Here is a 57,671-nt window from a genome sequence, read left to right on the forward strand (position 1 = left end):
CAGGGTCCAAAGTGCAATAAGACACCGACTGCGAACACAGTGAGTACGATTCTTTTTCAAAATGAAGTGAGCTGTTTTATCAGTCGCTAAGAATGTAATCTCTAAAGCCAATACAGTGTCAAAAAACATGGTTCCTGAATCAAGTTCAGGATGACGTAGTGAAAAGTGTTAATGACAATGAGCGCAGCGAATTCAGGACGGCAACCTTAAGAAATATAAATGCCCCCACGAAGGGTGTTGACCGTGAAAGCATTCCACTCCCCGTCACCCTGAACTCGTTTCAGGGTCCAAAGTGCAATAAGACACCGACTGCGAACACAGTGAGTACGATTCTTTTTCAAAATGAAGTGAGCTGTTTTATCAGTCGCTAAGAATGTAATCTCTAAAGCCAATACAGTGTCAATAAACATGGATCCTGAATCAAGTTCAGGATGACGTAGTGAAAAATGTTAATGGCAGTGAACGCAGCGAATTCAAGACGACAACCTTAATAAATATAAATACCCTCACTAAGGGTATTGACCGTGAAAGCATTCCCCTCCTCGTCACCCTGAACTCGTTCCAGGGTCCAAGGCTGTCACCTCTATAGCCAACCCAGCATTAAGAAACATGGATTGCGGGGCAAGCCCACAATGACGAGTATTACACGCCAACGCATTCTCCTCCTCGTCACTCTGAACTGGTTTGGCAATCACGTCTTAAACGAGTCCACTTTCTCTTTTAAGTTGCTTGTATACTCACCTAACGCATTGCTTGCTTCAGCATTCAATTGCGCATTCTTAGCAATTTCGATAATGCTATTATTAAATTCATTGATGTTAGTACTAATCTCAGAGATCACCGATGTTTGCTCTTCTGTGGCGGTTGAAACTTGCACATTCATATCAATGATTTCATTTACTGCGTTATTAATTTCTGCCATATATTTGGCAGATTCATTCGCTTTTTCCACACTAGACGTCGCACTAGATTGCGCATTTTCCATCGCGCCGACTGCGTTTTGTGCCATCGACTGCAACTTAGAGATCATTTCTTTAATTGATTCAGTGGCTTTTTGTGTATTGTGTGCCAACTGCCTGACCTCATCAGCGACAACTGCGAAGCCACGACCGGACTCACCAGCTCGAGCAGCCTCAATTGCTGCATTTAAAGCCAATAAGTTAGTTTGTTCAGCCACACCTTGAATCATCAATACAACTTGGTTAATTTCATTACTTTGGGTGTTCAAAGCTTGTATTTGCTCTGTATTATCAGCTACCAATTGAGCCAAACGCTCAATTGACTGAATGTTCTCTGTAATTGTACGAGTTCCCTGCTCAGCAAGTTCGCCTGATGTTTCCGCTTTGTGAGCCGTGTTTTGAGCATTATTTGCCACTTCTTGAATAGCTGCGCTCATTTGCGTCACCGCTGTCGCTATCATGGCTGTCTGTTGCTCTTGATCCTGAGAAGTATTTGCCATTGAAGAACTGATTGTCGTCAAGTTATTAGATGTTGATGTGAGCTCGCAAATCATCTCCATTAAATTTTCAACTAGATTGTGTAAGCAATTAACCATTTTATTAAAGTCATTACCAATCTCACTCAACTCATCTTCACCTGAGACTTGTACCCGCTGGGTTAAATCCGCGTTTTGAGCAATAATTTTAATTGTCTTGCGTAACCCTTTTAATGGTCGATGAATGGAGCCGTATATCAACCAACTGACACTCAACATAGCCACAACAACCACGACCGACGCGATTATCATTCCAATTCTTGTAGCATCCGCCTCTTCGTGGCTTACTTTAATTAATCGACTGGCCTCGTCCAATTGCAGCACCATTAGCTCGTTGTAGCCTTCACTGAGAGGGTCAAACGTCTCGTAGAGGTCTTTAACAAATTGATTGTAAGGCACAGTGTCAAACTTATCTTGCGCTATCAAGGTCTGATATTCTTGAATGAGCAGATTAACTTCCCGCTCAGACTGCTTTATTTGCTGAACAATCGCTTGCTCTTGGCTGGTCAACTTACCACTTAAGTAAATTTCCCACTCGGCTATCGCAATTGATTTTGCTTCCTCAATACTCCTAAGAGCCTGACTTGACGAGAGTTGACCACCTCTTAATTTATGGAAGGTATCAACGATAACAACCGCGTAATTGTCCGAAACAACTTTAATTTCTTTCAATGGCAGCACCCTACCGGAGTACATTTTATCCATGTTCGTGACAAGGTGAGATATAGTGGTTAGCGTAATGATTGTCGCTACAACAAATAAAATGGCAGGTAAGCCAGACAACGATAATAACCGACTTTGTACAGAGAAATTATTCAACATCAAATTTTCCTTAAGCTTAGCCTATAAGCCTTCAAGATTAGTATTGACTAACATGACGAAATTACAATGTAAAAACTAGGCGATTGCTATATTTCATATCACGAGTCTCACGACCTCTTGGCAGTCAATTGTGACTTTGGCTACTAAAAACATCAGGATTATACTAACGGTGATTTATATCATTTATATGTATGGCAGTAGCATGTGATATTGAACTGTTAAATGAACGCGAAGGCTTTAAATGAAGTGATAGATTGATTGCACCACCGACGGACTATCAAAGGGGGCTACCTGCTCAGCTTACTCGCCAGTGTTTATAAAACCGCGGTGTCATATCAGAGAAAAAGATAACTCTGTGAGGGGCTAGCTTAGTAACACATTTAACATTAAAAACTTGCGATGTAATACATCTGGCAAAACGCTGCTAAATAACTTAATAGCAAAACTTTATATGCAATGGGCTGCTGAGTTTTAAATACTGAAATAAAAGCACAAATGAATGAAGATATTAGAGAAAGGAAGCATATAATTGCCATAACAAATACAAATTGTTGCGGTACATACAAATCACAGTCATAGGGACAGCCATTAAAACGCTCTATCATTATGCTGACCAATGTCGTTTGTAACACCCCCCAAATGCTTAAAAAGAGCAAGGCGACGTGTGGCAAACGCCGGAAACTAAATGCTTGTTTATAGTCCACGAATATACCCTTATCGAAAAAACATCGGCATTATGACGATACAACCATGACTTAATACTTAATAATCAAACACATCAAACACAAATTATGACCGGTCTTAAAAGTAAAAAGCCCGCAATTTGCGGGCTTTCGTCAAGAGCATTCTAGTTACATTCAATTATTAAAGCTTCGGATGCTGATGCCCTCAGTGCTATTTTCCCTATTCCCACTTCAGCGTTTCCAACGAGTGATAGCTTAAATGGAGACATTGTCTGAGATATCTCAGCACCAAGGTTTTCAAAGCAAGTTAAAGGCACAGCGATCTGCTGCCAACTTGAATTGAGCGCGCTCAATTTACCTTCTGGTATTTTAATTTGCGAATTACATTTGATGCCTCCCTGACAATTCATCCCTACAATGGCTGTTGAAATCGTTCCTGATTTCAATGAGATATCAAATGTGAGGTACGCATTCGAATTTACATATGCACTGAGGTCTTCAGGGAAACCATGCTTACTGAGTAGTTGAACTCCCGCAATATCTGAGTTTCTAAAAGACAATTGAATGCTGTCTTCTTGCACAAAGCGGTCAATTGTTCTGTATTCAACCCCATTTAACTGCTCACTATTCGATTTAACGGGCTTCTTCTTATTACTTTCAGTTAAATATAATGCCCAAGGTTTTTTGGGCTGACCATCATATAAAAACTCTACTTCATTAACACTGGTGCTAACGTCAAACAACTCACTCAGATTATCTTGTAATGTATCTATTTTTGCGTAATTCAGCCCATAACCATATTCAAACAACGGTTTTTGCCCATCAAAACGGTTCACATGTTGCGTTGGTGAGTTAGGCCAAGAAAATGAAAGTCTGCCTGAAAAGTCATATTGGATACTGTTGTGCTGGTCTTTTAATAACACATCAGCCACACCTCCGCCTTCAGAGCCCGGTAGCCAAAGTGCCACAAAGGCATCACTGGCATTTAGCTCTGCATTTACCCACATAGGGCGACCACTTATGAAGAGTGATACAACGGGTATACCTTGAGCCTTCAAGGACTTTATTAGCTGCAAGTCCTTGTTAGTACTGTATTGATATGCCAAATGAGGTCTATCTCCTTGACCTTCTGCATAAGGTTCCTCTCCAAACACAACAATCGCGACATCTGGCTTATTACCCTTTTCGAAAGAACCATCAACACTCAAGGTAATTTCACCACCTGCTTTCAACACCTGTTGTTTAATACCTTCATAAATTGAAGTGCCTCCAGGAAAGTCAGTATTTGCGTTATTGGTCCCCTGCCATGTAATAGTCCAGCCACCTGATTGTTTTCCTATGTTATTTGCGCCATCTCCGCTGATTAGGATATTTTGCTTAGGAGATAACGGTAAGATCCCTGCCTTGTTTTTGAGCAGAACCAAAGATTTTCGCACAGCTTCTCTGGCAAGTGCCCGGTGTTGTTGATTGCCCATTATTTTGCTGTCACCAGCATAAAGCCGCTGTGCTGGGCTCGGTTTATTAAACAAACCAGCGCGTAATTTCACCCTGAGAATGCGACTTACCGCATCATTCACTCGACTAAGCGGTATAGTGCCGTCTTTAACTTGGCTGACGGTATTGTAAAATAAAGGCTTCCAACTTTTGGTTGGGGCCATAAACATATCCAGACCTGCGTTGATCGCTTGTGGACAGTTGTCATTAGTACACCCTTGTATCTGCCCGTGACCATTCCAATCTCCAACAACAAAACCATCAAAGCCCATGCGGTCTTTCAACACCGTAGTAAGCAGGTATTTATTGCCATGTATCTTGTCACCGTGCCAGCTGTTGAAGGACGCCATCACTGACTGAGACCCAGCTTTTAAACCGCCCACGTAACCTTGCGCGTGGATCTTAAACAATGTCTCTTCACTAACAACATTATTCCCTTGGTCATCTCCTTTTAGTGTGCCGCCATCCCCAACAAAGTGTTTAACTGTACTAATCACATGCTGATCTTTAAATACGGTATTTGAGCGCCCATCACCTTGTAACCCCTTCACAATGGCATAGGCATAATCTCCCACTATTTCAGGGTCCTCTGAGTATCCTTCGTAGGTTCTCCCCCACCTATCATCTCGCACAGTGGCAACCGTTGGTGCAAAAATCCAGTCAATGCCAGTTACCAGCACTTCTTTGGCGGTGGCTTGGGCAATTTTTTCAATCAATTTAGCGTCATTTGCTGCGCCCAATCCAATGTTATGTGGGAACAAAGTCGCACCAATCACATTGTTATGACCATGAACCGCATCTGTGCCCCACATGGTCGGGATTGTCGAGCCATCTAAAGATGCATCGATAGATGCTTGATACATGGACTCCGCCAATGCGACCCAATCAGCAACAGATGCGTGTTTATCGCCATTTGGAAAAGCCCCACCACCATTTAAATATGAGCCGAAGCCATATTTACGCATATCTTCAACTGTGATATCGCGTATTTCAGGTTGGATCATTTGCGCTACTTTTTGCTCTATTGTCATATCGGCAAGAAGCGTGGCAACGCGTGATTCAACATCTTCGGATACAGCAAGCTCAGAGGTAATATTTGGCCAAATTGATGGGTCTTTGCCCTTTTCAACTTCTGTTTCAAGTCGTTTGGATTGACCGCATGCACTTAGCAGGCTCGCCATACAAACATATAGTAGCGTTGTTCGTTTTAAGTTGTTCATTGCGCGCTCTCCTTACTAGATTTTTTATGACACCCCCAAAGACCGAAGTAAGTAATGTAGATATAGCATGCTGCGGGCAGGAAAAATGAACCGTGTAGACCGATATTGTCAGCAAGTACCCCTTGTAAAATAGGAATGATCGCACCGCCGACAATTGCTAAACACAATAGGCCTGAACCACGGCTTGCATCTTTGCCCAAACCTGAAATCGCCAAGCTGAAAATCGTCGGGAACATAATAGAGTTGAATAAACCAACAGCTAGCATTGCCCACATTGCAAGTACTCCGGTTTGATTCACTGCAAATATAATGAGGCTCATTGAGACAATTGCATTGAAAGCCAGTACTTTCCCACCTGCGATTTTTTGCATCACTGCAGCACCAATAAAGCGCCCTATCATTGCGCCGCCCCAATAATAGGCAATCAACTTAGCCGCTTGTGCTTCATTAAGGCCTGCAATGCTAGGTTGATGTAAAAAGCTCACCAGAAAACTACCAATAGAAACCTCAGCGCCCACATATACGAAGATACCTATTGCACCAAGAATTAAATGCGGATGCTCTGTCAGCGGTCTTGTACTCGTTGATGAATCATCATTTGGCTCAACAAGTTTCGGTAACTTAAGTACCGCAAAAACAACCGCCAAAACACCCAATGTTGCCGCGAGCAATAGGTATGGAACTTGTACGGCTTCGGCACCGCTCGATACAGTATTTTGCTCTGACGAGAACAAAAGATAAGCACCAAAAAATGGCGCAATGGTGGTACCCAAAGAATTAAACGCCTGTGTAAGTGTGAGTCTAGATGGCGCCGTTTCAGGTTTACCTAGTGCGCTTACATAGGGGTTAGCAGACACTTGTAAGATTGTGATCCCACAAGCTAATACAAACAAGGCGAGTAAAAATACTTCGTATAATCCAATAATCGCCGCTGGCACAAACATCACACACCCCAGAGCGGCAATGAATAGGCCAAATACAATTCCTTTTTGAAAGCCAATTTTACTAACCAGATTTCCTGCTGGGATCGAAACAATAAAATACGCGCCAAAAAAACAAAACTGAACCAGCATTGCTTGCGTGTAACTTAGTTGAAATGCACCTTTAAGGTACGGAATTAAAATATCGTTCAGGCAGGTAATAAAGCCCCACATGAAAAATAAACTTGTCAGCGCAGAAAGTGCAAAACCAATGTTTTTAGGGTAATCGGATGATTGGTCCACATGCGCAGCTTTAGAAGCAAACTCGGTTGCCATAATTAAAAACTCCAACAAACACCGAGTTAATGCAATAGCGTCTATTGCATACTCGGCACTTAAAATTACTAAGAGATAAGAGAATGATTAGAATTACTGAAAGCTGTATCTCACACCCAAGGTATACCTTGGCCCATATTGCCTGGCGAATAAGAACTGTCGTTCGTATCGCCCAAAGCCCTGCTCAGTTTCGTCATTGAGGTTTATGCCCTCTAAAAAGACTGTCCAACGCTCATCAATGTCATAGTTCACACTTGCATCTAACTGCGCATACGCTTTGGCAAACTGAGGCGGATTATCAGCAGAGCCTTGGTCTTGGCCAACTCCTATCAAGTACTCATCACGCCAAGCGTATGTCACTTTGATAGATAACCCGTCTTTTTCATAAAAGAACTGGGCGTTTGCAGAATCACTCAATCCTGTTAATGGTGTTTGCTGATCTAAACTGTTTACATCAAATTCTACGTCGCCATCGACAAACGTTGCATTAAGTCCAATGCCAAAGCCGCTCTCGCCAAACACATGCTGAAACGCCACTTCAAAGCCATCGACCTTTTTTGTGTCTGTCGCATTGAACGGTTTGGTTATCTTCCAAAGTAAGAGCGGATCGTCATCACTGGGCTCTATGTAACCTTGAGAATTGAGTGTCGCGCCATTGGCCTGCATTTGCAGAAAAATGGCATCACTGGTTGCTTGCTCACCACGCGCTTCGATATCAGCAACCGCCTGGTTCCACCTCGGCCCTTGATAGATATCTTTAAATCCATCAATGGTGGTTTCATTGACCTGACTCCCGATAAAGTTTTTGACCGACTTTTTAAAGTACCCTATCGCTGCGTAACTACTTTCATCGTAATAGTACTCCAGGCTTAAATCTAAGTTTGTAGACTCAAATGGTTCCAAATTAGTATTACCTTCACTGCCGTTACGTGAGCCTATTTTTGGGCTACCAGATAGCACTCGCCCCCCCGCCAAGTCACCGAGCGGCGCGCGCGTGATGGTTTTGCCCCACGATACGCGGCCAACCAGCTCATCGGTGAAATCGACTTTCACGTCAATCATTGGCAATAGCACATCGTGTTGTCCTTCAGAAGTGTATTGGCTATTGTCTTCTGGGAGGTATTGTGTATGCCATTCGCTGCCACCTAACCACCAAACTGATACTGGAATGGGCTGCGCATCAACACTGGTGACGTCTGTTTCTTCGTATCGAATGCCTAGATTCAAATAAACTGGTAATGACGCGACCTCAAATTCCCAAGCGCTCTGAACATAAAAGCTCACTGTCTCTTCTTGCACAGAGCTTTGAGAAAAGGTGCCTAAATCATGGTAGGCAGTTGTAGCGAAATAGTCGTCGCCACCGAGTACTTCATTTGTCAAAAATGCTTCGGAGCGCGCTACCACTTCGTCAAAGTCAAAGGTGTAGTAGTAATTCGGATTTAAATTTGCGCCACCGCTTGCAAATGCATCCAAAAAACCATTGGTATTGTTTCTAACAAACATGCTATCAGGGAACATTTGCGGCCACGCCGGATTAAATAAAAACCCGCCAATTAAACCACTCCAAGCGTTTGAGCCACCCATGGTTTGGTCAGTCATTGCGAAACCAAACTTGACATCGTTTAGTGGAATGTCAAAACGGTCATTCTCCCATGTCGCGTCTATTTGCAGCTGCTGAACCTCTGCTTTGCCGGGCGAGTGAACAAACTGACTAAAGTGCGAGTCAATTTCACTTTCAAGCAATGTTGTAGACCCATTTAGCCAATGTATTTGCGCATGTGGGATATCACCTGTGCGGTAGTCATAGTTTTTAGTGCGTAGCTGATCTGATCCCAACACCAAAGACCCTTCACTGCCAATGCCCTTATCGATACCATTGTCAGTTTCACTCGAAGAATCGTGATAGTCCAAAGAAACATGCCACACGTCATTGATATGCCAATCAATATTAATACCTGCTGATTTTTCAATGACCTCTGTTGTTGAACGCGATGCAGTGAAAGAGCCATCATTACCACTAATATCGGCAAAAACAGCTGTACCGTTTTCATCTAGCTCATATGCATTGATATTGCCGCCATATTCATTCCACATCCCCCAACCAGTGCCATTTTTGCCTATAACGGCTTTGGTGTGGGTATAATCGACAGAGAGCACTAAGTCATCAGTCGGCGCATACTGAAAAACAATGTGACCATTGGTTCTGTCCCTTTCTAAGTCTTCAATGCCATAGTTCATGTCGCGAGGAAAAAAGTAATCTCCTATTCTGTTACCTTCACTATCAAGCGGCCTAGGATCAATCACATTATTGTCATCGATATTGCCGGGTAAATCGACATTGGCTTGCCAACCCTGAATATGTGCCTGCTGCTTTTGAAAGTCTCTCTCATGGTGCGTGAGAGAGAATGACACACCAAATGCATCATCAATAAAGGTGTTTGAATAAAGCGCTGACAGCTCTGGGGTGATATCGTCATTTTCGACATTTGACGAGTCGTGGATCGCCTTAGCTGAAAATGTATAGCGCTCTCCGGGGCTTGCCAGTGGCTTTCTAGTCACAATATTAACGGTGGCCCCTAAGCCACCACTTGGGTTTTCCGCACGTGCCGTTTTAAATACCTCTAGCGCCATTACACCATCAGCAGATAAGTTTTCTAAGTCATATGATCTTGAGTTACCCGTGCCTGGCATCTGCCTGCCATTTAACGTAATTAAGTTAAAATCTGGTCCAAAGCCCCTCACAGTAATTTGAGAGCCTTCGCCGTTACTTCTGCTTACTGCAACACCGGTAATACGCTGTAAAGATTCAGCCAAGTTGGTATCGGGAAATTTACCCATTTCCTCTGCTGAAATCGCATCTACCACCCCTGATGCGTTTCTTTTGAGATTCATAGCCCGGGTCAAGCTTCCCTTGATCCCACGGATCTCTATCACTTCTATTTCTGAGTTTTGTTCTTCTGCCGTTAAATTAACTGCTGATTGCTCGTTGGCATACGCTTTTCCTGATAGAGCTAATGCGACACACAAAGCCACACGCGAAGATACAAATTGAACTTGTTTCATAACTAACCTACATAAATTCTATGTTCTTGGGGGAAGATTATCCCCCTTGTATTTGCCGCGTTACGGCACCGTGATTTCTGTGTTATCAACTCTGTAAACCGCACCTTCGCCTGTGCCCCATGCAGGAAACACCATCACAACATTGATGTTTGATAAATCTAAGCCTGCGTCAGCCAACGACTGTAAAGAGTAGGTATAGGTTTGCCACTGTCCAGTAACTGGAGCTTGTGCTTCGAGGCTCGCGCTCAAGTCTAATTCAACAGCTGTTTGCGCATCGAGTGACTCTATTTTGAATTTCCAAATACTGCTGGTGTCATTGGGGGCGTTGACCACTTTCATATCAAAGCGAATAACACCTTCAGAGAGCAACACACTGGCATCAAAATGCGCACCTTCATTTGCTAAAAACCCCATCACCGTCGGCTCTGCGCCGATTGAAAATTCAGCAGTCACACCATGCTCTGCATCATCTTGTTGCTCTGTCGGCGTAGACCCCCCGCAGCAATCCCAAATTGGCCAACTGCTGTTTTGTCCATCTTTAAAAAGAGTAAGAGATTGCGACTGAGGGACTGAACTTTGGTTGTAGATGAGCACATTATCCAATCTAAATACCGCGCCTTCGCCAGTGCCCCAAGCAGGAAAAACCATCACGACATCAATCGCCGTCACATCTAACCCAGCAGAAACTAGGCTTTGTAAAGAGTATGTATAGGTTTGCCACTGACCGACTACAGGGGCTCTGCCTTCTTGGCTAGCCGTCAAGTCCAGCTCTACCGCCGTGGTCGTATCCATAGATTCAATCTTGAACTTCCATACAGACTCGGCATTTGTTGGGGCACTCACCACTTTCATCTCGAATTGAATAACACCAGATTGTAAAAATGCGCTACTGTCGAGATACACACCATCATCCGCAAATAGACCAACAACAGTGGGCTCAGCACCAATGGAATACTCAGCTGTCATACCATGTTGCGCGTCGTCACTAACAATCGTTGGTGTCGTACCTCCGCAACAGTCCCATAGTGACCACTGTGACAGCACATCATCTTGAAACAGCACATGTCCTTCGAATGTTGGCGCATCCATTGGTTGATAGAATTTCAAATTATCGACGCGATAAAGTGCGCCTTCGCCCGTGCCCCAGGCTGGGAAAATCATCACAACGTCAATGGCACTTACATCCAACCCAGCACTGGCTAAATCAGAGAGCTTAAATGTAAAGGTTTGCCACTGGCCAGTTACAGGGGCTAGCCCCTCAATACTGTTAGTTAGGTCCAACTCAGCGGCAGTTTCCGCATTATTGCTCTCTATTTTTAACTTCCACACCGATTCAGCGTCAGCCGGTGCATTCACCACTTTCATTTCAAATTGGAACATGCCATCGGCAAACATTGACGAGGCATCAAATGGCGCTGGTGAAACACCTTCCTCAACGATATTGTCAGCACGAGATATAAAACCTAATACTGTTGGTTCACTGCCCACGGAGAATTCAGCAACATTACCGTGCTGTGCATCGTCTTCAACGATTTGTGGCGTCGTGCCCCCACAGCAATCCCATAACGGCCAAGCAGGGTTAATTGTGTCTTCGAAAATAACAAAAGATTGTGGTGCAGATATGCTGTCACCCGCAATGCGCATGTTGGTAACTTGATATACTGCGCCATCGCCACTGCCCCATGTTGGGAATATCATCACTGCATCTATTGCATTGAGGCTAAGGCCACCACTTGCCAGCGCTTGCAAAGGAAATGTATAGGTTTGCCACTGTCCAAGCACGGGGGCTTGGCCTTCAACGCTGGTGGTCAAGGCCACCTCCACTGCCGATGATGCATCGACGCTTTCAACTTTAAGAAGCCAAGGGGTATCAGCAGCGCTTGGCAAGCTCACCACCTTCATTTCAAAGCTCAGCGTACCGCTATCAAGAAGTGGGCTTGCATCAAAAGGCGTTGCTGCGCCCGCTTCGTCGGTAATAAACTCCTCGCGAGAAATAAATCCATTCACGGTCGGGCTTTCTCCCACCATAAACTCATAAGCAGCGCCTTTTTCGGCGTCATCGACTATTACAGGTGTCGAGCCACCACAGCAGTCCCAAGCTGGCCAATTTGGATTTGGCGTACCGGTAAAGATATCTAAATTCTGAGCTATGCCGGAAGAAGGAGGAATTGGCGTAGGCGCTTTGCCTTCAACCAATGCATCATCTAAACTATCAAACCCACCTCGAACTGTGTCACAGCCTTTCCCCGTGTCAGGATTGATTTGACATTGATACACACGCACATAATCGATTTCAAAATGTTGCCCGTTTGCAAATACAGATGCATCAACACCTAATTCATTGACGCTTTCAGGCCAGTTTCCACCCACTGCAAAATTAAGCAACATATGGAATTGCTGGTCATACGGCGCGTTATCCCAATGTGTTTCCAATTCACCTGAGCCCTGTCCGAAATACTCTGTGAACCAACCACGATATATCAACCCGAGGGCATTGCCATTGCTGTCATAAAGTGCCTGAGAACGTCTTTGTGTTTGGTAAAGATAACCATCGACATACCAACGGATCTCGCCCTCTTGCCACTCTATCGCATAGGTATGAAAGTCATCTGCTGGGTTCATGTCATTTGGTAAAAGATATTCTTTACCGCTAGATTCATTATCAGGCCAGTCTTTACCATAATGCAAAGTACCATACACGTGACGCTCTAACGTGCCGTCTTCTCTTTTTGCTTTTAGGTTGACCGACTCGACCACATCAATTTCACCAGATTTTGGCCATCCGCCGTATTTTTCATCGGTTGGTAGTAGCCAAAATGCTGGCCAACTTCCTTGGCCAGATGGTAATTTTGCCCGCACTTCAAAACGTCCATATTTGAAATCTGCTTTGTTTTTAGAACTTAGTCTCGCTGATGTGTAAGGTTTTGGCTCCCCATCTGCCGCAGGCAAGGCGACAATATGTAAAACGCCATCTTCAATATAAGAATTCTCACTGCTGGCCGTGTAGCACTGTTGCTCATTATTACCGCCACCATCACAATTGACTTCATGCAGCCATTTGTTGGTATCAATGGTGTCTGTTTCGAACTCATCACTCCATACGAGTTGCCAATCAGATACGGGAACTTCTGGTGATATTTGGCTGGTATCAGTGTTCGTTTCAGCGCCCCCGCCACACCCTTGCAGTGTCGCACTTAGCAGGAAAACGCCAAACACTTGGTTTACTGTTGGTTTCATTTCATCACTTCCACATTTGCTCACAGTGCAGATGTGATATTTTCTGCATTAGAAAACATCACGCTGTGAACCTTGGCACATTTATCGTTGTCATTTGGCCAAATGCATTTATTTTAAATGCAAATTAAAAATGTAAATTTGGCAGTTAAAATATTGATAGAAAGATAATATTGTGACAATCGAAATGCGCTATCGCGGTGCAATTTTGCGTCAATGCTGGTGCAGCTGCACCTTGCACGACAAGACGAAACAATTACACGATGAAATGTGCGGCATGAGGACTACAAAAATGCATCTCCCACACGAGATTTCAGCAGTGACTTCAATGTGTCACTATAATTTCGACTCACTTTGAGCCTAATGTCTCCCCCTAAATCCAACATCGACTCATTGTTCTTTAGTGTGGTAAAACTTTTAACAAAATTCACATTTACTAAGGTAGATTTATGAATACGAGCAAACATGCCATTATCTAGCTCTTCACTGAGCCGCTTGAGTGTGATCCTAACAACATAGTTTTCCTTTTCTGTGTGAATGCACATGTAATCTCCCGCAGCATCAACCCACATAATGTCATCTACGCACAGAAACACTTGTTCGTTATCATGATTTTTGATCAGCAATTCATGTCTTGGTTTGGTCGGCAATGGCGCACCCTCTTTATCCAGCCACTCTTGCAGCTGTGAGATACTCAAACCCGACGACTCACCTAAAGCTTTTAAAAGCTTGGCTTTTTCTTCACTCTTTTGCGACCGTGTTGACTCATTTAGTGAGTCACGAATTCTGTCTACTGTTTTTTTAAGCCTGCCGAGATTCACAGGCTTCATGAGGTAATCCAACGCATTGAGTTCAAAAGCTTCTATCGCATAGTCGCTATACGCACTGACAAACACAACCAGTGGCATAGTATCAGACTGCAACCCTTGAACAACTTCAAGACCACTGAGGCCCGGTAGCCTTAAGTCGATAAACAACACATCAGGCTGATGTTCATAACACAATCGAATTGCATCATCGCCGTCAAACCCTTCTCCCACAATCTGAATATCAGATATGTTTTCAAGTCGCAGCCTCAATCCCTCTATCGCTAGAGGTTCATCATCAACCAGTACCGCAGTAATCATATTATTTCCAATTCTTATTTTGCTATCACAAAGGGGATGACCATAGTGACGCGTGTTTTCGTACTGCCACTCTCAACTCTGAGTTCACATGGCGTGCTAAAAAAGGTTTCTAGGCGCTCTTTGGTGTTACTTAAACCTATCCCAAACCCTTTTTCATTTGGTCTATCTGATGCCCCCCCGTCGTTCTCTACCAAAACCTTTAACTGCTCATCTTGCTTGGAAACCCGAATCTCAATTAAGTTTTGTTGTTTTCTCGCTTCAACGCCGTACTTAATCGCATTCTCTACAATGGGCTGTAAAATTAAAGGGGGTATTTTGGCCTGCTTTGCTTTGTCGTTTATGTCAAAAATTACCATGAGGCGTTCGCCAAATCGTACCTTCTCAATGCTCAAATACAGTTGGAGCAGCTCAAGTTCTTTGCCAAGATGGCTGGCATCTGATGTGTCATGCTGGAGCGAAGCACGAAAGAAATCACAGAGCTTATCTAACATCTCCTGTGCCATATCATTCTCCTTTTTCATGATCAAAGTAGAAATGGCATTCATGGTATTAAACATAAAATGGGGGTTCAATTGGTATCTCAGCATTTGCAGCTGTGCATCTTTGGCCGCAGTTTGGGCTCTGAGCAACATTTCATGTTCTTTTTGCAATCGCGCGTTATACAGCATAATAAAAAATATCGCTGTCCACACAAACATGGTAGAAATCGAAAACAAAAACCAGCCGCCAAACTCAAGCATATTAAGCTCTTGATACCAGACTTGGTTATAAACAATGGTTTTGTATGAAGCCAGCTTAATGATATTGAACACTAAGCCCAAAATAGCTGCGCTGACGAAGCTCATTATCAAAGTGCGTTTAAGCGGCCAATGTACAATACGTCTTATAATTGACCACTGTACAAATGAAAGGGTAAAACCAAAACTTACCTCAACAGCCAAATTCAGTAATTGCCCTTTTAAGTTAAAGTCGTTGTCATCAAACTGAGGATGAATAATCGAGATAAAAACCACCACGGTATAACCAAGCCAACCAAGGATCTGTAACGACCAAAACTGGTGACTTTGTTTTGAAAAAGCTTGGAGAGAAATTGTCAGTTCTGACTGGGTTGGCGCATTCATTATTGTTGTACGGTATAAACTTATCCTAATTCAGTATAAGCGCATATTACCGAGGAACCCAAATCAGCAACAATTATTATTGAGCGCGCTCACATTTATTCCTTTGATATGGGTGCCAACTTATAAGTTATTGAATTCATTGTTATTTACAAATAATTGAAAGTATATTTTTTGCAGCGAATAAACAAAAACGCCCTCGGCCAAATCGACCGAGGGCGTTAAAAGCAGCTAGGACTTTTGTAAAACTAAGGCAAATTAAGCTGATTGCTTACGCTGCGCTTCTTTTTGCGCTTGCTTTTGCTCTTTACGCTGACGAAGTGCTTCTTGCGCTTCGTGACCAATATGGCCTTCACCGCGTTCTTTCGCTAGCTCCATTTGCTTTTGACGCTCTGCAAAGCGTGCTTTTTGCTCTTCAGTAACGTTGTCGTAGCAGTGATGGCAAGAAACACCTTCCATATACTGCTCTAATTGCATTTCTTCTTCAGTGATAGGCATGCGACAAGCGTGGCACTGTTCGTATGAACCTTTGTTTAGGTCGTGATCAACCGCTACACGGTTATCAAATACAAAACACTCACCTTCCCACATGGTTTCTTCTTTTGGTACATCTTCCAAATACTTAAGAATACCGCCTTCTAAGTGGTAAACCTCTTCAAAGCCCTGCTCTTTCATGTAAGCGGTTGATTTTTCGCAGCGGATACCACCTGTACAGAACATCGCTACTTTTTTATTCTTTGCTGGATCTAGGTTTTTTTCAGCCCATTCAGGGAACTCACGGAAAGTTTTTGTCTTTGGGTCTACCGCGTTTTTAAACGTACCGATTTCGATTTCGTAATCGTTACGTGTATCAACCAGAACGACTTCTGGATCAGAGATAAGTGCATTCCAATCTTCAGGCTTAACATATGTGCCGACCACTTTTTTCGGGTCGATACCTTGTACACCCATAGTCACTATCTCTTTTTTCAACTTAACCTTTGTGCGATAGAACGGACATGTTTCGTCGAAAGACTCTTTATAGACGATGTTGTCTAAACCTGGTTGTTTGTCTAGCCATGCTAGTAATGCATCGATGCCTTCACGCTGTGCAGCAACAGTACCGTTGATGCCTTCTTCCGCTAGAAGAAGCGTGCCACGCACTTCGTTTTCTTCCATTACTTGCAATAAAGGTTGACGGATCTGCTCAAAATTAGGCAATGAAACGAACTTATACATTGCACAAACAACATAAGGTTTAGTCATAATAATTCTCTTTTATAAGCTTTAAAACAACCTACACTTAAACACGACGCGTAGGCACAAACCGAATCGTAAATCCGGCGCTGAGGCGTGTATTTTACGGATTTATGAAACAAATGCAAAACACGCACAATCAAATGCTGAGTTTTTGTTCCAAGTGACTAAAACGAAAGCAAAAACATTTTTAACCTTATATTTATATAGTGCCTTTGTCTGGCACTTTGCTATAATGGCGCGTTTTTTAGAATAATGATTGGAGAAAGTAACTTTGAGATTTTCCGAACTCGGCCTTGACCTACGCTTTGAGAAGCAATTACAACATCAAGGAATTAATGAGCCAACAGAGATCCAAGCTCATGCTATCCCTACCGCACTTGCAGGCCACGATGTTTTTGCCCAGTCAAAAACCGGTTCAGGAAAAACCTTGGCGTTTTTATTACCTGCTGTTCAGCGCGTAATGAAACAAAAAGCGCTGAGTAAACGCGACCCTCGCGTACTCATTGTTGCCCCTACTCGAGAGCTTGCTAACCAAGTATTTTCACAGTGCCGTTTGTTAATCGCAGGTACTGCGATGACTGCAACAAAGGTATTAGGTGGTGAGAACTTTAACGACCAAGTAAAAGCACTGCGAAAAAACCCACACTTTGTGATTGGCACACCAGGTCGTATTACTGATCACTTGGAACAGCAATCACTGCACTTAGCAGGCCTTGAGCTATTAATTTTTGATGAGGCCGACCGTATGCTTGATTTGGGCTTTGATAAGCAGCTTAATGCTATCAATAGCCAAGCTGACCACCGCCTGCGTCAAACCATGCTATTCTCTGCTACTCTAGAGCACGCTCAAGTAGAAATAACGGCCAAAGCACTTTTAAAGTCACCTAAAAAGATTTTACTAAGCGGCAGTAATGAAAAGCACGGCGATATTCAACAAGCATTGTACTTTGCTGATCACCTAGATCACAAAGAAGCGCTACTAAAACACTTTGTTCAACAAGACGAAGTGGGCCAATGTATTATCTTCACAGCTACCCGCCAAGATACCACTCGTTTAAGTGAACTGTTAAACGAAATGGGGATCAAGGCCATTGGTCTTGCAGGTGATTTGGCACAAAACAAACGTTTAGATATCATGGATGCCTTTAGCCGCGGTATTTATAAAGTGCTGGTCACAACAGATGTCGCGTCTCGTGGTCTTGACTTGTTAAACGTCACGCACGTGATCAACTTTGACCTACCAAAGCAAGCTGAAGAATATGTTCACCGCATCGGGCGTACAGGCCGAGCGGGTTTCAAAGGCACCGCGGCATCTCTAGTTGGTCCAAAAGATTGGAAGAGCTATCAGGCAATTGCACAATACCTGAAAGAAAAGCTCACCTTCCACACAATTGAAGGTTTAGAAGGCAAGTTTAAGGGCTTTAAAGAAAAGCCTAAAAAGCCCACTTATAAAGGTAAAAAACCACAAAAAACTGCAAAACCTGAACAAAAGCGCAAGTTTACGAAAAAGCCTAAAGCGCCGAAAAAGCCTATTGCAGCACCATTTGATGTGGATGGCAACGCACCACTTCGCAGAAAACCAAAGCCAACCGAGGAATAAGCCATGCTAGGTACTAAACAATTTTTAATGATTGAAGAGATCTGTGCGGAAGGCGCATACCTCGACGGTAAAGAACTTGGTGATGTATTTTTACCTCTGGATGAAAAGCCAGAATACCTAGAAGAAGGTGACAACGTAGAAGTCTTTATCTATTCAGATAACCAAGGGCACGCGTGTGCTACCACCAGAGATCCTATTGCACAGGTTGGTGAATTTGCGCTACTTCGCGTGAAGCAAATCAATAAAGTGGGTGCATTTATGGACTTGGGTATTGCCAAAGATGTACTTGCACCATACAACGAGCAAAAGCCAAAAATGCGCGAAGGCTACAGCTATCTCGTTAAGTTGTACCTAGACAACGCCAGTAAACGTTTATGTGCATCTAGCAACTTAAATAAGTTCGTCAACAAAACACCTGCTCAGTACGATAAGTTTCAAGAAGTTGATTTAATCGTCGCTGCTAAAACAGATCTTGGCTACAAAGTAGTAATAAACGAAACTCACTTTGGAATGGTGTTTTTTGATACGGTATTCAAGCGCATGTATATCGGCCAGCGTATGAAAGGCTTTATCAAGCAAGTACGTGAGGGCGACAAAATTGATGTTTTACTAGAAAAACCAGGGATTGAGAAAATCTCAGGCCTTGGCGAACAAATTCTTGCTAAGCTAGAGGAAAACAACGGCTTTTTACCTTTGGGCGACAAGTCAGACCCCCAACTTATCAAACAAGCCTTCTCAACCAGCAAAGCCAACTTTAAAAAAGCCATTGGAGGCTTATTCAAGCAAGGCAAAATTGATATTGAAGCGAACTCTATTTCACTTCGAAAATAAAATCTGTTTGGTGGTTTGGCTAAGTGACCAAATCACCTTTTCATTTAAATAATTGTCTCAATTTCGACGCCGCATACGTTTATATGCGTTTGATAATGAAGTGGAATACTCTTTCTGCTGGTCTCTACCACTGCCTCAACCTTTTTGTTTATAAAAAACACTTCAGGTCTTTGACCCTGTTTTGTGGTCATCTGTGCGATTGCATAGCCGCTAAGCACATGGATTGTATTGCACGCTAATTAACTTGAAGCAAAAATAAAGTAATACGTTACCCAACAGAGGCTATTTAAGCGAATGCGCTTAAACGACCTCCAGTGCTAGATAAGTTTCGACTTTTGCTATTAAAAATTACAACGCAAAATCTTCGATATAGTGCGCCGCTATTTCGTCAACAAACTGAATTGGCAAACCGCCGACTAGGTTCGTAAGCACGACGATAGAAACATCATCATTTGGGTAGTGGATCATGGTAACTGCATTGCCGCCGCTTGCACTCACCGCAGGGTGGTTTTCTCTGTCTATTACCTGCCAACCAATTGCGTAGCCATTTTCCAAGTTGCTAAAGCCTTGTGTTTTACCATTGTTGAGCGTAACTGGAGACCATAATGCATCCAAGTCCTTGATCAGTTTTTCTGATTGCAAGGCAATCATATACTGAGCCAACTCAGTCGCTGTTGAATTCATGCCAGCGGCCGTTCTCAGCATATAAAAAAACTTGCCGTACATATTGGTAAAACTCTGCTTATTTTTGTCGTACAAATATTGTCTAGCTTGATTCTTTATCACAGGTGTCATGTATTCAAAGCCTGCACCAGCTGTTAACTGCATGCCAACCGGTTTTAATTGATGATCGGTTATGAAATCAATGAAATTTCCATCTACGTATTTGTCGATAATTTTACCAACAATAACGTAGCCAGTCTGGTTGTAATCAAAACGGGTGTTGGTTTTAGACAACATAGGAAGTGTTTGCACTTTATCCCAAGCAGCTTTAGGGTTTCCTCTCACAATCAAATCAATATAATAGCCACTTAAGATTTTTGGCAGCCCTGAAGTGTGCGCCATTAGATGTTTAATTTTTATGCTATGCCAAGCTTTTGGAAGCTCTGGCAAGTGTTGACCGATCCCATCATCAAGCGTCAGTATTCCTTTTTCTACCAATTGCATCAACGCTACACCAGTAAACGCTTTCGTCATAGAATTGATTGAAAAAACAGTATGATTTTTTACGGCAATGTCATCTTGCAGGTTAGCGATACCATAGCCTTTAGTTTTAACTATTTTTTTATCTTTAACGACTGCCAGCTGCAAACCAGGAATAAAACGCTTTTCCATCGTGGTTGTAATAAGGTTATCTACTTCATCTGCAATCGAATGAAATGAAGTAAACATGCACATTACCGCAGCCAAAGAGCATGCGAGATACCGCCGCTTTCCTAAACTTATATTCATAATATTCTTTTTATAGTTTGTTGTTATTAATGCTGTTTACCGTTGTAAAGCACACGCCTTTATCAGTTGAGCATCTATATTAAAGCAAAAGAAAAGCGAGCGATAACAATAAATTGTAAAGTTTTGAACAATAAATAAGGAAGGTGGTCCGACTGAAGGTGTGGCATTAGCTGATAACCTCGCTAATAGTCCCTTACCTCATTGTCGTCTTTTTCAATATTAACATAGCTGTTCCTGCGCAGTATAAAGCGTTGCCACTTCCACCGCCCCTCTGTGAAGTGGCCTGAGTTAGGCCATTACTGACTTTCTATGCTTTCTATTTCTTTCCAAATAGATTCAGCTTCCGCAGTCAACATCGCGTATCCTCTGATATCTCCATTTCTTTGTGCATACATCGCTTGCTCCAGCTTTGCATCATGCTCTTTTCTGAGCTTTTTGACTGGGTTGGCCTTAAAAAATCCAAACATTCGTTCACCTTTATTTAAGCATTTTAATCAGTAAACGAACTGTGTGATGTTTTAGATCAACCTAATTTAAAAAATCTACCACTGTGTTCACAACTATGCGGATTCTGACCACACGGCAAACTCATTACCACTAGGTTCGGTAAAATGGAAACGGCACCCTCCAGGAAATTCAAAGATAGGACGAGTGAGTTCACCTCCATTTTCAACAACCTTCGAAAGCGTGCCTGTCAGATCATTACTGTAAAATACTAACAGTGCGCCACCACGACTTACTGTGCTCGACATATCAGCTTGATAGAATCCCCCATCTAAGCCTTGATTTGAAAACGCTGTATATTCGGGCCCATAGTCAACAAACTCCCAATCAAATACCTGACTGAAAAATAACTTAGTTGATTGCAAATCCTTGGCTGCAAATTCTACATAGTTAAGCTTTTCATGTTGATTCATAGATACCTCTTAAACCAGATTTATTATTGATTGTCTCGGCGCAGAGCGTTTTTGCTAGATCTGAACCTTTAGTTTATTGGCTTTACAATACCCTTCAGTTTATCAGTCGTAAATAAAATTCGTCCTGTGTGCAACGTAATTATTTGAATCAACAATATCAAGGCTACCTTTTTGCCCACATAATCTTGCGATAAATCGCAACCGTCGAGTTTGTATTAATCGTCTAGGGTTCAGTGTGATATACCGTGAATACGACCAAAATTCACAGTGTACACTAATCGATATCAGTCAACTTATGGGGTGACTTCTACATGCCACCATTTGGGCTTTTTTGAAACATAGGAGTGAGACTTGGGCATTAATTCTAATCGGTTTGGTGTATCAAACGCGCCAACCACCAATGCAATTATCGGTGCGTCATCAATCGCCCCTAACGTGCTCCCACACTCATTGCAAAAACTACGAGAAGAATACTCCGAAGAACGCCATAGCTTCGGCTTTCCTCCCGGCCCATCCCAAATAACTTGCTGTCGTTCAAACTCTACCCAAACCTGGCTGAGTGAACCACTGTGACGCTGACACATGGTGCATGAGCACGTGTGAGGGTTGAGAGGCTTTCCTGTTGCAGTAAATCGGATGTTGCCACACAAACACCCACCTTTATAATCTTTTGCCATTTGACCGTTCCCTGTGTATTTAATGTCGTACTTTTTAGCTCATATACAATCATATAGCTATAATAATTTCAATTAGTTAAAGCACACCAAGAAGTTTATGTAGATGGTTGAAATAAAAAGATGTAAAGAGCAAGCACACTTTAAACTTGCTCTATTAAATATCGAGGAATGTCAAATTTGCTAGGAATAAATAAAGTACCAATACTGACCCCTCTAAGTGATCAAGGTTAGTGCGCAGGATCAACTGTTAATGCGAGGTCATCTAGTAAAATAGATAGACCGTTTTGGTTTTTAAAATGCAAAAACTTTAGATCTACATGTTTGATTGGTCTGCGATTATCCAATGGCAAGTCTACATTAAAAGACGTAACTGAATTGCCTAAATTGCTCAATGTCACACGCTCATGCGTAAATGGGTATTGATCGCTTTCATGATAAGTAACATGGGCTTCAGCAATAACTGATTCTGTATCATACCCAGAAATCGTTTGAAGTTTACCACTAAAGCGTAAACTGTTTAGATAAGTATTTTCAGTAAATTGATAAGCATGATTAAATGGGCTGTAGACATCAAAATCCGTAAAGTTGACCAAAGCACTTTGCTCACCGCTAATTGGCGAATCCGCTGTTAGGTATGCAGTACTACTGCTATTGGAGGGGAAATTAAACAGATTTTCATTTTCAAAGTCGCCGTGCTCTATCAGGTTGCTAAGATCTTTGGGCTCAACATAGAGTGCTAGGTTATCAAGCAATACTGTTAAGTCTTGTTGATTCTGCGTGTATAAAAACTTTAAGTCTACATGTTTTATTTTTCTATTTTTATCAAGTGGCACATTTACAGTGAACTGATTTACGGCGTCCCCATTTCCAGAAATAGCCACTCGACGATGTGTCAGGGGATATTGACCATTTCGATGGTAAGTTACATGCGCTTCTGCAACAAGTGACTCAGTTTCAAATCCTTCAATCATCTTTAGTAAACCGCTAAACTGAAGGCTTTCTAATTGTGTATTTTCAGGGAATTGATAGCTGTAATAGAAAGGGCTATAAGCACTGAAAGCGGTAAAGTTAACTTCTAAGCTTTGTTGCCCTGCCAGTGGGTTTTCTCTTGTTATTTGAGAAGTACCTTCGCTCGCACTTGGAAATCTAAATCGGTTTTCGGTTTCAAAGTCACCATGAGATATTAAATTCTCTTTTCCTGCTGGCACCACATACAGTGCGAGGTTATCGAGTGACACGGTTAAATCTTGCTGATTTTGAACATATAAAAACTTCAAATCTACGTGTTTTATTGTTCGAGATTGATCAAGTGGTACGTTAACATTGAAAGTAGTGGCATTATTATTACCAGAGATAATGACACGTTCATGCGTGAACGGATAATGACCATTACTATGATAAGTCACATGCGCCTCGGCAATAAGTGATTCCGTTTCGTAACCTGAGATCATTTGAACGAGGCCATTAAAGCTCAAGCTTTCCAGTCGTGTATTTTCCGGGAATTTATACGAGTAATTAAACGGGCTGTAAACACTGAAGTTGGTAAAGTTTACTTGCACACTTTGACGCCCCGAAATAGGAGACTGATTATTTAGATTGGCAACCCCTTCACTATTTGACGGAAATTTAAACCGATTTTCAGTTTCAAAATCACCATGAGGTATTAGGTTTTGTGCCGTATTAAATAGGCTCGACGGGTCATTAGTAGGCTGAGAATCTGCCATTGACGATAGGCTGATAGTGGCCATTAAACATACCAAAGATTTAGCTAAGTTCATAGGTAGCGCCCTTTGTTGATTGAATTTAATTGTGACGCTATAAGGTACATTGTTGATATTTAGATTTAATTACATAAATACAAATAGCCAACATAAAGATCTATATGTTTACAAAAAAAACCGTTACTAGGTGATAAATTGACAACCAAATAACCTGCCAGCTCGAAGCTTGCCAATTTTAATCCCCCTCAACCACCACGCCCTCATTCAGCAACAGCGATATTAATGTAACGCCTGATTTAGCAGCCTGTACACTTATCAGCACTACAAGCTAAACGTTCAATTTTCAAACTAAGCCATATCATTAAATCAATCTAATTTCTGTGAGTGTCTTGTCTTAATTCTTGAACAAAACTTTACAGAAACCCTATTTAAACGGTGTTAAAAACGGAACAGGTTAAACAACGTAATACCACCTAATTTGTTAATTAAATTAAAGGATAATTTTATGCATACAGTCATTGGTCTATTACTTTCAATATTCTGTTTTTCTGCATTCGCCAGCTATGAGCCATTCACATATAAACACGAACCGATTTCACATACGTTCAGCCCAAATATACTGGCTGAGAGCAAAAATGTATGGGTTGCGCTGCCAACGGGGTATCACGCACCTGAAAATGCACAAAAACGTTACCCCGTCGTATATGTTACTGATGGGGTAGCGTATCAATTTATTACCGCTGAAAGCATGTGGTTTGCAAACATGGTTGGTCATATTCCACAAGCCATTTTGGTGGCAATTGATACGACAGAACACAGAACGCGAGATTTAACCCCTTCTGTACCAAATGACGGCCATAGTACTGATTTAACAGCTGGAAAAAGTGCAATTTTTCAGGATTTTATTAAGCAGGAAGTTGTTTCTTTTATCGATCAAAACTATCGTACTAATGATTTCCGGGTCCTTGCTGGCCACTCCTTAGGCGGTTTGTTCACTATAACGGCAGTGCTTAACCCACAAATCCAAGACACCTTTAAATCATACATCGCACTGGATCCATCGATGTGGTGGGATAATGCTGACACAGTCAACCAGTTAGAGCAGTCACTAGGTCTATTAAATAGCAAAGCGTTTAATATTTATATTGCGGCTGCCCACAACGATAAAGATGCAGCGAATGATACAACAGGAGACTATCTAGAACATATTCAAGCCATGGCCAGAGCTGGGCACTTGTTGTATGCATCCAATAAGACAACTGGCACTTATGACGTTTTCCAAGATGAAACCCATATGTCTATATTGCATCAAGGGCTTTATAAAGGCCTTAGAGCGGCCTTTAAGTGCTACCCTACAACTTGTGACAAATCGGTTAAGGCAAGTAATTAGTGACCAGTAATTGGCGGTCAAGAAGCTAAGCCTCTTTCGACTTGGCTTCTGCGTTTTCTCTTTGTGTGACAATTACAGTGTGAATCATTTCAAACCACAGAGCACTTTACCAATTTGCTTAAGCTTAGCGGATAAATGACCCACTTTTATCGTATCTGTCGAGGTAAGCCGAACACCATAATAGGGTAGCTATTGTCTTTCACTAATCAAACTCAGTGCGATATCCAGCGCTTTTTCACTACTTGAAAAGTGATCGGGCACAACCCCCTGCTCGTGCCACGATATGCGCTCCTTCACACTCATCAACATGCCGCTAGTCAATGACAAAGTAATATGTTCACTGATCTGAATTAACGTTTCGATACTTGCAAGCCCCATGGTTTCCTCCCCAATAATCACCGCGCGACCTGACTCCTGTAACGCGTGAATAAACAGTTCCCACGGACCACTTACAAATGATGACGTCAAAATATATAAGGGTATATGGTCGCTAAAGCGTTCAAACTCTGGCGTTTGGATAGCATAAATCGGTTCTATTCCCTTGTTTGTTTGCAACAAGCCAATTGCTTGGTCTAAATCAATGAAATACCCTAACATTGTCTGGCTCAACTCAATACTTCCCTCATCTACAGTGCGCAGATCCAATAGCAAAGCGCTTGGTGTAGGTAAGCCTGAAATATGGGACGCTACCAATTCGCTATTAACCCCAAACGCAAAACTCCCTTTTAGCTCAATGTAACCCACACCGTCACTAGATATTTGTGATTTAACAGCTGTCTCATCATTATGTTTAGAGATCAGTTCTATGGCAAAAGTATTGTGTATTAACTCAAAGCTATTATCACCTGTTGTCATGCGTAATGCGTTGTAAACCTCATTTTTAAACCAATGAAAATCAGCGCCATCGCGAAAACTCCCTCTATTCATTTTTGTTTTTAGTGAATCTACGGCAAGCGCTCCTTTATTCGGGTTGACATAAACATCGACCAATGAATTAGAAATAGTTTCTATTGCAATGGATACTTGATTAGCAGACATTTTTTGAGCCTGATTTGCTGACAGATTGCTCGATAGCATCAAGTAAAAGATAAACCAAATAAAGTGCTCTGATTTCATTGTTGCTTTCCTTATTATTCAACGTATTTACGACAGCAAAGCTTCGTTTTATTACCTCTGAATTACCTCTGACCAAACAACTGTTATACTTGGTGACACTGAAAAAACTAACTTAGCTGCTTTATATCTTGATACTAGATGAAAAATTTCAAGGCCAGACTCACAACTCCACTAACAAAACTAAGCGTTATAGGTAGTAATATCTCTGTTCAATCGGATTAAAAACACATGAAACACCACACAATTGAGCGCGCTCAATTGTGTGGTGTATATATTTCACTTGTCTTTAATTGGCAAATGATGCTCTTTGAAACTTGTTTTTAAGACAGGTAAAAAGGTTACTATTTGGATAATTTTTACCACCTGTTACCAAAGTCGCATAACCTCTTGTATTTTTTGCATTATTTATAAATTCACAGCTTATTTAACCTAAACAAAGATCAAAAAAGAAACTCACAACTGAAATATATTGTATACAATTTATTTTCATTGTTGTAAGTTAAAAAACGTTTATTACAAATTAAATGTCGTTTAAGTATTAAATTAATAATAATAAACCACTGATAATAAAAAATATTACAATTCACAATCAAGAGGTGCTGGCAGAAATGCCAATTGTTAACTTAGGTTTAAGCGGTACCTAAAACATATCAACTGTTAACAATAAAAATAAACTACAGGAGAACAACATGTTTTTATCCAAACCGGTACTAACGTTACCCAAACTCAATTGCGTAACAATTGCGCTACTCTCTGCGATGACAACTGCAACGTCGTATGCAGGAGAAAGTTCTGAGCCACATACACACGTGAACAACATTGCAAGTATGGATGTTCAAGCTAACCATAAACATTCAGGTCAAATATGTGGTACTGACCACAATGACCAAAGTTGGTCTGCCATTCAAAAAGAAAATGTCCGTCAAGCAAATATAAGCTCAAGCTTTTCTTCGCAAATTATGAATTCACTTGCCGCTCAAGAGGACCTTGCCGCAGAAAATGGTAACGGTGTACCGGGAAGGTATTACATTCCTGTTGTTGTACATGTTTACGGTGACAGATATAACTGTGAGACAGGCACCTACTGTCTAACTGAGCAAAAAATTATCGACGGCTTGAACAAGTCAAATGAAGACTTTTTGGGGCTAATTACAGATGACGGGCCGATAGCACCGGAATTCCAAGCAATCCGACGAAACCTTAATATCGAATTCGTACTTGCAAAAAAAGACCCCAATGGCCAGCCTACTAATGGTATTGTTCGCTACCCAGATAAAGCTGGTTACGGTAAAGGCAGTGGTAGAGATGACCAAATTGCTGCTGACGCGTGGGACAACTTCAAGTACATGAACATTTATATTCAGCGCGACTTGTATGATGATGGTAAAACTAATAATTCAGGTGTTGCTTGGTACCCGCAGTTGAGTATGTCGCAACAAGGCCTGTCTCGTGTTGTCTACAATGGTGATTATGTCGGTGCAAATACCAATGAGAACTTTCGTTCTGTATTAACCCATGAGTTTGGCCACTGGTTGAACCTACCACACACTTTTGATGGCGCTTGTACGGTTCATTCAGAAGCATTCTGTAACGCGACTGGCGATGGTTCTTGTGATACGCCACAAATGAGTAGTAGTATTTTACAGGACAACGCTAAAAACTGCTTAGGTCAGGCTACAAACACCGAAAACTTCATGCATTACTCTGACAACTATGCAATGTTTACCAAAGATCAAGTAGATCGCATGACTGCTGCCCTGCACGGCCCAGCCCGTGCAACTATCTGGTCAAACACCAACTTGATTGCAACGGGTTTAGGTGAATATACCAGTAATGCAGACCACCCTTGGGATGGCACTTCAGGCGCAGTCGTTCCACCTAAAGGCGATGTTGTACAATCATTCACAAACCTATCTGCACAAAAAGGTGAAGTTGATAACTTTGAAATTAATGTACCTAGCGGTACCCAAGCAGTCGCATTTTATCTCGACGGATATGACGAAGACCCGGATATGTATGTCTCCAAAGGTAAAGCGCCGACTAAAAATGGTGACAACTGGGATGCAGACTTCATTTCTTTTAGAAGCCCTGGTTCGCCTGAGCTAGTAACCCTATCAGCACCTTCAAGTACCGAAAGTTATCATGCTGCAATTGATGCATATAGTACTTATTCCAACGCGACGCTCAGCATCATTGCAGGTACAGATGATACTTTATGTGCCACGTGCGAACGTGTGTTTTTAACTGAAGTCAAAGATTTAAAATCAGCAAAGGGCGCTGAGCCTAAAACTTACCAGTTCGATATACCAGCTGATGCAGTGCGCACTGTTGCGGTTATGCCCGGTGGATATCAAGGCGATCCAGACCTATACGCCAGCATAAACTCGGTGCCAACCAAAGACAAATTTGACTGCGGTCCATTCAGCGCACCAAGATTAAGTGAATACTGTGAATTCCCAGCAGGTGGCGGCACGCTCAACTTATTGGTAGATCCATTTCTGGAATATAGCGAAGCATCATTAGTCGTTTATTATGAAAGATCTACAGATTCAGAACTGCCAATCGCGCAAGCAAACGGTCCATATAATGGCTTGATCGGTAACACAATTGCCTTTAGCAGTGCGGGTTCATTCGATTCAAATGGCAGCATTAGCAGTTACTTATGGGAGTTTGGTGATGGCAATACCTCAACAGCGGCAAACCCAACACATGCATATCAGCAAGCTAACACTTATACCGTAAAGCTGACAGTAACCGATAATGACGGTAACACCGCCAGTGATACAGCCACTGCACTAGTTAAAGCCGAAAACATCGCGCCTGTGGCAAATGCCAATGGCCCATACACTGGCTCAGTAGGCAAAGATATTGAGTTTAGTAGTGCAAACTCTTCCGATCCTGATGGCAGCATCGCAAGTTATAAATGGGAATTTGGCGATGGCCAATCAAGTACCTCTGCAAACCCTAAACATAGCTACGCCCAAGCTGGTGATTATACGGCAACTTTAACCGTCACAGATAACGAAGGTCTATCTCACTCAGCACAGACTGGCGTTACAGTCACAGGGGTGAGCTATTGCGAAGCAACCGGTAATACAAAGTATGAGTGGATTGCAAATGTACAAACAGGTGCATTTAGCAACCCTTCCAACGCAGATGGTTACAGTGACTTTACTGCTCAGACAATCGACGTCAAAGAAGGCGATAATCAGTTTACACTCACACCTGGTGGCAACTATACAGAACATTGGGCTGCGTGGATTGACTTAAATGAAAACGGTCAATTTGAAGATTCTGAGCAAGTAATGAGCGATGTTTCTGGCAAAGGTGCTGTGAACGGCATGGTGTCGATCCCATCTGGTGCGGCAGGCAAAACGACGCGTATGCGTATCGCCATGAAGTACAATAGCGCCCCAACATCAGCTTGTGGAAGCATAGGTGATGGCGAAGTTGAAGACTATACAGTGACTATTAACCCCAGCTCTGTGAATAAGACTGTACCTAACGCATGCACAACGCAAGCTCCTATTACAGGTGGCAGATTGGAGGCTGGCAAAGCCGCATGTCTTGGTGGTAATGGCACAGTTTGGCTAAGCCTACCAGAAGTGGACTCTGCACAGAATATTGCAATTACAACAGCGCATGGCCAAAGTAACTTACATATTTTGTACAAAAATGGTGGCTGGCCAAGTGATAACGATAAAGATGCTGAATCAAACTCTGGTACCAAAACTGAGTGCATTACGATTCCAGCAGGTGACCGTTACTGGTCATATCTAAAAGTCTCTGGAGATGCAACAGATACAAGTATTATCGTTGACTTTGATAGCCTTGAATGTAGACAACAAAACTAAACTTCATTCATACCCCCAGCACCGCAGCATATGCTCGGTGCTGGTTTGACCCGGCAATCAAACGACAATCTATTACTTATTCTTAGGGCTACAAGGATTTTTTCTTGTCGACTTTCTTAAACTTAAATATCGATTTTCCATACCGCAGGTGTAACTTAGCATCTGTTTTTAGCAACACGATGAGCTTTATACTGTTCGTACCTCTTTGCAAAAAAGAGTCCTGATTGATACTGCGAGTGTGAAAAGTAATGTGATTTTCATTCAGTATGATGTTGCCTGTTTCTATTATTGGATGACGGGGATCAGTGCCGTAACAATCATTGTAAATTGAATAGCGTTCTCCTTGCAATTTCAATAAATCCGGACACTCGACATTAGACTCAACTTGCAGCCAGGCTTGCGAATAGACTGAAAAGCTAAACACGCTGACAAAAACGCTTGAAAGCATGTATACAAAATAGCACCGCACTCTAGAAGTCCTTCATAGATGTTGTCCCAAATGGTTGGTTGTAAGCTAACTCTCAACCCATTTTAAACTGTACACTCAGCTTGTAAATTGTGCCACGCATGAAAGTTAGAGTTTCGTAGGTCTCAGCTTAAAACATACCGTTTAGAGGTATTATCAATGGAGTGCAATCACATATCAGAGAGCGCTATTTAAACTTCCCTTCGCGCAGCGAAAATACTCAGAAATCCACCAGCGCAGCACCTATAGAATAAGTAATATTAAGCTATAATCAAACTTAGTTGCCGCTATGCATTTGTAGATAAATATGTCTTCTTCGATCAACCATGAGTCAATATGCTTGCCAATAACATTTGTCAATGAGTTGTCTAAATCAAAAGATTTACCAGAGACATTGGACTTGATTTCCCACTGGTTACCGCAAATTATCGATGCAGACCGGGCAAGTGTTTGCTTGCACAATGGACAAGAAGACACATTGGAGGTGTATGCTTTATACGGTAACAAAGCCATTCAAGCTAATACGATCTTGCAAATTGACAACACCATGGTTGGACGGGTATTCCAAAGCAAAACATTAGAAATAAACAATAACCTTAAGGAATCTCAAGATTTCGACTGCAGAATTTTACACGAAGGCGGGTTAAACTCATGTATGGATGTACCGCTGCAAAAATCTGGCGCATGTTTTGGCACATTGAATTTAGGCAGTTTAAGAGAAAATGCCTATCAAACACAACATGCTGTTCTACTCGAATGCATCGCTAACTGGCTGGCCAACTACCTGCACGCTCAAATGGAAATTACAGAGCAAAAGAAACGTGCCGAAACCGACCCGCTGACTAAAGCGAGCAACAGACGCTGTCTGACTATCGTAGGTAACGAGTTGCTCAATAAATGGCAGAGCGACAAGCAGCCATTTGCGATGATTATGATGGATATCGATAACTTTAAACACTTCAATGATCGGTATGGGCACAATGTAGGCGACTTGGTTTTGGTCACATTCAGTCAGGTTATTAATCAAGTTATACGCACATATGACCATTTTTTCCGCGTTGGAGGGGACGAGTTTGTAATTTTAGTCAGCGGTAATGTTGATGCAGCCGAGAAACTAGCGGAGCGTATTCGACTTGAAGTGGCGGGCATGTCTGTTCAATACGATATTCATAACCTTCATATCACCATCAGTTGCGGTGTAACTAGCGCACAACTCCAAGATGACAGTCTCGAGTCTATTTATAACCGAGCTGATCAGGCACTTTACTTATCTAAAAAGAATGGACGAGATCGCACAACAGTAAACTAGCGAACACATATATCCATGTCGTATTTAATACGCCCACAATCCGATATGTCAAAATTAATGCCTTTTCGTAACTGCTCCAATCTTCGTACATCAAATTCTTAAAGTGTACGACAGGCTATTCAACTCCTCATCGCCAAAGCCTTTTAAACCAAAGAAAGCGACTAATAATTTTGTTACACTGCTCACACAATTCCCCATGCATGTACATATGTTAGATATCCAACTAAATAGCTTTATTCGTCGTATTGAACACGCAGACACATTAAAAGCACTTATAAAGTCCAGCGGTGCTCAGCTAAGCCGAAAAGGTCGCTCAAGACACTGGAGAATACGAGGTGACTGGTCACAATTGGAAGTTATTGTTAAGCATATTCAACAACATGATGAACCCAGCTGGCAATGGGTAGTTGAAAAGTTGCACTGCAATAGGCCTAAACCAAGCCTTGAAGATTTAGTTTCGATAGTGAAGCACAACCCCACCATGACATTACACCAACTGATAGCGCAAACTGAATGCACATTGGCGGAAGCCAGAAGAGCTTTTGACGAAATAGCATGGGATTAACTAAAAAAGCTTTAACTTGATTGAGTTCAATTCATAGAACTCAATCAAGTCGGCAGCGCCATTTATGTTAAACTCAGATCCTCATAACGCTACCCGCAGCATACGGAGGCCCGACTCCTGCTTAGTTACGCAATGCATGTTATCTTTTCTGCAAAATCCCCACTCGGTATTCTCAGTTTCGTTTTCAGCCTATACTCGTCGTGCTGCTTGATCCTCTTCATTACTATCGTGCCATCAGAGCCTTCAGCTTCCAACTCATAGTATGAAGTCATTATCTCTACATTACAGTTCTCAAGCATTTTTTCCATCAAAGAAAAGTATTCTCTATCATCAATTCTTTGGCTTAACAGGGTATAAGATGCCAAGACCAAATCTTCACTGGGGTAAAAATCGGGCCTTTCTTGTGATAGGCGACTTGTAAATGCATTGTAGAAGGAGTTAGAAAGAACTCCTCTATAAAATACACCAAGAATTATATCCGTGAAGTATAGGCTAGGATTAGATGAGATCGAAGTCGCAATTGCCAGCTCAGAACCTAGCAGTTCTATATACTTTTTAACGCGCTCTAAAGATGGAAGTTTAACTAAATATTCGGCCGTTAAATATTCCTGTAATGACTTATGGGCAAATTCATACTGTAAATAACCTGTCTGTAAAAACAAACCTGTATGGGACTCAATTTCATTCGCAGCCAAAACACTTTGTTGTTTAGGCAGTCCGAAGTTTCCACATATGGAAGAATACGCGTCAATCAACTGCTGTTGATTAAAGACACCAGTATTACCATGAATGGTTAAGTAATACGACAGGTGATTTAGAAACTCAAATTTCCTATCCGGTTCAAATTTAGCATACCGAGACTCTCTATTTATTGAGCGTTGACCATCCCACTCTTCGAGCATGAGATTTACAACTTTTCTATACACAGTTTTCGGCCTGTCTGGAATATTACCTGTTCTCTCATAAATAGCGCACAGGTGTGCTAATGAAAGTGGCTTAATTGCAGTATCAGAAAATGGACTGCTATTGATATCTTGCACAAACTTTATTGCCTTATGCTCTTCCTTTATCCAGTTTCTTGCAAAGCACAGGATCTGATCTTGGTTTAAAGATGATATTTCGAAGTCCGTTGTATGATCAAGGGTGTAATTAAACTCCCCGGTCCTACAAGTAATTATTATTTTGGACTCTCTGCAATTTTGAGCCAGTTTCCTTATTTCTTTTAAAGTTGAATCTTTTTGAGATTGTGTTGGCAATTCATCAAATCCATCGAGAATCAAAATAGGCTTAAGTTCGTTTATCACAGCATATATTGACTCCTCTTTCCAAGACTCACTAATTTGGGACTCAGAGGGCTCGGATGCATAAATATCAAGCTTTAACAAATCACAGAGGTGGGATTTAATAATTTCATGCGACCCTTTTGTATTAAGATCCCTGAAGCGGATTAACACCGGAAAGCTATATTGACTATTAACAAAACCGCTAAAGAAATTTGAGCACAACTTTTTCATAGAAGTTGTCTTTCCCGCTCCTGGTTGCCCAAGAACGACCGCGTGCTTGTCATCTGAAAAAAGGGCTTCTTGTAATGGTTTTACTGTGTACCTTTCTGATCTGTCGAAATGCGTCCTCAGTGGCATCAGATAGGTATCTAGCTCAACGTAAATATCGCTTAGCTTTTTTTCTCCTTGTAAATCTTTAAAGCCAATAAAACCAGACCACTCTTTAACCAAACTCAAGTGCTTTTTTAAGCTCTGACTTACCTCATCTTCTTCCATTAAAATCTCAGCGTTAAACTGTTCATTTGGAAGGAGTGCTATGGCTTCTAACTCTTTTATTGTCAGACCTAGGCTTTTTTTGTCCTTACGTTTTTTCTGGTCGTTCTCTTTCTTCCTTTTTGCTTCAAGAAGCTCAGAGTTTTTTTCTTTTACTCTGGTACCCAGAATATCTTTCGCAACAGATATTCCAGCTTTAATAAGTTCTGATAAGGCCACTTCAAGCATATAAATTCCTTATTATCCGATCAAACTTGCATAACAGCTTATTAGCGAGACTTTGTTAGATAGTGATTAATATAAACACGATTTCGCTTTAAAGTATTGAAAGCAATACTAAATCATACGATAAGAAAAATACATTGAATGTTTGCGAACAACCGTTTCTCGCTCAAGGCATACCGTTAGGCGCAATCGAAACACATCATCTAAAACTGTCGGGTCAACTGTGGACTACTACAAATGAACTATCGTCGAAATACTACATCATTGATTGTATTTACTTGCGTGCAAGGATCATCAACTCTGACCCCATTGATTCGGCTTGGTTAAAGCGAGTGATACTTACCCAAGCCATATCTATTTTGCTGTAGCAACTTCTTAGCTATCGTTGTTTTCAACAAAATCGATAGTAAACCCCTTCCCTTTCTCTCCGGAGATCAAAACAGTTATGTTGTTATCTTTAGTCAATTGATAACTCAGCTTTTTAGGAAAGTCATGTTGTGGGTTCTCAAATACCGCGGTTTTTGCTGAGCAGCTTGTTAGTTTAAAAGCGACAGGCAGGTCGTTACTAGCAACTTTGGCAACATAAAATACCTCTCCTGACATCTCTACTAATCTTAATGTTTCAGAGCTAACCGTTTTACCTTTTTCGATGGAATAAGTAGAACCTGCGCCTTCAAAGGTTTTACCGCTTATCTGTTTCCAAGATTCGTTAATTTTCAGTTTACTGCTTTCGGAATACCAATTCCCGACAAGCCATGACAGTGATTTAACAGAATCACAAGATTTCGCTTGCACCGTTGAGTGAAAGGCTAAACACACGAATACAAAACCTATTACTTTTGACATTGAACACACCTCCATTTGACTGACAAAATTGTTGTCCCTGCACCAAAGGACAGTTAAATCAAAACGAAACGTCCAGTTATTTGCTCCATTATGCAAAGCAAATATAAGTTAACTACGTTATTAAGACTGCTTGAAACTATACTTCTTCACCAAATCGCTTTGCATGCGATTAGAACAATTGCAAGCTATCTTATTAATGTACTTTTTTAGCTGCAATATTCATTGTTGAGCAACTTAAGGACAAAGTTACTGTGACACAAAATAATGACCATTAAATATAGCGGGCGCGACAGGTTTTTTCGCCAGCTGCCTTATCGGCGTATAGGTGTTCACTTTAATAACCTGTGTGAACGTTACGATTTCCCTCAGTGTCTGGTTATCATATTGCTGTTTCAAAGCTTCATCTGGCGTGAGCGGCGGATAGATCACACCACATCTGTACACCTTGCCCTTATATCTTTTATTGATTTGCTGTGTAAATTGTTCGCGGCTAGTTAGGTCAATCAAGACCTCTTTTACGACAGGTAATGAAGGCTCTAAGTTAAACTCTATACTTTCAGCTAGCCCGCTGAAAGTTACTAACAACACATAAATAAATTTGAGCAGTTTCAAAGTAGCTCCTTGACTGAACACGTGTTTATCTACCACAAATACCGCTTAACTACAGCGCAAATTACACCAAATAGCAATACATTAAAATTCGGTACACCTATGCCACATTGACCTTTTTCACATCAAATTCATGAGCAAGGCCGCCTACCTTTACTTGGGTGACCTGTTCGTTGCAAAGTGTCACAGACGCTGTGACTCTAGATGTACACCCCATGGCTCGACCCTGCTCAAATGTAAACTCGCTCGTATCAATGTTTGTGAGGTGTTTACTCAAATAACATGCAAGCGCACCATTAGAGCTGCCTGTTGCTGATTCTTCTGGTATCCCAACTAATGGGGCAAAATTCCGACAGCTCGCAGTGTATTCAGAGTTAGGTCCACACAATTCAAATACATGCGCCCCGATCAACTGATGTTTTTTACAAAACTCACTGAGTCGCGCTTCATTTATTTTAATTTTATCAAGATATCCATTTGGTACAGCCACCAAAATATCCGCTAAGCCGGTAGAAACCATTTCAGATGGCAACTGAGTGGATGCCAATACAGAAGATTCTAACCCTATAAATTCAGACACTTCTTCATAGCTTATTCGTCCCAGATATATTGGCAGCTTTTGCTCCATTACAACATATCCGTCAGCGTCAATCATGACACCCAGCAACCCTGCTTTTGTTCTTTGTGTATATTGGCCGGCACTGAGCACACCCCTTTGACACATTACTGTAAAAGCAGACAAAGTAGCATGACCACAAAAATCGACTTCTTCAGTCGGTGTAAAAAACGACAATTGAAAATCGACTTCGTCATCTCGAGAAACAAATGCTGTTTCTGAGTAACCGACAACTTTAGCTATATATTGCTTTTCTTGTTCAGATAAACATTCGGCATTTAACACCACGCCTGCTGGGTTTCCTCCAGTACCATTTGCTGTGAATGCATCGACCAAATAAACTTCAACTTGCTTCAATCTTTAAAACTCCAGTTTGTACTTTTTTGAAATAAATGCAGCGGCGCACCAGAAGTTGAGCGCGCTCATAAAACCAGTGCATTAGACACCATATGTCTTTTTGGCACTTTCAATTTGCTGCTCTTCTGTGATGTTTGGAAACAGCTTATAGCTTGGCGCAACAATGGATTTCGCTTTTAATACCGTTATACGAATTACCCCCGCAACCGGGTATTTATCACCTGTTAACGGTTTTATTGAACCAAAGGCGGCCTCAAAACTATCTGAGTTTTTTGCTATATACGTCGCTTTGCCATACAACTGAAACCCCTTTTGCTTAAACACATCGACAAAACTTACACACACGTTGTCATTGCTTTTAATATTCTTTACGCTATTTGCAGAGGCTATATTCGCGATCAGTATTTCTGTATCGCTGTTGCAGATAAAGACTTCCTTTGGCGAAACACTCGGGCAACCATCTTTGTCGACAGTAGCCAACCAGCATAGAACACTCTCTTGTATTGACGATTTTATTTTTTCTGTAAGCATTGCTGTTCCTTGTTATTTGCTTTTAATTGATAGGTTCTAAGTTTGCGCTGAGCTATTTTTCCTTTTGTATAGTATCCACAGTTTCTATTTGGACGAACTGTAGTAGCAATTGGTTGAATACATTAGTACGATCACTATGGCTAGTTAGCACCCAGTTTGAAAAGCCAAGTCTACTGTAACAAGTAACATATGTCCCTCATATTATACCAGTTTTCGGCACCTTGATAAGACAGCTTAGACTTGTTATCCAGCCCTTGTTTTATTCGATATTTGCCTTTCTGAACAAGTAAGACAGAGCTGTATTTTGCCTTGATTACAGATATCAAAAAACATACTTAGTGATAGCTCATTGGCCATTTTTCTTTCTGGTAACTAAGAGCCGCGCTTGTTTGTCTTCAGTTGCATGTTCGCACGTTAAACAACCGTAGTTAAACCTGCCACAATCCATGCTCGATAGACCCCAAGATATAAATCGCGAATTTCCCTTTACCCGGAATTTCCAAAGGTGGAAGCGCTATTTCTGCGCCATTCGATTGTGCACTTTGCACAGCTTGCTCAATATCATCCACTAACCAATACGGGCGTACAACCGGCGTTTCTGTCTCTCGCAATGGCTCTCGCACTCCCACCATACAACCATCCGGTAATCGACACGTTTTAGCACCACCAAGTAATTCGTCGGTTTCACCAAATCTCACTTTGTATGTGTCTTCATAAGTACGAATAACAGACTCAACATCAACTGAAACGATTTCCAAGTAGTGAACTTTCATTGCAAGCTCTCCCGTTTCTGTTCATTGACGACCTATTCACTTTTGTCTTAATTAGGAGATCAACGATTTAAATTTGAATATATAGCCTTAGCATATCCTTGTGCTGAATGCCATTTTCGAAAATTGGCATATCATAATGCTCTAAAAAATAGTCCTTTGACACTGATGCCACCCGAAATCCGATACGCTGATAATAAGTGAGCTGGTAACCAAACGTACCTGTGCCAAGCTCGATTCTCCTTATACCTCTCTTTGATAACTCAGAGATAGTAAACTTGAGCAACTTGGAACCAATACCTTGCCCTTGATAAACTGGATAAACCGAAATGTTATAAATTTCAGCCAGTTCTGCTCGCTGCGGTTTAACGATACATGCGGCGAGAATTTTACCGCGTGTTGTAGCCACAAAACACCAAGATCCTGAGAGGTAGGTTAAAATATTCTCTTTTGACGGATCGGCTTCAAGCAATAGCTCAATCGGTATTTCATTACTTTTAATTTCCAAATATTCCATTTTTCCCTGCGCCTTCCAGTATTTTTTGGACCAAAGTTGGAAAACAATTTAAGTTCGGTCGGCTAGCGCCTGCTCACGTTCCAATATTTGCTTTTGTTTTTCTTTTACTTCAGCCCAACTACCACCAGCTTCGATGGCTGACACCCTTTGCTCGTATTTAACGTAAGCACGTTTGAGTACAGAGTTAACGTCAATACCCGACTCTTTTTCAAGAGACAGTAAGATATTAAGGTAGTTCCAAAGGATATCCCCTAACTCGTCTTCAAGGTAGCAGGTCCTATTTTTTGGTATTTCTTCTGTGACCTCTGTTATTTCTTCTTTTAAGGAAGCCAGGTATGTGCTAGAGCCAGAATACCAACTATTTGTTTTATCATATAAACTCTTGCGCTTTGCTACTTCCAGCACCTTCTCAAAATCTTGCATGGGACTCCTTATCATCTCTTTTCCTACCACAGCCAATATCAATGCCGATACTGAATAACCCACTATTACCGATGTTCATGTAACTGCCCCAGTTTTGTTAGCAATATAGAAAATCAGTCTCGTTCCAAATATTGTTACAGTGTAATAATTTGTAATGTTAAAAGCCAAATCTATCTGCCAACTTAAGTGTGGTGAAACCAAAGTGTCACAAAATGAGCTTCACTCACATCAATTTATTTTACAACTTAAAGGAAACTAAAATGAGTCAATATATTCCAGAAGGTAGCTTTACTTTAACGTCTAAAAATATTCGCTCTACTCTATACACAAAATCTCAAAAGCGAGATGGCAAGTACATTCCAGCCTCACTTGATTTGACGAATTTATCTTCTGCTGATGTAGCAAACATGGATGGGTTTTTAGTAAATCAAACACACTCAGGTAGTGCTAGCGGCTATGTGCCAAGTGGCAGTTATCAAAAAACATCAGATGACATTGTTGTTGTATTGTCTGCCGAGTGCCAAAAGCGCGATCAAACATATCAAGAGTCAACGTTAGTGATCAGTGGCTTAAACAATGTCAGTGTTTCCAACATTGATGGTGTACTTACTGTTGATGAGTAAGCCTGATTAAACGCCAGACTATGCGCCTTTGTACGCCTAGGTGCATAGTCACTGAACCAGAAAAGCAGTGATCAGTTTGTGAGTAATCGATTTCAAAAAGTCGCTTACTTTCTATACTGGGCATTTCCTTTTAAGTTCCCATAGAACAAACATTGGCAACCGCGATAATTTTAGTAAACTGATAAAAATTTGAACGAAATAGTAAAAGCTACTAATTAAAAAACGATGTTTCAAACATTTTCCATTACTCGCCTTATTACATATTGCTTAGTCCCTTTTTTGTTGTTGTCTGTGCCTGTTGCACTTTTACTCGTCATGTCTGACGGCAACCCATTGGTCAATATTTTTGAATCGCATATTGCCAAATTGACAGAGATGCTCTGTTTTGTATTTTCACTTATTTTGATTTTAAGCTTTTTCAAACCAAGAAAAAGAGCCGTTATGTTTGCCAATAACCTGTCATCGTCAGGTTATTGGCAATTGACATTGCTCGCCATCGGCTTGTTGCTGCTGACCTTTGCGGCGCTCAACTTGATGCAGTTATACCAGAGTACAGACTTAAGTTTTGTTGACCCACCAAAGATTAATCGGGACATAACCCCTTCAGGCAGCGTGTTCTGGCTTTATATCTCGATACTTTTTTTAAGTATCGTAATAGTATCCCCCATTTTTGAAGAGGTTGTGTTCAGAGGCATTTTGTTGGATCGACTGAGCTTGAAGCTATCCCCTATTTGGGCTATCACTGTCTCCTCTCTTCTATTTGGCTTTTTACATCACAATTATTTAGGAAGCACAGTGTATGGTGTCTTATTGTGTTTGGTTAGATTGCGTTTTCGCTCACTTACCGCAGTAATCTTTGTTCATATACTAAATAATTTAATGGTTTTTTGTTTGATTTTGTCTAGTTACTTTTTCGATTTGTCCCGAATACCTATCGTTTCAACCGTATTGGTCCACAACCCAAACCTGACAAACATTCTTCTTTTAACCCTAACTGCGAGTCTCATTATCATGTATTACTATAAAAAAGAGTTAATATGTATTCCTCAAAAGCGTTTTAATAAAACGCTGCTCACCTGACCTCCGTTTAAACAGAGCACATCGTAAGATTTGCTACGTCTGTTTAAAAACAGCTATTAATAAAGCTATGGCTGTGTGTAAGTGCAGCATTCAACATTAAGTTGTCGATTCATCAACACTTGGGGAAGAGCCCTACAGCCGTATTTAGATTTATAATTTGAACCCGCCAACTGCCTGACTAAGTCTTTTTGCACTTGCCATTGTTTTATCTGCAACTTCTTCATTTTCTACCGCAGTATCGAAATTGAGGCGTGTCCCTTGAGACATTTGGGCCAAATTGCCACTGATATCATCGGTGACTTTGCTTTGTTGTTCTGTTGCAGTCGCTGTTTGCACGGCGACATCAGACACCCGCTGTGAGGCCGATGCTATTTTGTCTAACGACTCGAGTGTTTGTGATGAACAATCAACTGTTGAGCTAGTCGACTCATTGCCCTTTTCAATTGACGTAACGGCTTGCTCTACCCCTTTTTGTAAGTTTGAAATCATTTCTTGTATATTTTCAGTGGACTGCTGTGTTTTACTGGCAAGTGTCCTGACTTCATCTGCAACAACCGCAAATCCCCTGCCTTGCTCACCCGCTCTGGCAGCTTCAATCGCCGCATTCAACGCCAGTAAATTTGTCTGTTCAGCAATTCCTCGGATCACATCTAACACAGAAGTAATATTTGTCGAATCTTCAGAAACCTTTGAGATGGTGTCTGATGCATGTGCAATGACCTCTGATAGTTGATTAATTTGTGCAACAGTTTGGTTGGTGACAGTTGCCCCTTCATCAGTCAGCGTGTTGACTCTGGCGAGATCTTCCGCTGTAAGATTTGCATTTTTTGCCACTTCTTTAATTGCATAAGACATTTCATCGACCGCGGTGACAATAACTTCGATGGCTTGCAGCTGATTTGAGCAGGTATCGTGAATATTTTTAGATCCAGATTCAAGTGTTTCGACCCCCTCAACAACCGCCATAGATTCATCGACTATAGTCCGTATCAAATCTGACAGACCTGCAACAAACCTATCAAACTCCTTAGCAACATCACCAAGTTCGTCATCTCGTTCAGAGTTAATCCGCCTTGTAAGGTCTCCATCCCCCTGACTCATGTCTCTCAATTGATTTGTCAGATCGTTTAGTGCATTCGCCATTTTTTTTGGTGCGATCACGCCAATTGCAACGATGGCTGCAACTATGATTGCACTTATAATCCAAATCACCGTCAAGGTACTATTTACTTCACTAATGGACTGGCTACTGACCTCTCCACTGATGGTATCAGCCGCTTCACCAGCCAAGTTAAAATACTCTCTTAAATCATTAAAGCTCTGAGTTGCTTTACCTTCGCTTTGGATAATGGCAGCACTTTTATCGCCTTGTCGCATTAAATCAAATACCCTCTGAGAGTCCGAAAGCCAAATGCGATACTGGTTATCAAACCCTCTTAACGGAGCAAGCGCACTGGGGTAGTCACGCATCAACTCACGATATTTGTTCATACGGTCCAGTGCCTGCTGTGCATTATCTTTGTAGTCTGAAAATAGACTATCGTAGCTGCTGTTTAAATTTGTACTGTATAAAATATGCTGTTCCGCGGATAACGCCTGATATAGATCTCTGTCGGCATTAATAACAGCAGAAATAGCCGGGTTAAATTTTGTCCCTACTTCTGTGAGGCTATTCTCTGTTTTAGATATCAGGAACAGGTTTATTGAAACTACTGCGATAAAAAAAACTGAAATCGCAACAAACAACAACGTGTATTTAACGCGAATACTTTGAAAATTCATAACAGGTCACTTATCAAGTTTTACAATTTGCACTATGAGTAACAGGATTTACTAATCAGTTTTAAATAAGTCTTAACTGCCGTGGCAGTTCGACAACGGTATTGGCTACCAATGTTTAGACCACTTACTAATTGGTAGTTTGTATCTGGCTCTTTTGCAAACAGTTCGCTGCAAGTAAGGGAATGATAAGCAGTGCTAACAAAGTGACCTTATAACAGACCCCATAGTGGGAACTAAAAGCCCAAGGACTAAGATAAATACACGGTTAAACACTCAGTATTAAGCTGCAATGGATGAGGTTAAACCGAGGCAAAGGCACACTGTTCTCCTTAAGGTATGTTGTCAATACTCAAAACAAGTGCAGCATAAAACGGTGGAAAAGTGCGTGGTTTTAGTGAATTTCAGTTGATTAATATGTATTTAATGTAAAGTGAGAGCCCAATACTATATAGGCTCTCATAGGCTATTGTGCAATGAACACCATGCCTATAGGCATGGCCCATTTGTCCAACACTGGATCACACCAGATCCACACCAGCCCACTTGCGAAATGAATGTTCCACCAGCTACTTTATCCGTAACCTGCTGATTTAACTGCTTCTGGTTAAGTTGTTTCATTGACTTTTTGTTGAGTGCTAATTTTAATTTCACAATATCTCCTTAGATTGTTTTTTATTCACCCGAATTCAAAACTACCGATTAATTAGGTACTGTCAATTTAGAAAAATTAATAGTGTTCCTTTAATCACATCACGTGTTTTGTATATGTTCAGCTACACATACTCCAATGAGCCTATGCTTAACTAGACTTTGGAAATTAAATACACCACATAGCGCTCACTGCTTTTGCGTAAACTGATTTCCACTTACATCCCAATTAGTGAACCTAATCAGGCATAAATCGATTTGGCGGTTTTCCAGTTTGATATGTTTATGCCCTATTGAAGGTTTGTTCTTTATATTTCGCCCAACTTTAATGCTTTAACAATCTGATCCGATAGTGACTCAAATCCACTGCATACTGATACCCATAGTTCATTTAAGTCATCAAAGTCAGGGGACTCCAATAAGGGAACTTCAAATACCGAATACTTTGGCATGCGCTGTGCGCTGGCCCACTCAGTATTTTTTAGTTTATGCCAATACCGTTTCTGCACGCCTTTGGTTTGACCTAGAAGCCAAAGTTCAAATCTTACTTATTGATGATTGAGTACAATTGCAAGTTTTAGCTTGTGAGATTTTAGGTAGCTGTTTTGGATATAAAAATAAGTAAAATCTAAGTAGCCATGTAAAACGCCCGCGACTGCATACTCGCCGTCATATCTTTTTGAAAACTCAGTTCGGAGGTTTTGAACGATACTCACCAAACTTTGATACGTTTCCTGTAATTCGCCACTTTCAAGAGCTTGCTTATAGAATGAAATCTGGGTATTTAAGCTTTTAGTAACCACCATTGATATCCTCTTGTGCATAGCGCCTGTATTAATTTAAAGTACACACCTTAATGTGTGACATTCTTTAAAATCAAAGCAATATTCCCTAACGCCCAATCACTTTACTTGAAGTGCACTTTGTATTACATGCTGAATAAAAGGGCCTTTTTTACTTAGGTACTCGGAAATACCGTGTTGATTCTCAACTTCTAACTTGTACTTTAACGCTTGATACTCTTCACGCTCCTTTTTGTTAGCGCGAAGGTAGTTGCGAAAGCCAATTAACTCTTTTACCTTTGAGTGTCCATCAATACAGATATGTATTTTGTGCGTTCTTACATCGTTGACATCTTTTTTGTAAAATTGGTGACCCTTAGACAAGTCATTACCTCGTCTGTAGCCTAGTTGAACGAGTTTGGAGGTAAAATCTTTATTTGTATTTTTCGCAGATATTACGATCAAGATATCAATCTCAGGTTTAGCCGCCAGACCAACAACCGAAGTGCTCCCTATATGATGAATTTCCTTGATATCATTTGCTAAAATATCAGTTAAACGTGTCTTTTCAAATTCATACATCTCACTCCACCTCGGGTTATACTCGGCAATATTACTTGTCAGTTTGGTCATGGTTTTATTTTGCCTTACATCTAACAACAGAAAAAAGAATAAGGCATCTGGCTTAATTTTTACCATAACTATACTTTGATCGTTTCCATATCAGAACCAACAAGTTCAACAATCCACCCTAGGCGGATTCTCGGGCACTTAGTTTCAAAACATACTTGTGAGGTTTGCTTTTGATTTTATGTAATTATTAGCATGGGTATCTTTTATAATACTGTACATTTTATATTCCCGATCAAATACTTGCCCTCTCCATACAAAAAACACGGTGTACAAATCTGGGTATTAAGTGACGATTAAGACATCGACGACAAATCCATTTTTGATTATCAAAAATATCGGGGGTTTAAACTACATTCAAAGCGCCTGATTTAAGCAATTAATATGTGTCTGTATCATTTTAGGTTTATAATGCGCTACTTAACTTCGCCCTTGTAACATGGATCAAGTCCATCCAACATCCCCAAAAACTCAACCAAGTAAATGCCGCAGCAATTATTATATTGGCACAGTAAAGAAGATATGCATCTAATGAATTGTCTGTAACAAAACCTCCTGCCACTGCTGCCATAATGATTAAACCGCTACTCAATTTTGGTAACCAACGATTATTGCTCACTTTCGTCGGTTGCTCTTGCGGAGCATATGCTGTCGTATGGGAAAAGTACCACGTACCCGGTCGAACTTTGCCAATGTCTTTCGCAATCTGATATGAATAACCTTCATCAAAGTATCTTTTGAAGGACATTATGATCACAACAATAACGGGGGGTGAGAGCAAAGCCAACAAGGCAACGTTTGACCCCTGTCCATTAACTAAGCTGTAAGAAGTTAGCATAAGAAGTAAAATGCCTAGACCCATGATGATACTACTCCATAAAATAAAACCGCCATGGTTGACTCGCTCTTCTCGCTTGAACCATTGGAGACCAAGCACATTAGTCATGACCATTAATGCCGCAACACTCAAAATATCCCACATTTCTGATCGAGTTACCTCAGAGTGAGGCAAAGGAAATAATGCGGATAACATTACGAGCATTAAAAAACTCACATTCCATAGCTCATCCTTATATTTTCTAGCCTTTGTGTACATAGTTATTAATACCCGTCATGCATTTGAGGGAACTCTCTTCCACTGATTTTTATCTACTTAATTACGCCAACTGGCACAACTATAACCCTGCTTAGTATCATATGAAACAACCATAGAGAATTGACCTATTCAAATAATACCTTTCAGGGTCGTGTAATGACCCTGTAATACATTATCTGTCATGCGCGGACTACTCTTTTTTTGATGCTGAACAAGCAGCATAACTAGGAATTTACCTTATAAAAGGAGACGGTAATGTCAGAGCAAAAAAATCACTTAACAACGCAAAGAGCAGGTTTGGTTCATTTAGCACTGAAGTCGGAAACTGGTGAGTTATATGCGGGTGCACCCACATTAAACTTGCAACTTACGCTTGATACAATCCATGACTCAGCGACAGGCTATGCTGAAGTCACCAAAGCAACAGCTACACACGTAGAAAGTGTTTCACATGTAAGTGGAAACATTATATACGAAACGGTTATGGGTCCTGGCTCAAAAGTAAGAATTGACCTTACAGGCTTCCCTAATATTCATTGGCCTCAGATCCCTGGTCAAGGCCCTGGAATTCAAATCCCACCTAATTTTAAAGCGACTTTGGTGTTAGAACCTGACTTTAGTGAAGGCGAGGTAGTTTACCAATATCTACAATACCCTGATTACCCTCAACCTAGTTTGGGAGAATGGGTCAAAGTCTATCAGCGGATCCATGAAGTTCATTTCGCCGAAACGAAGTTAGTTGACAAAGCATCGTAATAAAAATGTTGAGCCTCACACCCAAGTTGAGGCTCAACATTTTTAAAATTTAAAACTCTAACCCTAATAATTTTAGTGCCGCGACTCCCTGCTCTGCATTTTCAAATTGTATTGCTGCCATACCCACCGCCTTTGCACCTGCTACATTATGCGGCATATCATCTAAGAAAACCGTTTCATTGGCAGCCAGCTGATATTGTTCTAACAGCGCGTGGTAGATCTCCGGCTGAGGTTTCAAAACCCCTAAGTCTGCCGATACAATTTCGCCGTCAAACAAATCCCAAAAGTCATAAGTGTCTTTTAGATAAGCAACAATTTCATGCACATTGTCTGTTAAAGTATATACACCGTAGCCTGCCTGTTTCACACGCTTTATAAGCTCTACCGATTGATAAAGTAAGATAAGAGACTGCTTGGTATAGTGAAAAAGCCGCTCAGTATCTTGCTGAGAAAATCCCAACACTTGTTGGTATTGTTGTTTTGTTTCCTGCTCTGTAGTTAAGCCTTTATTGAGATCCAACCAAATCTCAGAGTGAAAAACTGACTGTGCAAGCGCATTGATCTCTTTTGCATCGGGAAATGTCAGTCTGATTATGTCTACCGGGGACCAACGCACTACAACATTGCCAATATCAAAAACAACATTCTTTATCCGATTTTGTGCCATTTTTGTTCCTTTGTTTTACGTTTTGTCTATCATGAGTGTACACAGTATTGTCGATGCTATTTTGATATTAAAAGCTGAATTAAGTTCATGGTGCGAAATAATAATATCTAGCCAATAGTCATTTATATAAATAATTTAGAAAGGGGTGAATCTCTTTTGCCAATATAGTACTAGTTTACTAGGTAGGGAAAAATGGAAAGACAAACTATGTTATTGCGAAAGTAGGTCAATTAAGACCTACGACAAGGGTTAAGGATATTTACAAACACAAGCATAGCTTGCTTTTTTCATTAGCAGTTATCTGAGTAACACTGCCAAGAAACCTGACAATTGACTGTTGGTAAACAGCCTAGAGTATCTAAGCCATTTGCACCGCCAATCTGGGGAGTCTGTTGTCGATTAAGTGTTTTGTTAGGCGTGCTTAGGTTTTTGACTTTCTTTTTACTTAGTTTAAGTAACATCATAATTTCCTTTGGTTAGTTACATTCAACACGCACACAATAACAGGTTTTTATATTCACACAAATACACAAAAACACAAAATATAGCCTTTTTTGACCTTAATTATGGTTATTTAATTTGTTAATGTTGATATTTTTAAAATATCCCACTCTAAATTTGCTTTAATTTTGAACGCATTTAACACTTCATCATCAAATGGGGAGTTTAATACCCACAAAATTACAAAATCAATAAAATATTATTAGATAAAACTCATTGGGATAAAATTTAATAAATACTTAATTACGAGTGGAAGTTGCTTGAAATGTCTGCAATGCTCAACGTTCGATTTCGTATGATAATTACTCAAAGTGACAGAGCAGGTCGATAGGTAAGAGAGTTGTAGCTTATAAAAATAGTCTGGGGCAACTGCAGTATGGTAGAGCTTAAGTATTTCTTAAGCTCTACAAAAACATGGCTACAGAGATAAGTTATCTAATATATCGTCATCCACATTGTTTGACAGTGTCACTTTCAATTTAGGCGTTCTAGCCATTTCACGTTTGATCGCAAAATTTGCTTCTTCGTTACGTGCCCAGCTGCGACGTGCAATTCCGTTATTAACATCAAACAGTAGCATTGACTTCAATCGACGCTCAGCATCGCTTGAGCCATCTAACAACATACCAAAGCCACCATTGATAACTTCACCCCAGCCTACACCGCCGCCGTTGTGAATTGATACCCAAGTAGCGCCACGGAAACCATCACCAATAACGTTGTGAATCGCCATATCAGCAGTAAAGCGGCTACCATCATAAATATTTGATGTTTCGCGGAAAGGCGAATCTGTACCACTTACATCATGGTGGTCACGGCCAAGAACAACTGGGCCAATCTCACCACGCTCAATCGCATCATTAAATGCTTTCGCAATCTTCATTCGGCCTTCTGCATCAGCATAAAGAATACGTGCCTGCGAGCCAACAACCAGCTTGTTTTGCTTCGCATCATTGATCCAAGTGATGTTGTCTTGCATCTGTTGCTGAATTTCTTCTGGTGATTCCGCCATGATCTCTTCGAGCACTTTCGCTGCGATAGCATCGGTTTTGTCTAAATCTTCAGGCTTACCTGATGTACATACCCAACGGAACGGACCAAAGCCATAGTCAAAACACATTGGACCCAAGATGTCTTGAACATATGAAGGGTATTTAAAATCAATGCCATTTTCCGCCATGACATCGCCACCAGCTCGTGAAGCTTCCAGTAAGAACGCGTTCCCGTAATCAAAGAAGTACGTGCCTTTTGCAGTATGCTTGTTCACTGCATCAGCATGGCGTTTTAGCGTTGCCTGTACTTTTTCTTTGAATACTTCTGGCTCTTCACGGATTAAGCGGTTTGACTCTTCATAACTAATATCAACCGGGTAGTAACCGCCTGACCAAGGGTTATGAAGTGATGTTTGGTCTGAACCAAGGTGAATGAAAATATCTTCCGCAAGGAATGACTCCCATACATCAACTACATTACCAATAAACGCAATTGAAACCACTTCCTCGCCCGCTTGTGCTTTTTTAACACGAGCGACAAGATCTGGCATGTTATCAACTAGCTCGTCTACCCAACCTTGTTCGTGACGCTTAATCGCCGCTTTAGGATTAACTTCGGCACATACAGTAATACAGTTAGCAATGTTACCTGCTTTAGGCTGCGCACCACTCATACCGCCAAGGCCAGCTGTTAAGAAGATCTTACCTTTTGGACTGTCGCCTTTCTCTAATACTTTGCGGAATGCATTCATGACTGTGATAGTAGTACCATGTACGATACCCTGTGGGCCAATGTACATGAAAGAACCCGCAGTCATTTGACCGTATTGAGTGACGCCAAGTGCATTGAACTTTTCCCAGTCATCTGGTTGAGAGTAGTTCGGGATCATCATGCCATTAGTCACTACAACACGCGGCGCATCTTTAGATGATGGGAATAGACCCATTGGGTGACCAGAATACATGTGAAGTGTTTGATCTTCTTCCATTTCACTTAAGTACTTCATGGCAAGTAGGTATTGTGCCCAATTTTGGAATACCGCGCCGTTTCCACCGTAAGTGATAAGTTCTTCAGGGTGCTGAGCGACAGCTGGATCAAGGTTATTGTCAATCATCAGCATGATTGCAGCCGCCTGCTCACATTTTGCTGGGTAATCTGAAATTGAACGTGCTTTTAGCTCATAATTAGGCTTAAAGCGGTACATGTAGATACGACCGAAATCTTTAAGTTCTTGTGCAAATTCACCAGCTAGCTCTTGGTGCCACTCTTTAGGAAAATAACGCAGTGCATTTCTAACTGCCAACTGCTTTTCCTCAGGGCTTAATATATCTTTACGCTTAGGTGCACGATTTGCCCCGGCAGGATACGGCTTTGCTTCAGGTAATACGCTAGGGATACCCTGCTTAATTTGTTCTTGAAAGTTCATGTCGGATTTCCTTAGTTCACTGTAACCGTAAATGCTTGTGACTTAACAAACTCAACCATAGCATCAATGTCTGGTTTAAGTAGTCTGTCTTCTTCAAGCTTCGCGACCTTTGTACGGATCAATGCATGATTTTGTTCAATAATATCTGAACACGTATTTGGACGTCTAAAATCAACAGCTTGCGCAGCATACATCAATTCAATCGCGAAGATTTTTTCTAGGTTGCCCAAGATTTGATTAAATTTACGACCTGAAATACTACCCATAGACACATGGTCTTCTTGACCCATCGACGTCGGAACACTATCTGCAGAAGGTGGGAAACATAGCGATTTGTTTTCTGTTACTAACGCAGCTGTCGTGTATTGCGGGATCATCATGCCTGAATTCAAACCACCAGAAGTGGTTAACAAGCGAGGGAGACCGTGTAAGCCTTCCAGTAACAAATAACAGCGGCGATCAGAAATATTACCAAGTTCAGCTGCGGCAATCGACGCGTAATCAAGTACCATTGCCAAAGGCTGACCATGGAAACTACCACCTGAAATGGCTTCTTCTTCACTGATCACAATTGGGTTGTCTGTCACTGAGTTCATCTCTGTCTCAGCAAGCTCTTTTAGGTGGTTAAATGCATTGCGTGATGCCCCATGTACCTGTGGAATACATCTTAGTGAATATGGGTCTTGAACGCGATCACACTCTTCATGATCAGCCATATTCTGTGAATCTTTGAACAAACGGCGCATGCGTTTTGCAACCGCAATGTTACCTTCAAATGCGCGGATCGCATGCAGCTCTTCACGGAACGGTTGCTCACTGCCCTGCATGCCTTCAATACTCATTGCACCGGCTACATCAGCAAGGTCTAATAAGTAACGCATTTTAGTCAAACCAGTAATGGCATGAGATAAAATGAACTGTGTACCGTTGATAAGCGCAAGTCCTTCTTTTGAATCAAGATCCATTGCTTCTAAATTGTTATCAGAAAGTACTTTTGCCGCAGGTTGTATCTCATCTCCAACCCAAAATTCACCTTCACCCAATAGAGGCAAAAATAGATGAGAAAGCGGCGCAAGATCACCTGATGCACCTACAGAGCCCTGCTCTGGCACAACTGGGATAATATCTAGCTCGATAAACTTAAGCATGCGCTCAACAACTTGCAGGCGAATGCCTGAAAAGCCTTGGCTCAGCGCGTGAACTTTAGTGATAAGCATCAGCTTAGAAATGGATTTTGCGATCGGGTTGCCTACGCCTACCGCATGAGTAATAAGGAGGTTCTTTTGAAGTAATTTTGTCTCTTCAGGAGAAACTTGGGTGTCGCACAACGGGCCAAAACCAGTATTAATACCGTAAACGGCCTTATCAGATGCTGCCATCTTGTCTACACGTTGACGGCTGTTGTTAATTTTATCTAATGCTTCCTGACAAAGCTCTGCTTCAATACTGCCATCGGCTATGCCGTTCACAATATCAAGGTTCAGACGATCTACACCATATCTAAACGTCATCTTATTCTCCTAAATATATGCTTTTCCTAAGCAACTGTGTGCTTGATGACGCAATATTACTCTTCAATTGATGTTTTATAAATTATAGATAATCGTAATTCATTCCGAATTTATCAAACTTTATGTTTTCACTTTGGCGAACATTCCTCTAGAATAACCGTTCTGATATTTTTAGGCCTTTTGTAAGCGTATACATGCGCGGCTTTTTGGAGATAAACCTGTGCAAGTTCATGACGTTGACTTACGCCTTTTGAGAATTTTTGTCGCTATTGTTGAATCTGGTGGACTATCCGCTGCCGAGTCTCGCCTCAACATAGGGCGATCGACCATTAGCTCTCATCTTTCAGACCTTGAAGTCCGGCTCGGCATAAAACTATGTAAACGTGGGCGTGGTGGGTTTGAACTTACCGAACCTGGTCGAGTAACTTATCAAGCATCTCTTGAGCTTTTGCAGCAATGTGAAGCTTTTGCTACTACCGTCGCCAGCTCCAAAAATGAGCTCTCTGGACGTGTCACTATTGCAGTCATCGATACTATGGCAAGTGATCCAAGGTGCGGTATTGCAAACGCCATCGCTTCCCTTAAAAAACAAAGTGACAATATTCAGTTTGATATTAATGTATGTGAAGCAAAAGAAGTTGAAACCTCGGTGATAAATGGCCGCTCATTAGTTGGACTTGGAGTTAGTCGTCATCACTTACGTGGTTTAGAGTACATTCCACTTTATGACGAAAAAAACTACTTATATTGCGCAAAAGGACACCCATTGTTTGACTGTAAAGTTTCGCAAGTAAACAAATTCCTTAATAGTGCAGAGGTTGTTTCAAGTAACTATATGCGAGATAAAGAAGTCAGAAATGACGGGCTCAATTATATGAATAGCGCCATCGCATACCATGATGAGGGCATTGCGCATTTGATTCTTTCCGGTGCCTTTATTGGCTACCTGCCAGAACATTACGCGAGCTATTGGGTTGATAAAGGGCTCTTTAAAGCAATATCTCCGCAAAAGTACGCTTATACTATCCCTGTTTCACTTATCACAGCCAAAAATAATTCAGCGTCCCCACTTGCAAATGCCATTATCAATGAATTGAAAAACAGCCATGCTGTTTAAAAAGACACATTTTTGGGTTTTCACTCTACCAAACTAACCTAGTGATGATTTTGATATATAAGTACTCGATATAACTGTTGAGCACCACACCTCATCAATTTCTGTCACTTAATAGTAAGGCCGTTTTTCTAATATTTCTAAAGCCTACTATATCACAAGTTCATATCTACAAACTTCGTCAATGACAACATGCCATAGTTTGAATTTACGATCCAAATGTTCTGCAACGTTGTATATTATTTAAAAGGTTTTGACTTCTTCGAAGGTAGTCTGATGCAACAGATTCATTACAGGCTTATGCTTGCGGTGGGGGAACTGTTCCAGAGCATTAGCTTTCTTTTGCTCTTGTAAAGACAGCACTGAATTTATCCTCACACAATAAAAAAACAGGACTAATCACTTTTTCTGAACTCAGGGCGAAACCACCTTTAATTTCCACAAAATAAACAATTAAATTACCTTAAATAACCTCTCATACATAAATTACTTCTATATTTAAAATAAACCACTGCTGTAAAAATAAGCAATATAAAAAATTAAATTAATTAATTGATTTTAGCAGCACTATATATATTATGACGCACAAATTTCAAATAAAGGGACAATTGTGTTAAAAACAATACAGAAATTATCGTTTATAAAGGTTTTTTTAATTGCATTCAGCTTTTTCTCGGGCTATGCATTTTCGAACCAGATTAGCGTAAAAGAAACCACCAACACCTATTTGGTTAATTCAGGCGAAGGATTTTCAGTATATGAAGTATCTGGAACAGATTACCAAGAATATGCTTCTCGTATTAGTCGATTAGCCCGTACACCTGCATCTCCGGGCGACACTCAATCATTGGAATCAGTTGAATGGTCAGAAGCAGCTCAAGCTGTAACCTCATTACACACATCAACTAGAGCCTATGTATTTGAAAACTTAGTCGGTGTGATGAATTCTGATCTACCTTATGCCGTCAAAGTTGATATATTGGATGACTACGATGTGACGCCTAATAGTGACTTACTGTCGGTCAACACTGGTTTAATTGTCATTGACGAAAACTTTGCCTTAGAAGCAATGAAAGGTTCTTCAAGCCTGCTTGCTGTAGGTGGTGGCAGTTCGACTAGCACCCAATCAGTAAATGGCGATCAGACCATTCGCGGACTTTGTAAAAAACGTTGGCATAATCGTACTAAGTCAGACAAACTTGATATAACATCTCTTAAAAAGTCTGCAGATATAAAAGATAATTTAACGTTTACTGCTGATACAGGTATTGCAGGCTCAATTAATTACTCAATTTCCTACAAATATAAAACAAACCGTTGTACATTAAAAGTGCCTTATAAACACTCTGTAACTGGGTTTAATGCTAAAGGCTCTCTCTACTCTGATAATGGTAAACTGAGAGTACAAGGTACAGTTATAGATACGACAAATAAGTTTCTTTATAACGAAAGCATTAAAACATTTGAAAAAGACCTTGATTTTTGGGTCGGCCCAGTAAGGATCGTTTGGTTTCATGAGTTAGACCTACGCGCAAGAATACGCGGCGGTGTAAAATTAGAAGCTGAGGTTGATCTTAACTATAACGTATCTGGAAAATATGAATTCGACTTCGTTTGCGAAATGGAAGGCGAAAACCGTTGTGCTGAAGCTTCTAAAACAGTAAATACTTTTCAAGTTGATCTAAGCAACCCTTCTGTTCAAGCGGGTGTATCAGTTAGAGCAAGAGTGCAGCCTGAAATTGCTGTAATATACAAGCAAGGTGCGGGTCTGTACCACAAGAAACTGGAAGTTGCGAGCTTAACTTTAGAAACGGCACTTTACTCTTACGCCGAGCTTTGGGGTTATTACGGCAATAGCTGTGGCGACGGTAACTATGATGGTATCAATGAAACAATAGGTGGTATCGCTATCGATGCAGGTGTTGGTGTGTCTGCAAAGTATTCATGGGGCGTATTAGGCAAAGACTATGATAAACCACTGAAGCTAAAAATCATTGAAGGCTGGGTAGAAGTTGATGTTGGCGCAGAAGACGAAGATCTCTTTGTAATGGAAAGAAGCCTTTTCTTTAAAGAGTTAGTAGAGTCAGATGCATTCCAACCTCTTATCACTGCACCGGAATCAATTAAATCTGGTAATACCCAAATCAAAGTAGCAATGCGTTCATGTTTTCCTTACACAAGCAATGTTACCTATAAGATTGAATGGGGAGATGGCGAAGTTCAAGAAGTAACAGGCAGCCAAGGTGGCTTGTTTGTAGCACATGATTTTGCTGACTATGTTAGTTACCCAATTCGAGTCACCGCATTAAAAGACTCAGAGGGTAGAGACTTTAGAGATCTGCACTCAACAAGAGAAGTATTTGCTTCCCCTAATGGTGATATAACTTTCAACCCTGGTGTGCTCATTGCGGTGTTGCACTCTCTACTATAATCACCATTTAACATAAATTTGCTGCTACTTTCTGGCTCGAAACACAATCCTAGAAAGTAGCAGCAACAACTTATAAGATCAGTCTTTATACAAGACCTCTCATTACTTCATACTATTAAACTTTTTGGTCATACCTTGGCTTTTCGGCGCCACCTGTCGATAGCCTAGCTTCTCGTAAAACTCAGGTTCATCAGCTATCATCGACACATATGAGCCCTCTAAAACCACTGATGCTAAATACCTATCAATAAACGTCATCACTTCACGGCCAAGACCCTGCCCCTGATATTTGGGGTCGACAGCAACATCCACAATTTCAAAGTTACAAGCGCCGTCGCCAACAACTCGCCCCATACCAATTAATAGCCCCTCTTTACGAATAGATACACCATATAGTGTGTTAGGTAATCCAATCTCAGCGGCCTTCAAGGACTTAGCAGAAAGCCCAGCTGTCACCCGCAAATCACAATACTCTTGTGGTGTCGGAATTTGTTCTTCAATTGTGTAGTTCATAATCTTTCCTCGGCAATATTGGGAAGATTATACACAACACTGTTTATATATACAGTTATTTAATACTTGAGTTAGGCAAAAGCAAAAGAAAAGGGAGAGGGAGAGGGAGAGTAGCTATGAAGAAATGTGCATGTAAAGCAAAGCGTTGCGAGCAAAAGTACTGTAAACAAGAGTTAATTTACAATGTAATAAGAAAAGAAGCAGGGCTATTACTAGCCCTACTATTAATTGTTATGGTTTAATATAAGCCGCATATGCTGTATTTGTGTTTTTTCCACCCCAAGGCGTCGCGCCACAATGACTTGCCCAAAACCCTATTTTTTTACCACTGGCCATTGCGGTCAAAGCTAAACTGTACATCTGGTCAAAGCCCTCTTTTGTTTTATCAAGCTTAACCACTCCAGAGATATCGCAATTTTTAGGGTTATGCATTCCATCTCCCCACATGTACACATGCCCATGCTCTACTTGGATATGTTTTATTAAGAATGCACCTGTATTAGCACTAGATATAAATGGAGCACATAGCAGAGCAAATGCGAATATTTTTTTCATTATTATCATCCTTATTTAATTTCAAAACAATAATAAACAACTTTTTTAACAAACTCAACAAAGCAATTAAAATAAAAAACAAATCTACACACAATATTAATTGCTGCATAAAAAATAATGAAATAAATTAAAAAAACGATAAAAATGGTTAATTGATTTTAAACTCACATCACTTTAACGCGCAATTCATGACCAAAAACTCATAAATTACAAAGGAATATTTAATTCAAAAATAAGGCCGTTAAATTATTTTTTGTGATAATAATATCATTACCGTAAATCAAGTCGGATGAACAGCCCCAAAAGGAATGGTGATTTTTTAAACAAACTTAGAAGAGCAGGAAATAATAATTTCGCCAGTTCGATGACGCAGCATTAACACATGCTGCCAATCCAGTAGAAGTGCAGCAACCCACTGATTGCTATTGGTAAAACATCAATCTGGGAACACATATTGAAAATTGAAAAACCCATTCTCAATTCAAAACGCCTCCATTAGTGGTATTTTGCAGAAAAATGTCGATTTAAATCACAATGGAATATGATACTTCCAGCAATTTTCCGCCCCCTACCCCCATCACGATTGCGCTTTAAAATCCCTACACCGATACTCTACGCGCGCCCACTGTAACTCGCTGTACACTTAGCCAAGTCTATGTGAAAAAACAATATAATCAAAAAACTTCTACATTGTTAATTTAAAGTGGGTATTCCTAATCTTAGGCTGCTCTCTACTAAAACTCTACACGTACCACACAAAAGTTATCTAGCAGTTACCGTTACCTTTGCCCACCTTTTACTTCGTACCTACGAGATGATTGCACTTTCTAATACCAATTGTGGTTATCACTGTAAACACACCGTACATAACTAATTTGCCAACCCATGTAGATGAAGGCAGGGAGCCAACCAACCTTAAATAGTCATTTACAATGAATATGCCTAAGCCAACAATCACCGCTGTTGATTTAAAACACCAACGACCGCCATATTTAATGGTAATTATAGATAATAAAAGCACAAACAAAGATATGTAATATGCCAGTATGGACATCGCGCCAGGTACAAGACTTGGTGCATAAAGAAGCAAAGAAAAAGCAACTAAAACCCAGTGGTAACAACTTAAAATAATGCTTTTATAATTCATTACCTTTCCTTGATATTAAGCTTATTTAATTCCAGTTTATAAGTTCTATTTGACCATTTCCGACATAACTGAAAGTCAGATTAACGGCACCAGCAGTA

44 protein-coding genes and 2 pseudogenes (1 of these 46 running past the window's edge) are annotated in these 57,671 nt (G+C 41.0%); 11 read left to right on the plus strand and 35 right to left on the minus strand.

Translation table 11 applies throughout. The features are described 5' to 3' along the window. Positions 1 to 691: 691 nt before the first annotated feature. From QNM18_RS08105 to trhO, 8 genes and pseudogenes are all read right to left on the minus strand, one after another. Positions 692 to 2,317 carry a methyl-accepting chemotaxis protein gene (locus tag QNM18_RS08105; RefSeq protein ID WP_284136852.1) on the minus strand — a complete coding sequence of 542 codons (1,626 nt, stop codon included), beginning with the start codon at positions 2,315 to 2,317 and terminating at the stop codon, positions 692 to 694. Positions 2,318 to 3,164: 847 nt separating this feature from the next. Continuing rightward, positions 3,165 to 5,714 carry a glycoside hydrolase family 3 protein gene (locus tag QNM18_RS08110; RefSeq protein WP_284136853.1) on the minus strand — a complete coding sequence of 850 codons (2,550 nt, stop codon included), beginning with the start codon at positions 5,712 to 5,714 and terminating at the stop codon, positions 3,165 to 3,167. After that, a complete protein-coding gene (locus tag QNM18_RS08115; protein WP_417714795.1) occupies positions 5,711 to 6,970 on the minus strand; it encodes a sugar MFS transporter in 1,260 nt (419 codons plus the stop codon). Before QNM18_RS08115 ends, QNM18_RS08110 begins: the two co-directional genes overlap by 4 nt. A gap of 93 nt (positions 6,971 to 7,063) precedes the next feature. Continuing rightward, a complete protein-coding gene (locus QNM18_RS08120) occupies positions 7,064 to 10,033 on the minus strand; it encodes a TonB-dependent receptor (RefSeq protein WP_284136854.1) in 2,970 nt (989 codons plus the stop codon). A gap of 579 nt (positions 10,034 to 10,612) precedes the next feature. Continuing rightward, a pseudogene (locus QNM18_RS08125) lies at positions 10,613 to 13,270 on the minus strand (family 16 glycosylhydrolase); the annotation flags it as partial. Between the two features lie 281 nt (positions 13,271 to 13,551). Next, complete coding sequence (locus tag QNM18_RS08130; protein WP_284136855.1) at positions 13,552 to 14,394, minus strand: LytR/AlgR family response regulator transcription factor; 843 nt, start codon at positions 14,392 to 14,394, stop codon at positions 13,552 to 13,554. Positions 14,395 to 14,408: 14 nt separating this feature from the next. Next, entirely contained in the window at positions 14,409 to 15,515 is a 1,107-nt protein-coding gene (locus tag QNM18_RS08135) for a sensor histidine kinase (RefSeq protein WP_284136856.1), read from the minus strand. Positions 15,516 to 15,770: 255 nt separating this feature from the next. Beyond that, complete coding sequence (gene trhO, locus QNM18_RS08140) at positions 15,771 to 16,757, minus strand: oxygen-dependent tRNA uridine(34) hydroxylase TrhO (protein ID WP_023400016.1); 987 nt, start codon at positions 16,755 to 16,757, stop codon at positions 15,771 to 15,773. Between the two features lie 265 nt (positions 16,758 to 17,022). Here trhO and QNM18_RS08145 point away from each other — a divergent pair, with 265 nt between their 5' ends. Together QNM18_RS08145 and QNM18_RS08150 are read left to right on the plus strand one after the other, a co-directional pair. Then, entirely contained in the window at positions 17,023 to 18,351 is a 1,329-nt protein-coding gene (locus QNM18_RS08145; protein WP_284136857.1) for a DEAD/DEAH box helicase, read from the plus strand. A gap of 3 nt (positions 18,352 to 18,354) precedes the next feature. Then, positions 18,355 to 19,182: a CvfB family protein gene (locus tag QNM18_RS08150; RefSeq protein WP_284136858.1), complete on the plus strand. Its 828-nt coding sequence runs from the start codon at positions 18,355 to 18,357 to the stop codon at positions 19,180 to 19,182. 348 nt (positions 19,183 to 19,530) lie between these two features. Here QNM18_RS08150 and QNM18_RS08155 read toward each other — a convergent pair whose 3' ends face one another. The 5 genes from QNM18_RS08155 to QNM18_RS08175 form a co-directional block, all read right to left on the minus strand. Next, entirely contained in the window at positions 19,531 to 20,634 is a 1,104-nt protein-coding gene (locus QNM18_RS08155) for a serine hydrolase domain-containing protein (RefSeq protein ID WP_284136859.1), read from the minus strand. Between the two features lie 296 nt (positions 20,635 to 20,930). Continuing rightward, complete coding sequence (locus QNM18_RS08160) at positions 20,931 to 21,101, minus strand: DUF6435 family protein (protein WP_211010033.1); 171 nt, start codon at positions 21,099 to 21,101, stop codon at positions 20,931 to 20,933. A gap of 93 nt (positions 21,102 to 21,194) precedes the next feature. Next, positions 21,195 to 21,551: a VOC family protein gene (locus tag QNM18_RS08165; RefSeq protein WP_211010034.1), complete on the minus strand. Its 357-nt coding sequence runs from the start codon at positions 21,549 to 21,551 to the stop codon at positions 21,195 to 21,197. Between the two features lie 293 nt (positions 21,552 to 21,844). After that, positions 21,845 to 22,228 (minus strand): GFA family protein, encoded by a 384-nt coding sequence (locus QNM18_RS08170; protein WP_211010035.1) that lies wholly within the window; start codon positions 22,226 to 22,228, stop codon positions 21,845 to 21,847. Positions 22,229 to 22,455: 227 nt separating this feature from the next. Further along, positions 22,456 to 24,006: a beta/alpha barrel domain-containing protein gene (locus QNM18_RS08175; protein WP_284136860.1), complete on the minus strand. Its 1,551-nt coding sequence runs from the start codon at positions 24,004 to 24,006 to the stop codon at positions 22,456 to 22,458. Between the two features lie 448 nt (positions 24,007 to 24,454). Between QNM18_RS08175 and QNM18_RS08180 the strand changes: the two genes are divergently transcribed. Next, complete coding sequence (locus tag QNM18_RS08180) at positions 24,455 to 25,339, plus strand: alpha/beta hydrolase (protein WP_284136861.1); 885 nt, start codon at positions 24,455 to 24,457, stop codon at positions 25,337 to 25,339. 189 nt (positions 25,340 to 25,528) lie between these two features. Here the strand turns inward: QNM18_RS08180 and QNM18_RS08185 are convergent, their stop codons facing one another. Beyond that, positions 25,529 to 26,455, minus strand: a complete 927-nt coding sequence (locus QNM18_RS08185) for a S41 family peptidase (protein WP_284136862.1) — start codon at positions 26,453 to 26,455, stop codon at positions 25,529 to 25,531. Positions 26,456 to 27,144: 689 nt separating this feature from the next. On the opposite strand from QNM18_RS08185, the gene QNM18_RS08190 reads away from it, so the two are divergent. The 3 genes from QNM18_RS08190 (at position 27,145) to QNM18_RS08200 (ending at position 32,649) form a co-directional block, all read left to right on the plus strand. Next, a complete protein-coding gene (locus QNM18_RS08190; RefSeq protein ID WP_284136863.1) occupies positions 27,145 to 30,309 on the plus strand; it encodes a M43 family zinc metalloprotease in 3,165 nt (1,054 codons plus the stop codon). A gap of 773 nt (positions 30,310 to 31,082) precedes the next feature. Further along, positions 31,083 to 32,084: a sensor domain-containing diguanylate cyclase gene (locus tag QNM18_RS08195; RefSeq protein ID WP_211010041.1), complete on the plus strand. Its 1,002-nt coding sequence runs from the start codon at positions 31,083 to 31,085 to the stop codon at positions 32,082 to 32,084. Between the two features lie 208 nt (positions 32,085 to 32,292). Beyond that, positions 32,293 to 32,649 carry a ribosome recycling factor family protein gene (locus tag QNM18_RS08200; protein WP_211010042.1) on the plus strand — a complete coding sequence of 119 codons (357 nt, stop codon included), beginning with the start codon at positions 32,293 to 32,295 and terminating at the stop codon, positions 32,647 to 32,649. A 125-nt stretch (positions 32,650 to 32,774) separates the two neighbouring features. Here the strand turns inward: QNM18_RS08200 and QNM18_RS08205 are convergent, their stop codons facing one another. The 8 genes from QNM18_RS08205 to QNM18_RS08240 all read right to left on the minus strand — a co-directional run bounded on the left by QNM18_RS08205 (position 32,775) and on the right by QNM18_RS08240 (position 39,318). After that, on the minus strand, positions 32,775 to 34,652 hold the full coding sequence (locus QNM18_RS08205; protein ID WP_284136864.1) for an NACHT domain-containing protein: 1,878 nt from the start codon (positions 34,650 to 34,652) through the stop codon (positions 32,775 to 32,777). 372 nt (positions 34,653 to 35,024) lie between these two features. After that, positions 35,025 to 35,495: a DUF6265 family protein gene (locus QNM18_RS08210; protein WP_284136865.1), complete on the minus strand. Its 471-nt coding sequence runs from the start codon at positions 35,493 to 35,495 to the stop codon at positions 35,025 to 35,027. Positions 35,496 to 35,741: 246 nt separating this feature from the next. Next, entirely contained in the window at positions 35,742 to 36,107 is a 366-nt protein-coding gene (locus QNM18_RS08215; RefSeq protein ID WP_284136866.1) for a hypothetical protein, read from the minus strand. Between the two features lie 97 nt (positions 36,108 to 36,204). Continuing rightward, positions 36,205 to 37,077 carry a PhzF family phenazine biosynthesis protein gene (locus QNM18_RS08220; RefSeq protein WP_284136867.1) on the minus strand — a complete coding sequence of 291 codons (873 nt, stop codon included), beginning with the start codon at positions 37,075 to 37,077 and terminating at the stop codon, positions 36,205 to 36,207. A gap of 81 nt (positions 37,078 to 37,158) precedes the next feature. Further along, positions 37,159 to 37,608, minus strand: a complete 450-nt coding sequence (locus QNM18_RS08225) for a pyridoxamine 5'-phosphate oxidase family protein (protein ID WP_284136868.1) — start codon at positions 37,606 to 37,608, stop codon at positions 37,159 to 37,161. Positions 37,609 to 38,036: 428 nt separating this feature from the next. After that, a complete protein-coding gene (locus QNM18_RS08230) occupies positions 38,037 to 38,381 on the minus strand; it encodes a VOC family protein (protein ID WP_284136869.1) in 345 nt (114 codons plus the stop codon). 67 nt (positions 38,382 to 38,448) lie between these two features. Continuing rightward, positions 38,449 to 38,895: a GNAT family N-acetyltransferase gene (locus QNM18_RS08235; protein WP_284136870.1), complete on the minus strand. Its 447-nt coding sequence runs from the start codon at positions 38,893 to 38,895 to the stop codon at positions 38,449 to 38,451. Between the two features lie 48 nt (positions 38,896 to 38,943). After that, a complete protein-coding gene (locus tag QNM18_RS08240) occupies positions 38,944 to 39,318 on the minus strand; it encodes a MazG nucleotide pyrophosphohydrolase domain-containing protein (protein WP_284136871.1) in 375 nt (124 codons plus the stop codon). 260 nt (positions 39,319 to 39,578) lie between these two features. On the opposite strand from QNM18_RS08240, the gene QNM18_RS08245 reads away from it, so the two are divergent. Continuing rightward, the gene (locus QNM18_RS08245) at positions 39,579 to 39,941 is read left to right on the plus strand and encodes a hypothetical protein (RefSeq protein ID WP_211010051.1); all 363 of its coding nucleotides are present in this window, start codon (positions 39,579 to 39,581) and stop codon (positions 39,939 to 39,941) included. Positions 39,942 to 40,166: 225 nt separating this feature from the next. Then, a complete protein-coding gene (locus QNM18_RS08250) occupies positions 40,167 to 41,021 on the plus strand; it encodes a CPBP family intramembrane glutamic endopeptidase (RefSeq protein WP_284136872.1) in 855 nt (284 codons plus the stop codon). A 150-nt stretch (positions 41,022 to 41,171) separates the two neighbouring features. On the opposite strand, the gene QNM18_RS08255 is transcribed toward QNM18_RS08250, so the two are convergent. The 5 genes and pseudogenes from QNM18_RS08255 to QNM18_RS08280 all read right to left on the minus strand — a co-directional run bounded on the left by QNM18_RS08255 (position 41,172) and on the right by QNM18_RS08280 (position 45,905). Next, positions 41,172 to 42,803, minus strand: a complete 1,632-nt coding sequence (locus QNM18_RS08255) for a methyl-accepting chemotaxis protein (RefSeq protein WP_211010052.1) — start codon at positions 42,801 to 42,803, stop codon at positions 41,172 to 41,174. Positions 42,804 to 43,289: 486 nt separating this feature from the next. Then, entirely contained in the window at positions 43,290 to 43,454 is a 165-nt protein-coding gene (locus QNM18_RS08260) for a hypothetical protein (protein WP_211010053.1), read from the minus strand. A 305-nt stretch (positions 43,455 to 43,759) separates the two neighbouring features. Further along, a pseudogene (locus QNM18_RS27315) lies at positions 43,760 to 44,275 on the minus strand (DUF7000 family protein). A gap of 78 nt (positions 44,276 to 44,353) precedes the next feature. After that, on the minus strand, positions 44,354 to 44,932 hold the full coding sequence (locus QNM18_RS08275) for a GrpB family protein (protein ID WP_284136875.1): 579 nt from the start codon (positions 44,930 to 44,932) through the stop codon (positions 44,354 to 44,356). A 337-nt stretch (positions 44,933 to 45,269) separates the two neighbouring features. Next, positions 45,270 to 45,905 carry a hypothetical protein gene (locus tag QNM18_RS08280; protein ID WP_284136876.1) on the minus strand — a complete coding sequence of 212 codons (636 nt, stop codon included), beginning with the start codon at positions 45,903 to 45,905 and terminating at the stop codon, positions 45,270 to 45,272. Between the two features lie 309 nt (positions 45,906 to 46,214). Between QNM18_RS08280 and QNM18_RS08285 the strand changes: the two genes are divergently transcribed. Then, positions 46,215 to 46,715 carry a DUF1842 domain-containing protein gene (locus QNM18_RS08285; RefSeq protein ID WP_284136877.1) on the plus strand — a complete coding sequence of 167 codons (501 nt, stop codon included), beginning with the start codon at positions 46,215 to 46,217 and terminating at the stop codon, positions 46,713 to 46,715. Positions 46,716 to 46,764: 49 nt separating this feature from the next. Here QNM18_RS08285 and QNM18_RS08290 read toward each other — a convergent pair whose 3' ends face one another. From QNM18_RS08290 to hutH, 4 genes are all read right to left on the minus strand, one after another. Continuing rightward, entirely contained in the window at positions 46,765 to 47,382 is a 618-nt protein-coding gene (locus QNM18_RS08290; protein WP_284136878.1) for an HAD family hydrolase, read from the minus strand. 290 nt (positions 47,383 to 47,672) lie between these two features. Continuing rightward, positions 47,673 to 47,846, minus strand: a complete 174-nt coding sequence (locus QNM18_RS08295) for a hypothetical protein (protein ID WP_211010059.1) — start codon at positions 47,844 to 47,846, stop codon at positions 47,673 to 47,675. Between the two features lie 455 nt (positions 47,847 to 48,301). Further along, positions 48,302 to 50,302 (minus strand): urocanate hydratase, encoded by a 2,001-nt coding sequence (locus tag QNM18_RS08300; protein WP_211010060.1) that lies wholly within the window; start codon positions 50,300 to 50,302, stop codon positions 48,302 to 48,304. 11 nt (positions 50,303 to 50,313) lie between these two features. Next, complete coding sequence (gene hutH, locus QNM18_RS08305) at positions 50,314 to 51,813, minus strand: histidine ammonia-lyase (RefSeq protein ID WP_284136879.1); 1,500 nt, start codon at positions 51,811 to 51,813, stop codon at positions 50,314 to 50,316. Positions 51,814 to 52,033: 220 nt separating this feature from the next. Here hutH and QNM18_RS08310 point away from each other — a divergent pair, with 220 nt between their 5' ends. Both QNM18_RS08310 and QNM18_RS08315 read left to right on the plus strand, forming a co-directional pair. Then, positions 52,034 to 52,930 (plus strand): LysR family transcriptional regulator, encoded by an 897-nt coding sequence (locus tag QNM18_RS08310; protein WP_211010062.1) that lies wholly within the window; start codon positions 52,034 to 52,036, stop codon positions 52,928 to 52,930. 607 nt (positions 52,931 to 53,537) lie between these two features. Further along, positions 53,538 to 55,358 (plus strand): hypothetical protein, encoded by a 1,821-nt coding sequence (locus tag QNM18_RS08315; RefSeq protein ID WP_284136880.1) that lies wholly within the window; start codon positions 53,538 to 53,540, stop codon positions 55,356 to 55,358. A gap of 102 nt (positions 55,359 to 55,460) precedes the next feature. Here the strand turns inward: QNM18_RS08315 and QNM18_RS08320 are convergent, their stop codons facing one another. From QNM18_RS08320 to QNM18_RS08335, 4 genes are all read right to left on the minus strand, one after another. After that, positions 55,461 to 55,871, minus strand: coding sequence for a GNAT family N-acetyltransferase (locus QNM18_RS08320; RefSeq protein WP_284136881.1), 411 nt, complete (start codon positions 55,869 to 55,871; stop codon positions 55,461 to 55,463). 231 nt (positions 55,872 to 56,102) lie between these two features. Continuing rightward, on the minus strand, positions 56,103 to 56,426 hold the full coding sequence (locus QNM18_RS08325) for a hypothetical protein (protein WP_284136882.1): 324 nt from the start codon (positions 56,424 to 56,426) through the stop codon (positions 56,103 to 56,105). Between the two features lie 796 nt (positions 56,427 to 57,222). Further along, complete coding sequence (locus QNM18_RS08330) at positions 57,223 to 57,573, minus strand: hypothetical protein (RefSeq protein WP_284136883.1); 351 nt, start codon at positions 57,571 to 57,573, stop codon at positions 57,223 to 57,225. A gap of 25 nt (positions 57,574 to 57,598) precedes the next feature. After that, positions 57,599 to 57,671, minus strand: partial view of a DUF4377 domain-containing protein gene (locus QNM18_RS08335; protein WP_284136884.1) — the 3' end only. The gene runs 512 nt beyond the window's last position; the window shows 73 of its 585 coding nt (coding positions 513–585); the start codon falls outside the window, past its right edge; it ends in the stop codon at positions 57,599 to 57,601.

The sequence above is a fragment of the Pseudoalteromonas obscura genome (assembly GCF_030135505.1).
Classification (GTDB): domain Bacteria; phylum Pseudomonadota; class Gammaproteobacteria; order Enterobacterales; family Alteromonadaceae; genus Pseudoalteromonas; species Pseudoalteromonas obscura.

Bases quoted from the DNA above. Each gene is read 5' to 3' on its own strand.
- QNM18_RS08175 (WP_284136860.1), bottom strand. From the start codon at position 24,006: ATGAACTTAGCTAAATCTTTGGTATGTTTAATGGCCACTATCAGCCTA.
- QNM18_RS08320 (WP_284136881.1), bottom strand. From the start codon at position 55,871: ATGAACTACACAATTGAAGAACAAATTCCGACACCACAAGAGTATTGT.
- QNM18_RS08105 (WP_284136852.1), bottom strand. From the start codon at position 2,317: ATGTTGAATAATTTCTCTGTACAAAGTCGGTTATTATCGTTGTCTGGC.
- QNM18_RS08240 (WP_284136871.1), bottom strand. From the start codon at position 39,318: ATGCAAGATTTTGAGAAGGTGCTGGAAGTAGCAAAGCGCAAGAGTTTA.
- QNM18_RS08325 (WP_284136882.1), bottom strand. From the start codon at position 56,426: ATGAAAAAAATATTCGCATTTGCTCTGCTATGTGCTCCATTTATATCT.
- QNM18_RS08180 (WP_284136861.1), top strand. From the start codon at position 24,455: ATGCATACAGTCATTGGTCTATTACTTTCAATATTCTGTTTTTCTGCA.
- QNM18_RS08295 (WP_211010059.1), bottom strand. From the start codon at position 47,846: ATGATGTTACTTAAACTAAGTAAAAAGAAAGTCAAAAACCTAAGCACG.
- QNM18_RS08245 (WP_211010051.1), top strand. From the start codon at position 39,579: ATGAGTCAATATATTCCAGAAGGTAGCTTTACTTTAACGTCTAAAAAT.
- QNM18_RS08285 (WP_284136877.1), top strand. From the start codon at position 46,215: ATGTCAGAGCAAAAAAATCACTTAACAACGCAAAGAGCAGGTTTGGTT.
- QNM18_RS08190 (WP_284136863.1), top strand. From the start codon at position 27,145: ATGTTTTTATCCAAACCGGTACTAACGTTACCCAAACTCAATTGCGTA.
- trhO (WP_023400016.1), bottom strand. From the start codon at position 16,757: ATGACTAAACCTTATGTTGTTTGTGCAATGTATAAGTTCGTTTCATTG.
- QNM18_RS08275 (WP_284136875.1), bottom strand. From the start codon at position 44,932: ATGGTAAAAATTAAGCCAGATGCCTTATTCTTTTTTCTGTTGTTAGAT.
- QNM18_RS08170 (WP_211010035.1), bottom strand. From the start codon at position 22,228: ATGGCAAAAGATTATAAAGGTGGGTGTTTGTGTGGCAACATCCGATTT.
- QNM18_RS08195 (WP_211010041.1), top strand. From the start codon at position 31,083: ATGTCTTCTTCGATCAACCATGAGTCAATATGCTTGCCAATAACATTT.
- QNM18_RS08135 (WP_284136856.1), bottom strand. From the start codon at position 15,515: ATGAATGCGCCAACCCAGTCAGAACTGACAATTTCTCTCCAAGCTTTT.
- QNM18_RS08115 (WP_417714795.1), bottom strand. From the start codon at position 6,970: ATGGCAACCGAGTTTGCTTCTAAAGCTGCGCATGTGGACCAATCATCC.
- QNM18_RS08235 (WP_284136870.1), bottom strand. From the start codon at position 38,895: ATGGAATATTTGGAAATTAAAAGTAATGAAATACCGATTGAGCTATTG.
- QNM18_RS08150 (WP_284136858.1), top strand. From the start codon at position 18,355: ATGCTAGGTACTAAACAATTTTTAATGATTGAAGAGATCTGTGCGGAA.
- QNM18_RS08330 (WP_284136883.1), bottom strand. From the start codon at position 57,573: ATGAATTATAAAAGCATTATTTTAAGTTGTTACCACTGGGTTTTAGTT.
- QNM18_RS08165 (WP_211010034.1), bottom strand. From the start codon at position 21,551: ATGAATCAACATGAAAAGCTTAACTATGTAGAATTTGCAGCCAAGGAT.
- QNM18_RS08230 (WP_284136869.1), bottom strand. From the start codon at position 38,381: ATGAAAGTTCACTACTTGGAAATCGTTTCAGTTGATGTTGAGTCTGTT.
- QNM18_RS08280 (WP_284136876.1), bottom strand. From the start codon at position 45,905: ATGCTCGTAATGTTATCCGCATTATTTCCTTTGCCTCACTCTGAGGTA.
- QNM18_RS08185 (WP_284136862.1), bottom strand. From the start codon at position 26,455: ATGAAATCAGAGCACTTTATTTGGTTTATCTTTTACTTGATGCTATCG.
- QNM18_RS08200 (WP_211010042.1), top strand. From the start codon at position 32,293: ATGTTAGATATCCAACTAAATAGCTTTATTCGTCGTATTGAACACGCA.
- QNM18_RS08250 (WP_284136872.1), top strand. From the start codon at position 40,167: ATGTTTCAAACATTTTCCATTACTCGCCTTATTACATATTGCTTAGTC.
- QNM18_RS08155 (WP_284136859.1), bottom strand. From the start codon at position 20,634: ATGAATATAAGTTTAGGAAAGCGGCGGTATCTCGCATGCTCTTTGGCT.
- QNM18_RS08120 (WP_284136854.1), bottom strand. From the start codon at position 10,033: ATGAAACAAGTTCAATTTGTATCTTCGCGTGTGGCTTTGTGTGTCGCA.
- QNM18_RS08210 (WP_284136865.1), bottom strand. From the start codon at position 35,495: ATGTCAAAAGTAATAGGTTTTGTATTCGTGTGTTTAGCCTTTCACTCA.
- hutH (WP_284136879.1), bottom strand. From the start codon at position 51,813: ATGACGTTTAGATATGGTGTAGATCGTCTGAACCTTGATATTGTGAAC.
- QNM18_RS08300 (WP_211010060.1), bottom strand. From the start codon at position 50,302: ATGAACTTTCAAGAACAAATTAAGCAGGGTATCCCTAGCGTATTACCT.
- QNM18_RS08225 (WP_284136868.1), bottom strand. From the start codon at position 37,608: ATGCTTACAGAAAAAATAAAATCGTCAATACAAGAGAGTGTTCTATGC.
- QNM18_RS08160 (WP_211010033.1), bottom strand. From the start codon at position 21,101: ATGTTTGGATTTTTTAAGGCCAACCCAGTCAAAAAGCTCAGAAAAGAG.
- QNM18_RS08130 (WP_284136855.1), bottom strand. From the start codon at position 14,394: ATGATTACTGCGGTACTGGTTGATGATGAACCTCTAGCGATAGAGGGA.
- QNM18_RS08110 (WP_284136853.1), bottom strand. From the start codon at position 5,714: ATGAACAACTTAAAACGAACAACGCTACTATATGTTTGTATGGCGAGC.
- QNM18_RS08255 (WP_211010052.1), bottom strand. From the start codon at position 42,803: ATGAATTTTCAAAGTATTCGCGTTAAATACACGTTGTTGTTTGTTGCG.
- QNM18_RS08290 (WP_284136878.1), bottom strand. From the start codon at position 47,382: ATGGCACAAAATCGGATAAAGAATGTTGTTTTTGATATTGGCAATGTT.
- QNM18_RS08205 (WP_284136864.1), bottom strand. From the start codon at position 34,652: ATGCTTGAAGTGGCCTTATCAGAACTTATTAAAGCTGGAATATCTGTT.